We start from the raw sequence: 46,907 nt of genomic DNA on the forward strand, positions 1-46,907 counted from the left end.
GTCCCGGTGCCACCACTCTCCCGTCCCGGCAGGTCGGCGGGCCATCCGCTGACGTACTCAACCCCGGATCTGAGTACGCGTACTCAGATCCGTCGGCCCCGGACCCGGCCGTGGCCGGAACCGGCGGGCCGACCCGGCACGTCCGGGTACGGTACGGCCGTGGCCGGGGCGGACCGGCCACGGCCACGAGAAGGAGGGGGAAAGCGATGAGGAGGGGGAAGCCATGACGATCGTGCCGCTGATCTTCACCAGCGGACTCGCCAGCGGCATCAACGCCTACGCGGTGGTGCTGCTGCTCGGACTGCTGGGCCGCTTCGGCGGCGCGGACTCGGTGCCGCCCGCGCTGGAGCGCACCGACGTGCTGGCCGCGGCCGCCGTACTGTTCCTGCTGGAGGCGGTGGCCGACAAGATCCCGTTCGTCGACAGCCTCTGGGACTCCGTGCACACCGTGATCCGGCCGATCGCGGGCGCCACCGTCGGCGCGCTGATCGCGAGCACCGACCCGGGCTCGCTCGGCGAGGTCGCGGCGGGCGCGATGGGCGGCACCACGGCGCTGGTCAGCCACCTGGTCAAGGCCTCGCTGCGGATGGCGGTCAACACCTCGCCCGAACCGGCCAGCAACATCGCGGTCAGCATGGCGGAGGACCTGTCGGTGGCCGGGCTGGTATCCCTGGCGATCTTCCACCCCTGGCTGGCCGCCTCGATCGCCGCCGTCCTGCTCGCCGTCGGCCTGCTGCTGGTCTGGTTCGCGGTCAACCGGATCCGCGCCTTCCGGGCCCGCCGCCGCGAACGCCGCGCCGCCCGCGACGCCGGGTCCGCCGCCCGCGAGCAGGAGGCGGACCGGCCGTACGTCCCGCGGCGCTGAGGACGGCGCCCGCCCGGCCCGGCCCTGCCCAGGTCACGGCCTAGGATCAGGTGCCATGGCACGGATCGTCATCATCGGCGCAGGAATGAGCGGGCTCGCGGCGGCCTCCAGGCTGGCCACCCTCGGACACCGGGTGACGGTCTGCGAGGCCGGCGGCACGTACGGGGGCATGGTCGGCCAGTACGAGCGCGACGGATTCGCCTTCGACACCGGCCCCGGCCTGCTGACCCTCCCGGCCGTCTACCGCGACCTCGCGCTGAAGACCGGCAAGGAGCCGCTGGAGCAGCTCGTCGACCTCGCCCCGGTGGACCCGGAGAGCCGGCACCTGTTCCCGGACGGCACCGCCGTCAGCCTGCCCAACGCCTCCCGCGGCGGCGTCAGCCAGGCCCTGGACGCCGCCTTCGGCGTCGGCTCGGGCGCCCGCTGGAGCGCGGTCATGAACCACGGCCGGACGGTCTGGGAGGCCACCCGCCGCCCGCTCCTGGAGGAGCCGCTCCCGGCCGACCGGTCGCCGCTGCACACCGACCCCTACCCCGTCCCGCCCCGGCGCGGCCTGCTCGCCCGGCTCGGCCGGCCCCGCCCGTGGACCCTCGCCGACGTCGCCGCCCGCGAACTCGGCGGCCACCCCGGCCTCACCGCCCTGCTGGCGGAGCACGCCCTGCGCTTCGGCCTGCCCCCCGGGTCCGCCCCCGCCGGGGCCACCGTGCTGCCGTACATGGAGCAGTCCTTCGGCGTCTGGTACGTCCGGGGCGGCCTGCGGGCCCTGGCGGACGCGGTGCACCGGCGCTGCGAGCTGCGCAAGGTGGAGTTCCGCTTCGACACCCCGGTCACCGGGGTGCTGGTCGAGGACGGCCGGGCCCGTGGCGTCGACACCCCGGGCGGGCGGATCGACGCGGACCTGGTGGTCTCCTCGATGGACACCAGGGCGCTGTTCCGTGACGGTCTCGCCCGGTGGCCGGAGCTCGGGCCCGACCACGGGGAGCCGTCCGAGGTGCCCGGCCGGTTCAGCGTGCTGCTCGCGCTGCGCGGCGCCCGGCCGGCCGGCACCCCGCACCGGACGGTGGTGCACGCCGCCGACCCGGCGGCCGAGCAGAACGCCCTGACTCTCCCGGCCCCGCCCTGCGAGCGCCCCACCCTCCAGGTGCTGCGTCCGGACGATCCCTCGCTGCGTCCCGACGACGCGCACGAGAGCGTGGTGCTGACCGCGACCGTCCCCGCCCAGGGCGACGTCGACTGGACGGCGCCCGGGGTCGCCGAGCGCCACGCGGACCGGCTGCTGGCGCACGCCGACGCCGCCGGCCTGGGCCTGCGCGAACGGGTGCTGTGGCGGGTCGTGCGCACCCCGGACGACACCCGCCGGGAGACCGGCGCCCTCGGCGGGTCGGTCCCCCGCCCCGCGCTCGCCGGAGACGGCGGCGGATGGCTCCAGCCCGCCAACGAGTCGCCCGTCCCCGGCCTCTACCTGATCGGCGGAGCGGCCCACCCCGGCGGCGGACTGGCCCGGGCCGGGATGTCCGCCTGCATCGCCGCCAACCTGATCGGCCCGGCGTAGGGGCCCTGGCGCCGGACCTCAGCCCTGGGGCCAGGTGTTCTGCTGCTGGTAGCCGTAGGTGTGGTCGTAGGACTGCTGCTGCGGGATGCCCTGGGGGTGCTGGCCCGGCTGCTGGCCGGGGTGCTGCTCCAGGTGTTGCTCGGGGTGCTGCTGCGGGGTCTGCCACTGCTGCTGGGGGTGCTGCTCCCAGCCGGGCTGCTGCTGCGGGTAGGACTGGTACTGGTCCTGCTGCGGGTAGCCGTTGTACGGGTCGGACTGCTGGGGGTAGGCCCCGTAGCCCTGGTCGTAGGCGAAGACGGGCTGCTGCTGGCTCTGCCACTGCTGCTGCTCGTAGGCCGGCTGCGGCTGGGCGGCGTTGTCGTAGCCGGACTGGTAGGCCTCGGCGTAGGGGTCGTGCGGCGCCTGCGCCTGCTGCTGCTCGTAGTAGGCGGGCGCGTAGACGCCGTCCTGGGCGAGTTCCCGCATCTCGAAGGCGGCGGTCTGCTCGACCTCGGGGACGTCCTCGGCAACCGGGGCGGGGGCGGCGACCGGGGCCTCCTCGACGGCGCTGACCTCACCGATCCGCTTGTCGGTGGCCTCGACCGCGGCCACGGCGGCCGCGCCGCCGGTGAGGGCGCCGAGCAGGGGCACCTTGGCGAGCGGGCCGGGCAGCGAGCCGTCGGCCTTGCGCAGCGACCAGCCGGCCCGGTAGCCGCGCTTGACGGAGAGGGTGACGAAGCTCTGGCCGGCCGCGAAGAGGGCGGCGCCGGCGCCGATCACCGGGACGGAGCCGAGCACCATGCCGGCGGCCACTGCGAGGAAGCCGACCAGGGCGAGGGCCCGCCAGTGCAGCGGGGCCCGGTTCTGCAGCAGGACCTCGGCGACCAGCCAGAGCGCCACCACCGCCAACGCGACGTACAGCAGCAGGTATCCGATGCCCATCCGCCCGCTACCTCCAGTCGCGTGCCCGCGCTCGCCGCGCGTGTGCGGCGACTGTACCGGTTCAACGGCCGGGGTACCGCATCGCGTTCCCGCCGGTCGCGGCCGGGGCGCACACGACCGAGCCCGTCACCGTCGGGGCGGTGACGGGCCGGTGAACGTCTTGGCCCGCGGGCCCGATCGGCCCGGCACAGGACCCCCGACGGGGCCTACGCGTGGCGCTGGTGCAGGCCGAGGTTCTGGTAGATCTCCAGCGTCGCCGTGGAGTGGTTGAGCGTGATGAAGTGCAGGCCGGGCGCGCCCTCGGCGAGGAGGCGTTCGGCCATCGCGGTGGCGTGTTCCATGCCGATCGCGCGCAGCGCCGCCGGGTCGTCGACGGCGGCCCGCAGCCGGGCCTCCAGGTCGGCGGGGAAGGCGGAGCCGCTCAGCTGGGGGAAGCGTTCCAACTGCTTGGCGTTGGTGACCGGCATGATCTCCGGGATGATCGGCGTCTCGCAGCCGGCGGCGGTGACCCGGTCGCGCAGCCGCAGGTAGTCGTCGACCTCGAAGAACATCTGGGTGATCGCGTAGTCGGCGCCCGCCCGGACCTTGCCGACGAAGTGCCGGATGTCCTCGTCCCAGTCGGTGGAGCGCGGGTGCATGTTCGGCGAGGCGGCGACGCCGACGCAGAAGTCGCCGATGCCCTTGATCAGCTCGACCAGCTCGTACGCGTACGTGACGCCGTCGGGGTGCTTGACCCACTCGCCCATCGGGTCGCCGGGCGGGTCCCCCCGGACCGCGAGGACGTTGCGCACGCCCTGGTCGGCGTACTGGCCGATGATGTTGCGCAGTTCGGCGATCGAGTGGTCGACGGCGGTCAGGTGAGCGACCGGGGTCAGCGTGGTCTCGGTGGCGATCCGGCCGACCATGTTGACGGTGCGCTCGCGCGAGGAGCCGCCCGCGCCGTACGTCATGCAGACGAAGTTGGGGTCCAGCGGTTCGAGCCGGCGGATGGCGTCCCAGAGTCTCTGCTCGCCGACCTCGGTGCGCGGGGGCATGAACTCGAAGGAGAAGGACCGCTTTCCGGCTGCCAGGAGTTCGCGGACCGTCAGTGCGCGGTCCGGTCTGGTGGAAGCGATGCCGAGTGCCATGCTGGCAGGTTATCCGGCGTTCGAAGGGGCCGGACAACTCGGTACCACGGATTGAGACAAGCGGTGGACGATACTCCGTCCGGTGGTCCGTCGGATTCCGACCGGCGTTCGGGGCCCGCGCCGGGTGCGCCCGCACGCCCGCGCGCACGCCCGCTCGCACATTCGTTCCCGGCTACCCCGCTACGCTTGCTGCACCCCAGCGAACCAGCGGAGCCTCATCGTGACCTCGTCCAGCAACCGGCCGGCCAACCCCATAGACGTGGAGGACGTCCGCGCGCGCGTCAACGCCGCCCTCGCCGCGTTCATGGACGGCCAGTCCGCCCTGTTGGACAAGATCTCCCCGCAGCTCGTGCCCGCCGCCGACGCCCTGCGCGACTTCCTGCTGGACGGCGGCAAGCGGCTGCGCCCGGCCTTCTGCTACTGGGGCTGGCGCGGCGCCGGCGGCCCGGCCGGCGACGAGGGCATCGCGAACGCGGCGGCCGCGCTGGAACTGCTCCAGGCGAGCGCCCTGGTGCACGACGACCTGATGGACCGCAGCGACACCCGCCGCGGCCTGCCCTCGATCCACCGCCGCTTCGAGGCGCTGCACCGGGCGAACGGCTGGCGCGGCGACCGCGAGCAGTACGGCGCCTCGGCGGCGGTGCTGCTCGGCGACCTGCTGCTGATCTGGTGCGACGAGCTGTTCCTGCGCTCGGGCCTGGAGCCGGCCGCCGTGCTGGCCGCCAAGCCGGTGTTCGACCTGATGCGCACCGAGGTCATGGTCGGCCAGTACCTGGACGTCCTGGAGCCGGTGGCCGGCGACTCCGCCGACGAGGGCGCGCTCGACCGGGCGCAGACGGTGCTGCACTACAAGTCGGCGAAGTACACGATCGAGCGCCCCCTCCAGGTCGGCGCGCTGCTGGCCGGGGCCGGCCCGGAGCTGGTGGCGGCGCTGGGGGCGTTCGGGCTGCCGCTGGGCGAGGCCTTCCAGCTGCGGGACGACCTGCTCGGCGTCTTCGGCGATCCGGCGGTCACCGGCAAGCCGGCCGGGGACGACCTGCGCGAGGGCAAGCGCACCCTGCTGGTGGCGCACGCGATGCGGGGCCTGCCGGCCGCCGACGCCCGGCACCTGGACGAGCGGCTCGGCGCGCCGGACCTGGTGCCCGAGGAGGTCACCGGGCTGCGCGACCTGGTGGCCCGCAGCGGCGCGCCCGAGCGGGTGGAGCGCCGGATCGACGAGCTGATGCGGCAGTCCCTGGCCGCGCTGGAGGCGGCGCCGCTGGCCGACGAGCAGGCCCGCACGGTGCTGCTGGCCCTGGCCGAGGCCGCCACCGTCCGCAAGTACTGAGATCCGCACGCAGGGGGATCCGCAGGTACGGAGAACGGTGACGGCCCCCGGGGCCGTCAGGCCGAGCGCACCCGCCGGGCGAGCTCGGCTGCGGCGGCCTGCGGGTCGTCGGCGGCCGTGATGGCACGGACCACGACGATCCGGCGGGCGCCGGCGGCCAGCACCTCGTCGAGGTTGCCGAGGTCGATGCCGCCGATGGCGAACCACGGCCGGTCGGTGCTCTGCTTCGCCGCGTACGAGACCAGGCCGAGGCCCGGCGCCGGGCGGCCCGGCTTGGTCGGGGTCGGCCAGACCGGGCCCGTGCAGAAGTAGTCCACGCCGGGCTCGGCGAGCGCCGCGTCCACCTCGGACTCGGCGTGGCAGGACCGGCCGATCAGCACCTCGTCACCGAGGATCGCCCGGGCGGCCGGCACCGGCAGGTCGTCCTGCCCGAGGTGCAGCACGTCCGGCCGGGCCGCGTGCGCGACGTCGGCGCGGTCGTTGACGGCCAGCAGCTTGCCGTGGCGGCGGCAGGCGTCCGCGAAGACCTCCAGGGCCGCCAGCTCCTGCTTGGCCTCCAGGCCCTTGTCCCGGAGCTGGACGATGTCCACCCCGCCCGCCAGCGCCGCGTCCAGGAACTGGGCGAGGTCGCCCTGCTCCCGGCGGGCGTCGGTGCACAGGTACAGCCGGGCGTCGGCCAGCCGCCGGCGCGGTGCGTCCGCCGCCATCAGATCAGCATCGCCTGGGCGCGCCGCTTGACCTCGGTGCCGCGGTTCTCCTGCAGCGCCTGGATCGGGCTGCCGGGCAGCGACGGGTCCTCGGTGAAGAGCCACTCCAGGATCTCCACGTCGTTGTACCCGCAGTCGCGCAGCACGGTCAGGGTGCCGGACAGGTGCTTGACCAGCCCCTGGCCGTCGATGAACGCCGCAGGGACCTGCAGCGACTTGTTGGGGCCCCGCCGGACGGCGATCAGCCCGCCGCTGCGGACCAGGTCGCGCACCTCGGTGACGCGCACCCCCCACTGCTCCGAGATGTCGGGCAGGTACATCCACTCGGAAACCAGGGCTTCAATCTTGCTTTCAATCTCACTCACGCCACCAGACTGCCACCTCCACAGCCCCCCGCGCACCAGCCGCTACCCCGCGACCGCCGACTTCAGCGGCACCGAGGGGTCCGCCGCGCGGGCCCGGTCCAGCGCGGTGCCGCGCTCGATCAGCCGGCGGCCCTGGGTGAGGTCGCGCGGCCGGTCGACGGCCAGCAGCGCGCTCGGCACCCCGTCGCGCAGCCAGAGCGCCGTCCAGGAGGCGTCCTGCGGGCCGCCGCGCCACAGCAGTTCGTCGCCCTCGGCGTGCCGCCCGGCGTACTGGACCATCCGCCCGAACTGCTCCGACCAGAAGTACGGCACCGGGTCGTACGGCGGCGCGTCCGCGCCGAGGACGGCGGCCGCCACGGCCTCGCCGGACTGCAACGCGTGGTCCCAGTGCTGGACGGCCAGCCGGGCGCCGGAACGGGCGGACGGGTAGCTGACGCAGTCCCCGGCCGCGAAGACGCCGGGCAGGCCGGTGCGCAGCCGCCCGTCCACCAGGACGGCGCCGGTGCCGTCCAGCTCGACGCCGGAACCGGCCAGCCAGCCCGTCGCGGGCCGGGCGCCGACGCCGACCACGACCTCGTCGGCGGGCAGGTGCGAGCCGTCCGCCAGCAGCACCGCGCCCTCCTCGACGGCGGCCACGCCGACCCCGCAGCGCAGGTCGACACCGGCCTCGGCGTACCAGGCGGCCATCGCCGAACCGACCTCGGCCGGCAGCGCGCCGGGGACGGGCGCCGGGCCCGCCTCGACCACCGTCACCTCGCAGCCGGCCGCGCGGGCGGCGGTGGACACCTCGGCGCCGATCCAGCCCGCGCCGACCAGCACCAGCCGCAGGCCGGGCCGCAGCAGGGCGCGCAGCGCCAGCGCGTCGTCCAGGGTGTGCAGCAGGTGCGCGCGCTCGGCGCCGGGCAGGGCGCGCGGGGTGGCGCCGGTGGCGATCACCAGGGCGTCGTAGGGGAGGTCGCCGGCGTCGGTGTGCAGCACGCCGGGGGCGAGGCCGGTGGCGCGGCGGCCGGTGAGCAGTTCGATGCCCAGGTGCGGGTAGTCGATGTCCAGGGTGGTGGCGTCGGCCTTGCCGAGCAGCACGTCCTTGGAGAGCGGCGGCCGGTCGTACGGCGCGTGCGGCTCCTCCCCGACCAGCGTGATCCGCCCCCGCCAGCCACCCTGCCGCAGCTTCAGGGCGCACTGCGCCCCGGCCAGCCCGGCCCCGACGACGACCACCTGATCCGTTCCGTTCAGCTCTGCCACGCCCGTCACTGTACTCAGCGCCCTGCCGGGGCCACCGGCCCGTCCACCCCGCGTACGGGCCTTCGGCCGGGCCCGCCCCCGGCGTTATGGTGGGGGCACCATCACGGGAGCCCGGCGTACCGGGCTGAGAGGCGGGCTGGCACGGCCCGCGACCGTCCGAACCTGATCCGGGTCATTCCGGCGAAGGGAGAAGAGCAGCCTTGTCACGCTTGCCCGAGGAAACCCACGCCGACGTGCTGGTGATCGGCGGGGGCGTCATCGGCCTCGCCGTCGCCTGGCGCGCCGCGCGGCGCGGGCTGGGGAACATCGTCGTGGTCGACCCCTCCCCCGGCGGCGGGGCGGCCGGGGTCGCGGCCGGGATGCTCGCCCCGGTCACCGAGCTGCAGTACGGCGAGGAGCCGCTGCTGCGCCTCGGCATGGCCTCCAACCAGCGGTACGGGGACTTCGCCGCCGAGCTCACCGAGGCGAGCGGCGGCCTGGACACCGGGTACCGCCGGTGCGGCACGATCGCCGTCGCGCTGGACTCCGACGACCGCGAGGAACTGCGCGAGTTGCACGCCTTCCACCAGCGGCTCGGCCTGGACTCGGCCTGGCTGACCGGCCGGGAGGCCCGCAGGCTGGAGCCGATGCTCGCCCCCGGCGTGCGCGGCGGCCTGCACGTCGCGGACGACCACCAGGTGGATCCCCGCCGGCTGCTGACCGCCCTGGTGGCCGCCTGCGAGCTCGCCGGGGTCGTGCTCCACCGGGCCGAGGCCGTCGGGCTGCTGGTCGAGGACGGCCGCGCGGTCGGCGCCCGGCTCGGCACCGGCGAGACCCGGAGGGCCGACCAGGTGGTGCTCGCGGCCGGCCCGCACAGCCACCGGCTGCCCGGGCTGCCGGAGGGCGTGCTGCCGGCCGTCCGCCCGGTGAAGGGGCAGATCCTGCGGCTGCGGATCCCCGAGGCGTACCGGCCGTTCCTGTCCCGCAACGTCCGCGCGGTGGTGCGCGGACAGCACCTGTACCTGGTGCCCCGGGAGAACGGCGAGCTGGTGATCGGCGCGACCACCGAGGAGCAGGGCTACGACACCACGGTCACCGCCGGCGGGGTGTACGAACTGCTGCGCGACGCCCACGAGTTGGTGCCGGGCATCACCGAACTCCTGCTGCTGGAGACCTCGGCCGGGCTGCGTCCCGGCTCGCCGGACAACGCCCCGCTGCTGGGCCCGACCGCGCTGCCCGGGCTGGTCGCCGCCACCGGCCACTACCGCAACGGCGTGCTGCTCACCCCGGTGACCGCCGACCTGCTCGCCGAGTACCTGGCGACCGGCGAACTCCCCGAGCTTGCACAGCCGTTCACACCCACCCGGTTCTCCCCCGACCGCTCCACCACGAAGGCCTCCGCATGACCGAGATCGCACCACCCCAGACCACACCGGCCCAGATCACACCGGCCCAGACCACGCCGGCCGAGATCGGGCTGACCGTCAACGGCGAGCCCCGCCGGGTGTCCGCCACGACCACCCTCGCGGAGGTGGTGGCCACCCTCAGCGCCGCCCACAGCGGCGTCGCCGCCGCCCTCAACGAGGCCGTGGTGCCGCGCAGTTCGTGGCCGGCCACGGAACTGTCGGCGGGCGACCGGATCGAGATCCTCACCGCCGTCCAGGGAGGCTGACATGGCTGACGACCTGCTGACCATCGCCGGGGAGTCCTTCGGCTCCCGGCTGATCATGGGCACCGGCGGCGCACCCAGCCTGGAGATCCTGGAACGGGCGCTGCTGGCCTCCGGCACCGAGCTGACCACCGTGGCGATGCGCCGGGTCGACGCCGGCACCCAGGGCTCCGTCCTGGACGTGCTGACCCGCAACGGCATCCGGGTGCTGCCCAACACGGCGGGCTGCTTCACCGCCGGGGAGGCCGTGCTGACCGCCCGGCTGGCCCGCGAGGCGCTCGGCACCGACTGGGTGAAGCTGGAGGTGATCGCCGACGAGCGGACCCTCCTGCCGGACCCGATCGAGCTGCTGGACGCCGCCGAGACCCTGGTCGACGACGGCTTCACGGTGCTGCCGTACACCAACGACGACCCGGTGCTGGCCCGCAAGCTGGAGGACGTCGGCTGCGCGGCGATCATGCCGCTGGGCTCGCCGATCGGCTCCGGCCTGGGCATCCGCAACCCGCACAACTTCCAGCTGATCGTGGAGGACGCGGGCGTCCCGGTGATCCTGGACGCGGGCGCCGGCACCGCCTCGGACGTCGCGCTGGCGATGGAGCTGGGCTGCGCGGCGGTGATGCTCGCCTCCGCGGTGACCAGGGCGCAGGACCCGGTGCTGATGGCCGAGGCGATGCGGCACGCCGCCGAGGCGGGCCGGTTCGCCCACCGGGCCGGCCGCATCCCGCGCCGGTTCCACGCCGAGGCCTCCTCGGCGATGGCCGGCCGGGCGGAGCTGGACACCCGCGAGCACCCGGCGTTCTGACGCCCTGGCGCCCGGCACCCACCCGCGTGTGCCGTGTCACAAACCGGGCACAGCCGGGCCCGGAGGCGATGTCCTCCGGGTCCGGCTGCCGCCTGCGGCCCTAGACTCTCCGGGTGGACATGGCACTGCACGACCCCCTGATCGGTACCCTGCTCGACGGCCGGTACCGGGTCGAGCAGCGCATCGCGACCGGCGGGATGTCCACCGTCTACAAGGGCACCGACACCCGGCTGGACCGGGTCGTCGCCCTCAAGGTGATGCACCCCGCGCTGGCCGGGGACGACGGCTTCACCGCCCGGTTCATCCGCGAGGCCAAGGCCGTCGCCCGGCTCTCCCACCCGAACGTGGTGAACGTCTTCGACCAGGGCGCGGACGGCGCCAACGTCTTCCTCGCCATGGAGTACGTGCCCGGCCGCACCCTGCGGGACCTGCTGCGCGACCGCGGCGCACTGTCCGTGCGGGCCGCGCTGGACGTGCTGGAGCCGGTGCTGGCCGCCCTCGGCGCCGCCCACCGGGCCGGGCTGGTGCACCGGGACGTCAAGCCGGAGAACGTGCTGATCACCGAGGACGGGCTGGTCAAGGTCGCCGACTTCGGCCTGGTCCGGGTCCTCGGCACCGCCGACGGCGCGCCCACCTCGACCAGCACCGCGACCGGCGGCACGGTCCTCGGCACCGTCTCCTACCTGGCCCCCGAGCAGATCCTCCCGGACGCCCCCACCGACCAGCGGGTCGACGTCTACGCGGCCGGCATCCTGCTCTACGAGATGCTCACCGGCCGCCGCCCGCACACCGGCGACAACCCCGTCCAGGTGATGTACAAGCACCTGCACGAGGACGTCCCCGCCCCCTCGCTGATCGCCCCGGCCGTCGGCCCCGGGCTGGACGCCATAGTGGCCGGCGCCTGCGCCCGGACGGCCGAGGCCCGCCCGTACGACGCGGTCGAACTGCTCGCCGCCCTCCAGCGGATCCGCCGCACGCTCACCCCGGCCGAGCTGGACGCCGAGCCGCCGGCCTCCACCCGGCCCAGCCCGCGCTACCCGACCAGCGAGCCGACCTCGGTGATCCAGCAGCCGGCGGGGCCCGCCGCCGGGGCGCCGGAGCCCACCAGCGTGCTGGACGTGCCGGCGGAGCTGCTGGACCAGCTGCTGGTCGAGCCGCGCCCGTACGACGAGCCGACCCCGGTGCGCGGGCGCCGGCCCGGCCTGCTGCGCCGCCTCCCCCGCAAGCCGCTGATCTGGGTCGCCGCGCTGACCGCCCTGGTGCTGGCGGTCGGCGGTGCGACGTACGGGCTGTCCGAAGGTCTGTACGGGCCGGTGCCCGGCGTGCTCGGCAAGGACCGGGCCGAGGCGCAGCGGATCCTGGACAAGGACGGCATGCACGGCCGCTTCGTCGAGGTGTTCAGCGAGAGCGTCCCGGCCGGGCAGGTGATCGCCACCGACCCCGGAGTGGGCGCGCGGACCCGCAAGAGCGACACCGTGACGGTGACCGTCTCCAGGGGCCCCAAGCGGATCGCGGTGCCGGACCTGGCCGGGAAGACCGCCGACCAGGCCGCCGACGCGCTGACCGCGGCCCAGCTGACCAGGGGCGGCGTGACCGGGACGTACGACGACACCGTGCCGGAGGGCGTGGTGATCAGCAGTTCGCCGGCGGCCGGGCAGCTGCTCCAGGAGAACACCGCGGTCTCGCTGGTGGTCAGCAAGGGCATGGTGCCCGTCCCGGACGTCACCGGGATGAGCAAGGACGACGCGGCGAAGGCGCTCCAGGCGGCCGGCTTCACGATGCAGACCAGCGGGGTCAACCTGTTCGGCACCGGCAAGGTGTCCAGTCAGTCCCCGGCGGCCGGCGAGCGGCGCCCGCAGCACACCGCGGTGACGGTCAACTTCCCCTTCTTCTAAGGGGATTCCTCCGAACGTCGGCCCGCCCTCAGCGCAGCGGGCCGTCGCCCGGCTCCTCCTGGTGGGAGTAGCGCTGCTCGCGCCACGGGTCGGCGAGGTTGTGGTAGCCGCGCTCCTCCCAGAAGCCCCGGCGGTCGGCCCGCATGTACTCCACCGCGCGGACCCACTTGGGGCCCTTCCAGGCGTACAGCCCGGGGACGATCAGCCGGACGGGGAAACCGTGCTCGGCGGTCAGCGGCTCGCCGTTGCGGTGGGTGGCGAAGATCGTCCGCGGGTCGGCGAAGTCGGCCAGCCGCAGGTTGGCGCTGTAGCCGTACTCGGCCCAGACCATCACGTGGGTGACGCCGGGCGCGGGGGGCTCCAGGTCGAGGAGGGCGGCGGCCGGCACGCCCGACCACTCGTTGCCGAGCAGCGTGAACTTGGTGACGCAGTGCAGGTCGGCGACGACGGTGGTGCGCGGCAGGGCGTGGAAGGCCTCGAAGTCCCAGCTGTGCTTCTCCGCCGAGGCGGTGGCGCCGAACACCTGGAGGTCCCAGGTCAGCGGCTTGAAGCGGGGTACGGGCCCGTAGTGCAGGGCGGGCCAGCCGCGCTGCACGCGCTGCCCCGGGGGGAGCCTCGGGTCAGACGGCGGAAACGGTTCTTGTTCGGACTGACCCATGACTCCATGGTGACAGACGGCGGCCGACGCGCCGTGCGCGCCCCTTCGCGCGACCACACGCCCCGCCCCCAAGAACCGGTGACCGAGCCCGTATCGGCTCAAATCGGATATTCCAAAACATGTCCTAGTGAGTGTGAACTTACTGGAATTTTCTCCCATTTCGATGCCAGGATGCGCAGCGCAGGAGTCACAACAGGCCGTAGCGCAGGGAGGCACCAGCCATGCAGGGCGACCCAGAGGTCATCGAGTTCCTCAACGAGCAGCTCACCGCGGAGCTCACCGCGATCAACCAGTACTTCCTGCACGCCAAGATGCAGGAGAACTTCGGCTGGACGAAGCTCGCCAAGTACACCCGGCACGAGTCCTTCGACGAGATGAAGCACGCCGAGACCCTCACCGACCGGATCCTCTTCCTGGACGGGCTGCCGAACTACCAGCGGCTGTTCCACGTCCGGATCGGCCAGACGGTCAAGGAGATGTTCGAGGCGGACCGCCAGATCGAGGTCGAGGCGATCGACCGGCTGAAGCGCGGGATCGTGGTGATGCGCGCCAAGAACGACGTCACCTCGGCGAACATCTTCGAGGACATCCTGGCCGACGAGGAGCACCACATCGACTACCTCGACACCCAGCTGGAACTCCTGGAGAAGCTCGGCGAAGCCCTCTACCTCGCCCAGGTGATCGAGCAGCCGGACTCCTGAGCCCTCAGGCCGCGCGCAGCGGGGCGACCGGGGTCGGGGCGGCCTGAGTCACGGTGGCCGCCGGCGCGGACGCGGCCTGGTCCTGCGGGTCGGCCAGGCCGAGCTTCGCGGCGAGGCGGGCGGTCGGGCAGGGCCGGGCGCCGTGCTCGCCGAGCAGGGCCTGGATCCGGCGGACGCAGGATCCGCAGTCGGTGCCGGCCTTGCAGCCCCGGGCGATCTGGCGCGGGGTGCCGGCCCCGGCGTCGATCGCCTTCTTCACCTGGTCCTCGGTGACCGCATGGCACATGCACACGTACATCGCGGACTCTCCAGGGTGGTGCGGCGCCGACTGGCGGAACGATCTTGACTAAGGCTTGCCTTACTTCACTAAGCCTCACCTTACCCGGCGATCCGGGCACGAAAAAGCCCCTCCGGGCTCGGGGACCCCGAATCCGGAGGGGCTTTCGTCACATTCGTTCACCGGTGACCCGCCGGCGGCGGCTCACCCGTGGCAGCTCCCGTGGCAGCTCACTGGCCGCGGTACATCTCCGCCACCAGGAACGCCAGGTCCAGCGACTGGCTGCGGTTGAGCCGCGGGTCGCAGGCCGTCTCGTAGCGCTGGTGCAGGTCGTCGACCAGCACCTCGTCGCCACCGCCGACGCACTCGGTCACGTCGTCGCCGGTCAGCTCCACGTGGATGCCACCCGGGTGGGTGCCCAGCGCGCGGTGCACCTCGAAGAAGCCCTTGACCTCGTCGAGCACGTCGTCGAAGCTGCGGGTCTTGTGGCCGCTGGAGGCCTCGAAGGTGTTGCCGTGCATCGGGTCGCAGATCCACACCGGCTGGGCGCCGGACGCGGTGACCTTCTCCACCAGGGTGGGCAGGTGGTCGCGGACCTTGCCCGCACCCATCCGGGTGATGAAGGTGAGGCGGCCGGGCTCGCGCTCCGGGTCCAGCTTCTCGATCAGGGTCAGTGCCTCGTCGACCGAGGTGGTCGGGCCGAGCTTGACGCCGATCGGGTTGCGGACCTTCGAGGCGAACTCGATGTGCGCGTGGTCCAGCTGGCGGGTGCGCTCGCCGATCCACACCATGTGGCCGGAGACGTCGTACAGCTCGCCGGTGCGCGAGTCCACGCGGGTCAGCGCGGTCTCGTAGTCGAGGATCAGCGCCTCGTGCGAGGAGAAGAACTCGACGGTCTTGAACTCCTCCGGCGCCACACCGCAGGCGTTCATGAACGCCAGGGCGTTGTCGATCTCCCGGGCGAGCTGCTCGTAGCGCTGGCCGGCCGGCGAGTTGCGCACGAAGTCCTGGTTCCAGGCGTGCACCTGGCGCAGGTCCGCGTAGCCACCGGTGGTGAACGCGCGCACCAGGTTCAGCGTCGCGGCGGACGCGTTGTACATCCGCTTGAGGCGCTCCGGGTCCGGGATGCGGGACTCGGGGGTGAACTCGAAGCCGTTCACCGAGTCGCCGCGGTAGACCGGCAGCGTCACGCCGTCGCGGGTCTCGGTCGACTTGGAGCGCGGCTTGGAGTACTGGCCGGCGATCCGGCCCACCTTCACGACCGGCACCGAGGCCGCGTACGTCAGCACGGCGGCCATCTGCAGCAGGGTCTTCAGCTTGTTGCGGATGTGCTCCGCCGAGACGCCGTCGAAGGCCTCGGCACAGTCACCGCCCTGCAGCAGGAAGGCCTCCCCGCGCGCCACGGCGCCGAGCCGGGCGCGCAGCTGGTCGCACTCGCCGGCGAACACGAGCGGCGGATAGGAGGCGAGCTCGGCAAGGGTCTTGCGCAGAGCCTCTTGGTCCGGCCATTCAGGCTGCTGCGCCGCGGGCAGGGACTGCCAGGAGCGGTCAGTCCTCGATGTCTCAGTCGTCACGGTCACACCACCAAGGCTACGGGGTGACCCGAGCGATTCGTGACCATTGCCCGAGGGGTGAGACATAACTCGGACAAACACGTGACCGGGCTCACCCTCCCCGCACGATCCGCTACGCTCGAACCATGCACGCGCCCCGCACCCACTCCTGGTGGTGGGCCTCCCCCAAGGGTGGCCCACCGATCGCGCGTTCCTAGACGAACACGACGGCCGCCCCTCGGGGCGGCCGTCGGCGTATGCGCAGACGGCCCTCCGGGAGCGGATCCCAGCACCGCACCTCACCAGTCCCCCGGAAGGAAGCCGCTCCGTGACCGCCACCGCCGACCTGCTCGCCCGCCTCACCGCTCCCGACGCGCCCGCGTTCGCCCTGCTGCACCGCCGCACCCCCCGGCTCGCCCCGGACACCGTCGAGGTGCTGGTGGGCACCGTCGACAGCTACCGGAACCTCGCCGACCTGCCGGTCCGCACCGGCGTCCCGGCCGACGGCCCCGTCCACGACCTGCTCGCGCTCGTCCCGTACCGGCAGATCCGCGAGCGCGGCTTCGAGGCGCACGACGACGGGACCCCGCTGCAGGCCCTCTCGGTGGCCGAACAGCACACCCTGCCGCTGGCCGAACTCGCCGCCGCCCTGCCGCAGTCGCCGGTCTCGCTCACCGGCGGCTCGTTCGACATCGACGACGAGGCGTACGCCGCGATCGTCCGCCGGGTGATCGAGGAGGAGATCGGCAACGGCGAGGGCGCCAACTTCGTGATCCGGCGCGACTTCGGCGCCACCCTGGAGAACTTCTCGCCCGCACTCGCGCTCACCCTGTTCCGGCGGCTGCTGGAGCAGGAGCGCGGCGCCTACTGGACCTTCCTGGTGCACACCGGAGAACGCGTCCTGGTCGGCGCCTCCCCCGAGGTGCACGTCCGCCAGAGCGGCGGCACCGTCGTGATGAACCCGATCTCCGGCACCTACCGCTATCCGACCGGCGGCTCGGACATCGACTCGCTGCTCCGGTTCCTCCACGACCCCAAGGAGCTGGAGGAACTGACGATGGTCGTCGACGAAGAGCTCAAGATGATGTGCACGGTCGGCGACCTCGGCGGCCAGGTGCTCGGGCCCCGGCTCAAGGAGATGTCCCACCTCGCCCACACCGAGTACGAGCTGCGCGGACGCACCTCGCTGGACGTCCGCGAGGTGCTCCGCGAGACGATGTTCGCCGCCACCGTCACCGGCAGCCCGGTGCAGAACGCCACCCGGGTCATCAAGCGGTACGAGCCCGGAGGGCGCGGCTACTACTCCGGCGCGCTCGCCCTGATCGGCCGCTCCGCCAGCGGCGGACAGCTGCTGGACTCGCCGATCTGCATCCGCACCGCCGACATCGACCCGGCCACCGGCCGCCTGGTCGTCCGGGTCGGCGCCACGCTGGTCCGCCACTCCGTCCCCGAGTCCGAGGTCGCCGAGACCCACGCCAAGGCCGCCGGGGTGCTCACCGCGATCGGCGCCCGGCCCGCGCCCGCCCGGCTGCCCGGCCCCACCGGCCCCCGGCTGGCCGACGACCACCGCGTCCAGGCCGCCCTGGACGCCCGGCGGGCCGACCTCGCCCCGTTCTGGCTGCGGATGCAGACACCGACCGTGGTCACCGAGCCCGCGCCGACCCTGGTGGTCGACGGCGAGGACACCTTCACCTCGATGCTCGCCCACCTGCTCACCTCGATCGGCCACCAGGTCAGCGTCGTCCGCTACGACGCGCCCGGGCTGCCCGCCCTGCTGGCGGCGCACCGCGGGCCGCTGGTGCTGGGCCCCGGGCCCGGCGACCCGGCGCTCGCCGACGACCCCAAGATGGCCCTGCTGCGGCCGGTCGTCGCGGACGCCCTGGCAGCCGTCCGGTCCGGAGCCCGCACCGCGCCGCTGCTCGCGGTCTGCCTCAGCCACCAGCTGCTCTGCGGTGAGCTCGGGCTGGCGCTGGGCCGCAAGGACGTCCCGTACCAGGGCGCGCAGGAGAGCATCGATCTGTTCGGCACCAAGCACACCGTCGGCTTCTACAACACGTTCACCGCGCGCTGCTCGGACGCCGACGCGGCCCGGCTCGCCGCCCGGGGCGTCGAGGTCGCCCGGGACGCCGCCACCGGGGACGTCCACGCGCTGCGCGGGCCCGGCTTCGCCGGCCTCCAGTTCCACCCCGAGTCGGTGCTGACCCGCGACGGCGTCGGCATCGTGGCGGGCCTGCTGCGCGAGGCGGCGGCCGTCCGCGGCTGAGCAGCCTGCGGGGGGCCGGTCCGGGACCGGCCCCCCGCCGCACGCGGGATCGCCGAGGCGGCCGGCTCCCGCCGGAGCCGTCAGATGTCGTCGTCCAGCCCCTGCTCGATCGCGTACCTCACCAGTTCCACCCGGTTGTGCAGTTGCAGCTTGCCGAGCGTGTTCTGGACGTGGTTCTGCACCGTCCGGTGCGACAGCACCAGCCGGTCGGCGATCTGCCGGTACGACAGGCCCTTGGCCACCAGGCGCAGGACCTCGGTCTCCCGGGCGGTCAGCTGCGGGACGGCCGGCGCGGAGGCCGGAGCCGGTTCGGCGGCCAGTCGGCGGAACTCGCCCAGCACCAGGCCGGCCAGACCCGGGGTGAACACGGCGTCGCCCACGGCCGTGCGCCGCACCGCGTCCAGCAGTTCCTCCCGCCCGGCCGACTTGACCAGGTACCCGGTCGCGCCGGACTTCACCGCCTCCAGCACGTCCTGGTGCTCGCCGCTGGCCGAGAGCACCAGCACCCGCACCGCCGGGTCCTGCGCGACCACCTGGCGGCACACCTCGGCGCCGGGCAGACCGGGCAGGTTGAGGTCCAGCACGACGACCTGCGGCGAGCAGGCGCGGGCCCGACGCACGGCCTCCTCACCGTCGCCCGCGGTGGCCACCACGTCCAGCCCGGCCTCGGCGAGGTCCCGCGAGACGGCGTCGCGCCACATCGGGTGGTCGTCCACGACCATCACCCGTATCGGCCGGTCAGTCGTCGGCTGATCGGTCATCAGAGCCCTTCCTCGGGACGCGGAGTTCGACCTCGACGCCCTCCCCGGGCGCCGAGTACAGCTCGGCCGTGCCGCCGAGGTCCAGCAGCCGGCCGCGGATGGACTGGGAGACGCCCAGCCGCCCGGCCCGCTCCGCCTCGCCGAGGCGGCCGGGGGCGAAGCCGGGGCCGTCGTCGCGGATGCTGACCGTGACGGCCTGCGGCTCGTCCTCCACCAGGATCCAGGCCCGGGCCCGCTCCCCGGCGTGCCGGCGGACGTTGTCGACGGCGGCGCCGACCGCCGCGGCCAGTTCGCCGGCCGCCCCGGCGGACAGCAGCACCGGCCCGCCGGGGGCGGACAGCGTGATCCGCTCGTCGGCGTACGGGCGCAGCAGCGCGGTGAGGTCCTGCGGCTCCCCGGCCCCGCACTCCGGCGGGCGCTGCCCCGGGATCGGGCCGCCGGTCATCAGCGCCCGCAGGGCGCGCTCCTGCTCGCCGGCCAGCCGGCCGAGTTCGGCGAAGTCGGCGCCGCCGCCCGGGCGTCCACCGGCCGCGGCGGCAGCGCCCTCGGCCGGCCGCGCGGTGAGTTCCGCGCCGTGGCGCTGGACGAGGGCGAGCACCTGGAGCACGCCGTCGTGGATGTCGCGGGAGAGCCGCTCGCGCTCCCGGGTGGCCGCCTCGACCTGGAGTGCCCGGGTGAGCGTCGCCTCGCTGGCGCGGGCCAGTTCGATGACGTAGCCGATGGCGCAGCCGGCCACCATCAGCAGCATGATGTTGTGGACGTTGTCGCCGGTCGCGCCGCCGTGGCCGAGGATGTTGGCGACGCCGATCACCGTGCCCGCGGCGGCCGCCCAGCGCCAGCCGCCCTTGCCGGCGAAGCCGAGCACCGTGCCGGCGGCCCAGATGGTCGGCAGGGTGGGCGCGCCGTGGCTGATCCGCACCGGGTCGTCGGTCAGGCCGCTCATCACGATGCCGGTGACGGCGAGGGTGAGGTCGGTGCCGAGCACGTACCAGGTGCAGCGCTGCGGGCCGGCGAAGGCCCGGGTGCTGGCGAGCGTCCAGAGGGTGAGCGTGCCGAGGAAGATCCAGCCGGCGACGGGGTGCAGGAAGTCCAGGTAGGAGTTGAGGTAGCGCAGCAGGGCGTAGCAGAGGGCCAGCAGCCGGAAGTAGGAGATGGCCTTCCACAACGGCAGTTCGACGGACATGCCCCCGGCCGCGACCGCGCCGCCGACTGCCCCGGTTCTCTCGCCGTCCGTCATCCTTCCGCCCCTCCCCTGGGCCGCGCCCGCGGTCGTCAGGCCGACCCGGTCTCCTTCGGCTCCTGCCCGGACTGCTCGGCCTTCTCCGTCGCGGCGGCCTTCTCGGCGGCGGCCTTCTCGGCCTCCGCCTCCGCCTTCTCCGCCTTGGCGGCGGCCTTGCGCTCGGCGTCGGCCTTCTTCTTGTCGTCGGCGATCTGCCGCTTGGCGGCGGTCGCGTAGATGTCCACGTACTCCTGGCCGGAGAGCCGCATGATCTCGTACATCACCTCGTCCGTCACCGAACGGAGGATGAAGCGGTCGTTCTCCATGCCGTGGTAGCGGGAGAAGTCCAGCGGGCGGCCGATCCGGATGCCGGGGCGGGTGCCGAAGTTGGGGATCACCTGACCGGGCGGCTGGACCTTCTCGGTGTCGATCATGGCGACCGGGATGACCGGCGCGCCGGTGGCCAGCGCGACGCGCGCCAGGCCGCCGACCTTGCCGCGGTACAGCTTGCCGTCGGGCGAGCGGGTGCCCTCGGGGTAGACGCCGAACAGCTCGCCGCCGTCCAGCACCGCGATGGCGCTGCGGATCGCGGCCTCGCCCGCGCCGCGCACGCCCGAGCGGTCCACCGGCAGCTGGCCGACGCCCTTGAAGAACGCGGCGGTCAGCCGGCCCTTGATGCCCGGGGTGTTGAAGTACTCGGCCTTCGCGATGAAGGTCACCCGGCGTTTGATCAGCGCGGGGAAGAAGAAGGAGTCCGAGAAGGACAGGTGGTTGCTCGCGATGATGGCCGCGCCCTCGGTGGGGATGTTCTCCTCACCCTCGATCCACGGCCGGAAGAAGATCCGAAGCAGTGGCGCGACGATCATCTTCATCAGTCGGTAGAACAACCCGGGCCTCCTGTTATGCGGACCGGTCGATCCTAATGCCCCGTGGGCTCGGCCCGCGCCCCGCCCCGCCCCGGCGGGCCGCCGCCGGACTCCCGCAGGCACTCGCGCGGAGGCCGCCGCGAGGGGTGTGCGGCCCGCGCGGGAGCCGCCATGAGGGGTGTACGTCCCGGGCGGGGCCGTGGGACGATGCGGATTCCCGCAGCCTCCCCCTCCAGCGTCCCTCCCCCAGCGCCACCCGCCCGCGAAGGAGTCCGCCATGCCGTTGCTGCCCGGTGCCGAACCGTACCGCCACCGCGGCGGACCGGTGGGGGTGCTGCTGTGCCACGGCTTCACCGGGTCGCCGCAGTCGCTGCGGCCCTGGGCGGAGGAACTGGCCGCGGCCGGGTTCAGCGTGTCGCTGCCGCTGCTGCCCGGGCACGGCACCCGGTGGCGGGACATGCAGGTCACCCGCTGGGAGGACTGGTACGCCGAGGTCGAGCACGAACTGCTGACGCTCTCCGCCGAGTGCGAGCAGGTCTTCGTCTGCGCGCTGTCGATGGGCGGCGCGCTGGCGCTGCGGCTGGCCGCGCTGCACGGTCCGGCGGTGTCCGGGCTGGTGCTGGTCAACCCGTCGGTGCGCTCGGACAACCCCGCGAGTGTGCTGCTGCCGGTGCTGCGGCACCTCGTGCCGAGCGTGCCCGGGATCGCCGACGACATCGCCAAGCCCGGCGCGGTCGAGCTGGGCTACGACCGGACGCCGCTGAACGCCGCCTGGTCGCTGGGCCGGCTGTGGCGGGACGTCCGACGGCGGCTGCCGCAGGTGACCCAGCCGGTGCTGCTCTTCCGCAGTCCGCAGGACCACGTCGTCTCGCCGGCCAACTCGGAACTGGTGCTGGCCCGGATATCCTCGACCGACGTGACGGAGCGGCTGTGCCAGCGCAGCTTCCACGTCGCGACGCTGGACCACGACGCGGCGGAAATATTCGCGGCCAGCCAGGACTTCATCCGACGGCTGGCCCCCGCGCACGCGGTGGGCGTCACCGGGGTCGAATCCGACGATCACCATGGCTGAAGGGCCGGAAGTGCACGAGAGCAGCACGGCGGGCGGCGGGGACGAGGCACCCCGCGAGGACGGCACGGCGAAGGACGGCACCGCGCAGAGCGGCGCCCCGGCGGACCGTCCGGGGGCGGACGGCGTCACCGCCCCGGCCGCGGAGGCCCCCGAAGCGACGGCCGCCGACCGGCGCCCGGCCGAACCGGACGCCACCGCGCCCGCGGAGCCCCGCACCCGGCGCGCCCCCGAGCGCAGCCAGGCCGAGCAGGACGAGATCTTCGCCGCCCTGGTCGCCCAGTTCGACGACCCCGTGGACCTCACCAATCCCAACTGGCCGGAGGTCGAGAACCTCCGGGCCCAGAGCGAGCTGAAGGGCGGCCTCAAGGACGCCCCCGGCTCCCGGACCGACCCGGACGACCTCGCCGACCTCGCCCCGCAGCCCCGCCCCCGCTCCGGTCGGCCGGTGATGCCGGCGGCGGGCTCGGGCCCGCGCGACTTCGAGCTGGCCGAGGAGACCGACGAGGACCACTACGTCCCGCCGGAGCCCCCGCCGCTGCCGACCGCCGACGTCACCGCGAAGTTCGCCTGGCTCGCGGTGCTCGGCGGCCCCGCCCTGCTGCTGTTCGACGCGGTGGTGTGGCGGGAGATCGCCGGCTGGCCGGCCTGGGTCGGGATCACCGCCTTCCTCGGCGGCTTCGTCACCCTGGTGACCCGGATGAAGGACCGCGACGAGGACGAGCCCGAGGACCCGGACAACGGCGCGGTCGTCTAGGTTGCCGGAGCCTCCGGCAGCTCCAGCACCGCGAGCACCGGCAGGTGGTCGGTCGCGGCGCGCAGGTCGGCCTCGGTGACGCCGGGCAGCCCGTGCGGCACCCCGCAGCCGAGGACGGTGATCCCGGGCGTGGCGAACACGGCGTCGATCCGCTGGTAGGGGCGCTCGGGGACGGACGTGAACTCGCCGCCCCAGGGCGCGGTCGGGTACCCGTCCTGGAGCCGCGCGGCCAGCAGCTGCCAGCCCCTGCCGTCCGGGTGCTCGTTGAAGTCCCCTGCCACGATGCCGTGTTCGGCGATCCCGAGCTGGTCGAGCAGCAGCTCGAACTGGCCGTACCGCTCGTCGGCGTCCAGGCTGAGGTGGCAGCTGGTGAGGGTGAACGGCGCCGCTCCGGGCAGTCGCAGCAGCGCGGTGGCGAAGCCCCGGGCGTGCAGGCCGCGGGTCTTGGGCAGCAGCCGGTCGTGCACGCCCAGCAGTTGCGCCGCGCCGGGCCGGCCGAGCAGCAGCGGCCCGGCGGCGGTCCGGCCGCCGCCGGCCAGGACGGCCGTCCCGGTGCTCCGGGCCAGCCAGGCGGCCTGGCCCTCGGGCCGCCAGTAGCGCGGCGACTCCTGGATGCAGACCAGGTCGGGCGCGCAGGCCCGGATCACCCGGGCCAGCGCCCGCCGGTCGTCCCGCAGCGAGCGGATGTTGTAGCTGAGCAGGCGCAGCCGGCGCGGACCGGGCGGCGGCGGTTCGGCGGGTGCCGTGGTCATGGTCCTGGTCCTCCCCGTACGTACGTGGCGCGTGGGACGACCGTACGGCAGGGCCGGGGGTGTGCGTCGGCGGCGGCGCGTCCGGGGTTGGTCGGGGTCCGGTCGCACCGCCGCCGGCGGGTTCGGGGGGTGGCTACGCGGTGCGGGCCAGGTCGGCGGCGCCGACGATGCCGGCGGCGGAGCCCATCGAGGCCAGCACGACCTCGGCGCGCGGGCGGTGGATGCCGCCGGTGAGGTAGTGCTCGAAGGCCTTGGCGACCGGGTCGAGCAGCAGGCGGCCGGAGTCGGAGACGCCGCCGCCGAGGACGAAGACGCCCGGGTCGAAGAGCGCGGCGAGGTCGGCCATGCCGCGGCCGAGCCAGTCGGCCAGTTCGGCGTAGCACTCCAGGGCGAGCGGGTCGCCCTCCTCGGCCGCCTCGGTGATGTGGATGCCGCGGATGGTCTCGGCGACGCCGTCGTTGAGCTCCAGCATCCGCCGGCCGCGCACCTGGTCGGCGGCGGCCTTCTCCCGGCCGTAGCGGCGCAGCGCCCGCCCGGAGCCGTACTGCTCCCAGCAGCCCTTGCCGCCGCAGCCGCAGGCCAGGCCGTCGGGGACCATGTTGAGGTGGCCGATCTCGCCGGCCACGCCGAACCGGCCGCGGTGCAGCCGGCCGTCGAGGACGATGCCGCCGCCGATGCCGGTGCCGACGGTGATCAGCACCATGTCCCGGTGGTCGGCGGCGGCGCCGAAGCGGAACTCGGCCCAGGCGGCGCAGTTGGCGTCGTTCTCGACGACGGTGTCCAGGCCTGCGAGCTCCTCGATGCGGCCGCGCAGCGGCTCGTTCTCCCAGTCGATGTTGGGAGCGAAGATCACCGTGGAACGGTTGCTGTCCACGAAGCCGGGGGCGCCGACGCCGACGGCGGTGACGTCGGGGTGCTGCTCCTTGAGCTCGCGCACGGCCTGCGCGATGGCATCGACCGCCCACTGCGGGTCGGCCGGGGTGGGCACCCTGGTCCGGGCCAGGATCGCGCCCGCCTCGTCGACCACGCCTGCCGCGATCTTGGTCCCGCCGACATCGACGCCGATGGTCAGAGCCATGTGTCCCTCAGCTATTCACTCGTTCCCGCTGGGCGGAACGGTACCGCCCAACCCTGCCCCCCGTACACAGCCTCGCATACATTAACCGAAGACAATCATGGACCAACCGGGCCGCCAAGCTTCAAAAGTCGTATCTAATCGCCCGCTTCGTCACGCACCAGAGCAACGCGATCACGGTTCGAAGGTTACGGATTCACTGCTTGGCGGACGCCTCGTCAGGCGTGTCGAGGTCGATCCGCTCGGTGGCGGAGCCCTCGCCGGCCGTCCAGCGGTGCTCGTGGCCGGCCACCGCGGCCCGGTAGGCGGCCAGCAGTTCAGTGCCCGCGGCGGCCAGTCCGGAGCCGGCGGCGGCGAGGTGGGAGTAGACCTCGGGCTGCTGGGTGCGCAGCCGGTCGGCCAGCCCGGAGAGGGTGATCAGGGTGTCGGCGCTCGCCTCCTGCGCCTTCTGGCCGACGGCGGAGGCGAGCTTGCGCACCTCGTCCACCAGCGGGCCCAGCTCCGGCCCGAACGGGTGGGCCTGCGGGCCGCCCGGCTCGGCGGTGGGCTCGGTCCGGTCGTCGGTGCTGGTCATCGCGGGCGCCTCCTCAGCCGGGGCCGCACCCCGCGGCCCTCGGGCCCGACGCTACCGGACAGCCGGCAGGGGCCCCGAAAGGGCTTCAGCCCCGGGGCCAGAGCGCCGGGTCGGGCGCGAACCGTACCGAGAGCGCCCCGTCGTGCAGGCTCGCGCCGGCCACCGTGCAGCGGCGCAGCGCGGACGGCAGGGTGAGCACCCGGCGGTGGGCGCCGAGGCCGACGACCAGTTCGTCGCCGCGCCGGACGAGGTCCAGCTCGGCCCGGTCGGCGCCGGGCAGCACGAGGTGCCAGACCAGCAGGCCTTCCTCGGCGAGGCGGTCCTCGACCGGCCAGGGCTCGGGGGCCAGCCGCTCCGGGCCGGGCCCGCCCCCGTACAGGCGGTCGGCGACGGCCTCCAGGGTGGCCTCGGCCAGTCCGGTGGCCAGCACCGGGGCATCGGTCTCGGCGGCGAGCTCGGCCAGTTCCTCCCGGCGGCGGCGGGCCAGCGCGGCCAGCCACGGGTCCGGCGAGTCGGCCGCGCCCTCGGGCAGCACTCCGTGCACCACGACGGCGTCCGGCCGGTGGCCGTGCAGGGCCAACCCGGCCCGGATCCGGCCCAGTTCCCGGTACGGGTGGCCGTCGGCGGGCACGACCAGGCGCACGCTGGTGCCGGGCGCGGCGATCGCGGCGCGGGACTCGGCGAGCACCGCGGCGGCCTTGGTCCGCCCCTCGTACAGCCACTCGGCGGGCATCGGCACGCCGGCCAGGCCGGCCAGCAGCGGGCGCAGCGCCCGGGCGGCCTGCCGCTGCTCGGGGACGAGCCGGTCCAGGTAGCGCTCCAGCTGCTCGGGCAGGGCGAGGGTGGCGATCAGCTCGGCGGGCGGCGGGGCGAGCACGACCAGGACGTCCTGGTCGGCGGCGGGCAGGGCGCGCAGCAGGGCGATCCGGGCGATGCCGGGGAGGGCGGTCAGCTCCTCGGGGTCGAGCTGCTCGGCGCCGAGCAGGTCGAGGGCGGGCTTGAGCCGGCTGGTGAGCTCGCCGGCGGCGTACCGGAAGGCGGCCTGCTCGTCGATCCGGGAGACGGTCAGGCCGGGTGCGTAGCGGGCCGGTTCGGGCTCCAGGCGGGTGCCGAGGACGCCGTCCAGGGCGCGGTGCGGGTCGTCGGCGGCCAGCAGCCAGGTGCGGTGGCCGCGCCGGGCGGCGTGCAGGGCGGTGGCGGCGGCCACCACCGGCGCGCCCGCGTCGCCGCTGACCAGGATGGTGCGTGTCGCCGTCATGCCGTCGGCCCCCGTTCCGCCGCGTCAGCCCTGGACGGGCTTCTTGCCGTCGGCGTCCTCGACGCGCTTCTTCAGACCGGCCAGGGCGCGGTCGATGATGACCTTCTCGGCCTTGCGCTTGATCATGCCGAGCATCGGGATCTTGACGTCCACGGCGAGCTGGTACGTCACCTCGGTGCGGCTGCCGGAGAGCGGGGCGAGGGAGTAGGAGCCGTCCAGCGAGCGGAGCATCTGGCTGCGCACGAGGGTCCAGCCGACCTCGCGGTCGCCGTCCCAGGTGTAGGCGAGGACGTGCTCGTCGCGGATGGCGCCGGCGTCGAGCAGCAGGCGGACCTGGGCGGCGCGGCCGTCCTCGCCGGCTTCCAGGACCTCGACCTCCTTGACCTCTCCGGTCCAGGCCGGGTAGGCGGCGAAGTCGGCGATCACGGCCATGACCGTGGCCGGGGTCGCGTCGATGGTGATGCTCGACCTGGTGTGCTCCGCCATGGAATGGCCCTCCGCGTCGTCCCTCTGCCTGCCGGTCCGGTCGAGCGTGCTCGGCCTTGTCCGCCCGGAGCAGGCTACCGCGACCAGCGATCGGCTCGGCCGCGCGGGCCGCGGCTCGGCGGGGGCCCGGCGCCGGTCGGCGGGGCATGCTACCGGCCGGTCACCTCGGGGCTGTCGTAGGGTGCCATTCGAACGACCCGGTCACGGCCTGGTCGGACCCGGCCGGGTGTGACACTTCGAACACCGGAGCCGACCCCCCTGGTCGAAGCTGCCTACCGGGCAGTAACGTCCTGCCGTCCCGCAGCGTCGCGAACGAGGAGCAGTCTTGCTCGACTTCAGCCTTCCGGCTCTCTATCAGGTACCCGACGGCGGTAATCTCTCCGACCCTGTGCACCGGAACGCGGCGGAGCACCCGGACGTCGCGGTGCTCAGCCGGAAGGTGGACGGCCGCTGGCAGGAGTTGACCGCGGTGCAGTTCCTGGCCGAGGTGCACGCCGCCGCCAAGGGCCTGATCGCCGCGGGCATCGAGCCGGGCGACCGGGTGGGCGTCATGTCCCGCACCCGGTACGAGTGGACGCTGCTGGACTTCGCGATCTGGACGGCCGGCGCGATCACCGTCCCGGTGTACGAGACCTCCTCCGCCGAGCAGGTCGAGTGGATCCTCGGCGACTCCGGCGCGGTCGCCGTCGTCACCGAGACCGACCAGCACGTCAAGGTGGTCGACGAGGTCCGCGGCCGGCTCACCGGGCTGAAGCACACCTGGCAGATCGAGGGCGGCGCGATCGCCGCGCTGGCCGAGGCCGGGAAGGACGTCCCGGACGAGACGGTGCAGGAGCGCCGCTCGACCGCGACCGCCGACTCGATCGCCACCATCGTCTACACCTCGGGCACCACCGGCCGCCCGAAGGGCTGTCAGCTGACGCACGCCAACTTCCTCGCCGAGTGCGGCAACGTGGTGGAGCGCCTGGCCCCGCTGTTCCGCACCGGCGACAGCTCCGTCCTGCTGTTCCTGCCGCTGGCCCACGTGCTCGGTCGGATCGCCGAGATCGCCACCGCGATGGCGCCGATCAAGCTGGGCCACGTCTCCGACGTCAGGGACGTCACCACCGAGCTGGCCGCCTTCAAGCCGAGCCTGATCCTGGGCGTGCCGAGAGTCTTCGAGAAGGTCTACAACACCGCCCGTGCCAAGGCCCAGGCCGACGGCAAGGGCAAGATCTTCGACAAGGCCGCCGACACCGCGATCGCCTACAGCCGGGCGCTGGACGCCGGCGGCGCGGGCCTGGGCCTGCGGATCAAGCACGCGGTCTTCGACAAGCTGGTCTACAGCAAGCTGCGCGCGGCCCTCGGCGGCCGGGCCACCCACGCCATCTCCGGCGGCGCCCCGCTCGGCGAGCGGCTGGGCCACTTCTACCGGGGCATCGGCTTCACCGTCCTGGAGGGCTACGGCCTGACCGAAACCTGCGCGGCCACCGCCTTCAACCCGTGGGACAAGCCGAAGATCGGCACGGTCGGCCAGCCGGTGCCCGGTGCCTCGGTGCGGATCGCCGAGGACGGCGAGGTCTTCTTCAAGGGCCCGCACGTCTTCACCGGCTACTGGAACAACCCGCAGGCCACCGCCGACACCCTCAAGGACGGCTGGATCGCCACCGGTGACCTCGGCTCGCTCGACTCCGAGGGCTACCTGACCATCACCGGCCGCAAGAAGGAGATCATCGTCACCGCGGGCGGCAAGAACGTCGCCCCGGCCGTGATCGAGGACCGCATCCGGGCGCACGCACTGGTCGGCGAGGTCATGGTGGTCGGCGACCGCAAGCCCTTCGTGGCCTGCCTGATCACCGTCGACCCGGACTTCTTCCCCAAGTGGAAGGAGCTCAACGGCAAGCCCGCCACCGCCACGGTGGCCGAGCTGAGCCAGGACCCGGACCTGCTGGCCGCCCTCCAGGCCGCGGTGGACGACGGCAACGCGGCCGTCTCGCACGCCGAGGCGGTCAAGAAGTTCCGCCTGCTGGACACCGAGTTCTCCGAGGAGAGCGGCCACCTGACGCCCTCCCTCAAGCTCAAGCGCAACCTCGTGCTGAAGGACTTCGCCGCCGACATCGAGGCGATCTACCAGAAGTAGCCGGGTACGGGCCCCGCCTCCGGCGAAGGAGACGGGGCCCGCTCACGGGTCCGGACCCGGGTCTAGGCCGCCAGCAGCGAGGTCAGCCGCCCGGCCAGCAGGTCCCAGCGCCAGGAGCGCTCCACCCAGCGCCGCCCGGCCTCGCCCATCCGCCGCCGCAGCTCCTCGTCGCCCAGCAGCCGGACGATCCGCTCGGCGGCCGCGGCGGCCGAGCCGCCCGGCACCACGTACCCGGTCTCGCCCTCCAGCACCGCGTCCGGCGCGCCGCCGGAGTCACCGGCGACCACCGGCAGACCGGTCGCCGAGGCCTCCAGGTAGACGATGCCCAGGCCCTCGACGTCCAGCCCCCCGCGCCTGGTCCGGCAGGGCATCGCGAAGACGTCCCCGGCCCCGTAGTGGGCGGGCAGCTCCTCCCACGGCACCGCGCCGGTGAAGCGCACCGAGGCCCGGACCCCCTTGGCGTCGGCCAGCTTCTCCAGATCCGCCCGGTACGGGCCGCCGCCGACGATCAGCAGCACGGCGTCCGGCACGTCGGCGAGGATCTGCGGCATCGCCTCGATCAGCGTGTCCTGGCCCTTGCGCGGCACCAGCCGGGAGACGCAGACCACCACCGGCCGGTCCGCCAGCCCGAGCCGGCGACGCACCTCGGCGCCCCCCGAGCCCGGGTGGAAGGTCGTCTCGTCCACGCCCGGCGGCAGCTGCACCATCCGGGCCGCGGCCTGCGGCCCGACCGCGCCCGCGATCCGGGACCGGGTGTACTCCCCCAGGTAGGTCAGCACGTCGGTGCCCGCGCCGATCCGCCGCAGCAACTGCCGGGCGGCCGGCAGCTGGGCCCAGGCGGCCTCGTGCCCGTGGGTCATGCCGAGCAGGCGCTCCGCACCGGCCCGGCGCAGCGCGGGCGCCATCAGCCCGAGCGGGGCGGCGGCGCCGAACCAGACCGAGTCGCACTTCTCCGCCCGCAGGATCTCGGCGGCCCGCCGGGTGACCCGCGGTGTGGGAACCATCACCTTCGTCCGGTCCCGGACCACCGGGAACGGCTGCTCGGCGTCGAAGCGGGCCACCTCGCTGCCGTCCCGCCAGGTGGAGGCGTACACCACGATGCTCCCGGCGGGCTGACGTACAGCCATGTTGTGCACGAAGGCCTGGATGCCGCCGGGGCGGGGCGGGAAGTCGTTGGTGACGATCAAGGTTCGGTGCATTCAGGCCACGGCTCGCTTGTCGGGGGGTGCTCGGTGTACCGCTGGGTGATCCGTACGATAGGTCAACACCATGACCCGCCGGGAACGGATCCGCGCACGGCAACCGTTTCACCCCCGGGTCAGTCCTAGTACCTAGGCGGCCGGTGGCGGCCCGGCCAAGCGTGCCGCGCCCGCCCCTCCGACCGCCCGGGCGTCCGTCGCGCGGCGCCTCCGGTGGGACGTCCGAGACGAACGAGGGAGCGCAGTGGAGTTGGCCCCGGCCACCGAGTCCGGTACACCCAGCGGCGCCGCCGGCCCCGGCCCGACGCCGGCCGCCCGGCAGGAGCCGGCCCGTGCCCCCGGCCGCCCGTTCGGGGCGCTCGCCGCACTCGGTGCCACCTGGGTGGCCACCCGGACGGTGCTGGTGCTGCTGATGACCGGCGTGGTCAAGGGGCTCGGCGGGGACATCACCGCCGACGTCTGGATGATCTACCACGCCTGGTACGGCGTCCTGCAGACCGGCACCTTCCCGTTCGACGACGTGACCTGGCAGTACCCGCCCGGCGCGGCCCTGGTGATCCTGCTGCCCGGCCTGCTGCCCTGGTCGTACCTGGTCTCCTTCTGGGTGATCTGCGGGATCGCCGACGTCGCCGCCACCGCCCTGCTGGTCCGCACCGGACTGCGCCGGGGCCGGGCACTGACCGGCGCCTGGATGTGGGTGGTGGCCGTGCCGCTGCTCGGCCCGATGGTCTACAACCGGCTGGACATCATCGTCACCGCGATCGCCCTGGCCGGCCTGCTGGCGCTGATCCGCCGCCCGGCGATCGGCGGGATGCTGCTCGGCCTGGGCGGGATCATCAAGATCTGGCCGCTGCTCGCCCTGATCGGCACCCCCTCCGGCCGCCGCACCCGCCGCGCCTGGACGCTGGCCGCGGCCACCGCCGTCTCGGTGGGCTTCCTGCTCGCGGCCGGGATGAACGGCGCCTTCGGCTTCCTCGCCTTCCAGAAGGAACGCGGCATCGAGGTGGAGTCGCTCGGCGCGCTGCCACTGCACTTCGCCCGGCTCGCGGACGCCTGGGACGGCAGGGTCACCATGAACTACGGCTCCCCGGAGATGCTCGGGCCGTGGGTCCCCGTGATCAGCAAGGTGATGATGGCCGGCACCGTGCTGGGCTTCGCCTGGCTGCTGCTCTGGCGCTTCACCGCCAAGCGCCGCAACGCGACCACCATGTACGACGCGGCGCTCAGCGCGCTGCTCATCTTCACCGTCACCAGCCGGGTGATCAGCCCGCAGTACCTGGTCTGGCTGATCGGCGTCGCCGCCGTCTGCCTGACCGTGCGCGGCAGCAGCCAGCGGCCGGTGGCCCTGCTGATCCTGCTCGCCTGCCCGCTGACGCTGGCCGAGTTCCCGCTGATGTTCAGCCGGATCCTCGCCAGCGAGCCCTGGGGCGTCACCGTGCTCAGCCTGCGCAACCTGCTGCTGCTGGCCGCCACCGTGCTCTCCTGCGTCCGGCTCTGGCGCGCCACCCGCGGCCCGGCACAGCTCCCGGCGACGGTGGTGCTGGCCAAGCCCGAGCCGGTGCCCGCCGGCGCCTACCCGGTGCGCCCCGGCATCGCCTACGAGCAGGACCTGCTGGACGGCATCGACCGGCCCGGCACCCCGGCCAGGCAGCGGCCCGGCACCCCGGCCAGGCAGCGGCGCTGAACGACGCGCGCCTTCAATCGCGCAGCGCGGCCACCTCGTCCAGCCAGAGCCGGGTGAACTCGGCCAGGCCGACGCCCGGTCCGGCCCGGAGCAGCCGGTCCAGCCGGCGGTCCCGGTCCTCCCCCTGCCCGTCGGCCGCGCCGACCGCCCGGTAGAACGCCACGAGCCGCTCGGGCCCGTAGCGCCGGGCGATCAGCTCGCAGGCGAGCCAGGCCTGCTCGTACGCCTGGGCGATGCCGTCGGCCCCCGCGGTGAAGTCCCGGTCGGCGGGCAGCGCGGTGGGCAGCCGGCCGGCGGCGACGTCCCGGGCCAGCTCGGGGGCGATCTGCTGCGGGCGCCGGCCGGAGCCCCGGTAGGCGGTCCAGTCGGCGACGCCCTCGGAGAGCCAGAGCGGTGTCCAGGCCCGGGTGTCGGCCCTGGTCGCGACGTGGGTGGCCTCGTGGGTGACGACCACCTGCCGGCCGAAGTCGCTGAGCCGCCCGAACGTGCCGGGGTTGACCAGCACCCGGTCGGCGGGGGTGTGCCAGGGCGCGCCGGGGGCGGCCGAGGTGACCGCCGCCATGCCCGCCCAGCCCGCCGGGTCGACCTCCAGCAGCCGGGCGAACTGCTCCGCGGTGGCGGGTACTTCGAGCAGCAGGCGGCCCGCCCAGCCGGTGCCCCAGACCTCGCTCACGGCGGGTGCGGCCCGGTCGGCCACCGCGACCAGACCGGCCGGGTCGGGCCCGTCGGCCAGTCCGAGCACCAGGCAGTGCGCGCCCGCTGCGGACCGGGCGGAGCCGAGGTCCCAGAGCGCCGGGGGCCCGCTCGCGCTCTCCTCCCGGTCGACCCGCCAGCCGCCGCCGACCAGGACCAGGTCGATCCGGCGCGGGTACACCACCGGGTAGTCGTCGTACCCGGTGATCCGGACCGCCAGGTCGGCGGCGGCCGTGAGCCTCTCCGGTCCGGCGTCCGCGCCGAGCACCAGGTTGCGGTAGCCGGCCTCGATCGCCGCCGGTCCGGACCAGGAGGGAAGCGCCCGGGCCCGCGCGTCCAGCAGCGCGGCCACCTCGGCCCGCCGGTCCGACGCCCACCGGTCCGACGCCCGCCCGGCCGCGGAGGGGGCCGCCGGGGCCGCCGGCGGCAGCGACAGCTGGGCCAGCCCGCCGGCCGCGAGCAGCAGCGCACCGCGCCGGGACAGCGTCCGGCGGGCGCCGTCTATCGGGTGGGGGGCGTCGGGGTCGGACGGTGCCGGGCTCAGAGCCGGACCACCCCCGCGACCGGCATCGCGTTGACGCTCTCGTAGCGGACCTTGGCGCCCGGGTAGGGGGCGTGCACGATCACCCCGCCGCCGGCGTACATCCCGACGTGGTGCATGTCCCGGTAGAAGATCACCAGGTCTCCCGGCCGCGCTTCGGAGAGGCTGACCCGCTGCCCGGCGTACGCCTGGGCCTGCGAGGTGCGCGGCAGGGTCACTCCGGCCTGCCGCCAGCTGTAGTACATCAGACCGGAGCAGTCGAAGGCGCGGGGCCCGGTGGATCCGTAGAGGTAGGGCGAGCCGATCATCCGCACCGCGGCCGCCAGCGCGGCCGCCCCGCGCTCGGAGGCGGGCGGGGCCGTGCCGAGGTCCAGCCGGTCGGTGCCCCGGGTGGCGCGCTGCTCGGCCTCCCGGGCGTCCTGGGCGGCCATCCGGGCCCGCTCGGCGACGCCCAGGCTGTTGAGCAGCCGCTGGGCCTGGGTGAGCCGCTGCTGGATCTGCTGCTTGCTGTCGGCGAGCGAGCGACGGACCTGGTCGAGTTCGGCGAGCTTGCCGGCGGTCTCGGTGCGGCGCTGGTCGAGCCGGCGCTGGCGGGTGGCCAGTTCGTGCAGGGTCTCCTGCTGCCGCTCGGCGGCCTGGTCGAGGGTGCGGGCCCGGGACAGGTAGCCCTCCGGGTCTGTGGAGAGCATCAGCTGGACGGTCTGGGCCATGCCGCCGCCGCGGTACTCGGCGCCGGCCACGGTGGCGAGGTCGCCGCGCAGCTGGTTGAGCTGGTCCTGGGCGACGGCGATCTCGCCCTGGAGGACGGTCGTCTCGCCCTGGAGCCGCTGCTGCGCCTCCTGGGCGGCGTTGTACTTCTCGGACGCCTGCTCGGCCTCGCCGTAGAGCTGCTCCACCTGCGCCTTGACGTCCTTGCGGGTGGGCGTGTCCGGCGCGGCGGGGGCGGCCTGGGCACTGCCGCCCGTCGTCACACCCAGGGCGGTGGCGGCGGCCGCGGTCAGCACCAGCGCACGGGCGAGCAGTTGGGAACGACGGTGCACGGGCATGGCGGCAGCGGCTCCGATCCGGCGGTGGGGCCCCGCCGCCGCCCCAACGCGGGCGGCCCTGGAAGCGGAGTCCGGTGGCAGACGTTAGCGAGTCCGGGCAACCGAGTCCAAACCCCTGCCAACCCGAATATTTGACCCGCAATCGGACATCAGTCCGAGACGCCGGAAAAGCCGCAGGCCCGGCCTTCCGTGGTGGAAGGCCGGGCCTGGGAGGGCCTGAGCGGGGATCAGACCCGCACGATGGAGGTCAGCGGCATGTTGCCGACGGCCTCGTAGCGGACCGACGCGCCCGGCTTGGGCGCGTGCAGCACCTGGCCGTTGCCCGCGTAGATGCCGACGTGGTGGGCGTCCCCGTAGAAGATCAGCAGGTCGCCGGGCTGGGCCTGGGAGAGGTCGGTGCCGATCCGGGTACCGGCGTGGGCCTGCTCCTGCGAGGTGCGCGGCAGCGAGACGTCGACCTGGTTGAACGCCCAGACCATCAGGCCCGAGCAGTCGAAGGAGCCGGGGCCGGAGGCGCCGTAGACGTACGGGCTGCCGATCTTGGAGGCGGCGATGGACAGCGCCGCGGCGCCGCGCGAGCTGCCGGCGCTCGGCTTGGTGACCGGCGCGGCGGGGGCCTGCGACGCGCTCAGGTCGGTGCGGCTGTTGTCGCGGGAGGAGCGGTCGGCGGCCTGCTGGGCCGCCGCCTGCTGCTGGGCGGCCTTCGCCGCGGCGTCGGCCTTCGCCTTGGCCTCGGCGGCGGCCTTCTCCTCGGCCGCGCGGATCGCCTGGCGCTCCTGCTCGGACAGGGTGTTGAAGAGGTCCTGCGCGGCCTTGAGCTTGCCCTGGACCTCGTCCTTGGCGCTCTTCAGCTGCTGGGTGGTGGTCTCCATCTCGGCGAGCTTGCCCTGGGCCTCGGAGCGCACCTGGTCGAGCTTGCGCTGCTCGTCCTGGAGCTGCTTGAGCTGGCCCTTCTGGGTGCCGCCGGCCTGGTTCAGCGTGTCGGCCTGGCTCAGGAAGGTGTCCGGGCTGGCGGAGAACATCAGCTGGACGGTCTGGGATATGCCGCCGTTGCGGTACTGCTCGCCGGCGATCTCGGCCAGGCCGCCCTGGAGGTCGGTCACCTGTCCCTGCTGCCGCGCCACCTGGTCCTGCAGGTCGGTGACCTGCTTCTGCAGCTGCTGCTGCTTCTCCTGGGCGGCGTTGAGCTTCTCGGTCGCGACCTCGGCCTGCTCGTTGAGCTGGTCGACCTGCTCCTTGACCTGGTCCTTGGTCGGCTGCGGGTCGGCGTGGGCGCCGGACTGCGCGGACAGCGCGACGGCCGCCGCGGCGAAGCCGGTCAGGATCGAGACCCGGGTGCGACTGGCGGGCTTGGGACGACGATGGGACGCCACGAAGGCGGACTCCTTCTTCCTACGCCGTCTACCGGGTGAGCTGACGGGTTCGGGCCGGAAGCGTGCCCTACGACGCCTCACGGCCGTTCCACCGGCCGACCTGGCGCCGATTCACCCCGGAGGAACGTGGTTCCCCGGCTCCGTTCGACAGCACCCCCGACTGCTGGGCTCCCCGTCGGGCAGGCACTGGGCCCGCCCCGCTGCGTCACGAACTCGACGGAAACCACCGCCGCCACCCTGGCTGGGTGATCGGGAGTGCGGTGGTTCGGGGCACGACCCTAGTAACTGAACCGTGATCCGTTCAAATCCTTGTCAGAAAAAAGACGGAAGAAGACCAAAGTTCTTTTGTGAATATGACACATAGTGATCACCGCCGTACATAAAGCTGATCACTCTTCATCGGGGAGTCATGCTGCGGACAAAACCCGAACGCCACCCCCGGTCCGAGGGTGGCGTGGATCACAGGCCCGGACGGGCCCTTCGGGCGTGTCGGGACGTCAGACCCGGCGGATCGTGTTGATCTGCATCGCGTCGACCTTCATCACCTTCACCACGTCACCGGTGTGCGGCGCGTGCACCACCATGCCGTTGCCGATGTACATCCCGACGTGGTGCCGGTCGGGGCCGTAGATGACCAGGTCGCCCGGCTGGGCCTGGTCCAGCGAGACCCTGGTGCCGACGTTGCCCTGCTCCTGCGAGGTGCGCGGCAGCGAGACGCCGGCCTGGCCGTACGCCCAGACCATCAGGCCCGAGCAGTCGAAGGTGGTCGAGCCGGTGGCGCCCCACACGTACGGCGAGCCCTGCTTGCTCATCGCCTTGGCGACGGCCACGCCCGCGTAGCCGCCGGCCTGCGGGAGGCTGCCGAGGTCGGCACGGTCGCTGCCGCGCGAGGCGCGGTCGTCCTGCTGCTGCTGGGCCCGCAGCGCGGCGCGGTCGGAGGCGCTGAGCGAGTTCAGCAGGTCCTGCGCGGCCTTCAGCTTCTGGTTGACGTCCGTCTTGGCCTGGTTCAGGTCCTTGGTGGTGGAGTCGAGCGAGGCCAGGACGGCGGCGGCCTCGGACTTCTCCTGGTCCAGCCGACGCTGCTGGTCCAGCAGGCCCTTGAGCGCCTCGGACTCGCTGGCGCTTGCCTGCTGGGCGCTGGACGCCTTCTCCAGGTAGCCCGACGGGTCCGAGGAGAGCATCAGCTGGACGGACGGGTCGATGCCGCCGGTGCGGTACTGCTCGCCCGCCACGCCGGCCAGGCCGGTCTGCAGCTGGGTCATCTCGTCCTGGCTGCGGGCCACCTTGTCCTGCAGCTGGTCGGACTGCTTGCGGAGCTGGTCGGCCCGCTCCTTGGCGCCGTTGTACTTCTCCGCCGCCTGCTCCTGGTCCTGCTGGAGCTGGTCGATCTGCGCCTTGACGTCGCTCTTGCTCGGCTGGGGCGCGGCGTGCGCGGCGACCTGCGCGGAGAGGGCGACCGCGGTCGCCGCGGCAGCGGTGAGCACGGAGACCCGGGCGCGGCTCGGCTGCTTGGGACGGCGGTGGGAGGCCAAGGGAATTGCTCCTTCTTCCATCGGCCTCACCCGATCAGGTGAGAATCCGGAAAATAGGTTTGACGCCACACCCTAGGGAAGATCCACGGGTTTTGCCACTCCCCCGAAGGCGTGAACTCCACTTCCCCCGCAGGCTTCACTGGATGTGCACACCACCGCAAACCGGGCGCTGACCAGGCGTCATCCCGCCGCGGCAGCCCTCAGGGCCGCGCCAGCCGGTTCAGCAGCAGAACGGAAGCCACGGGGCGCGCGCCGGCCTTCCGCACGCCCTCCGCGACCTCCCGGTCGGTGGACACCACCACCACCGGACGGCCCTGCGGCTCGGCCCGCACCAGACGGCGGATCAGCTCGTCCGCGGTCTCGCCGGTCCGGCTGAACCGCACCCGCACCCCGCGCGGTGGCGCCATGATCACCGGAACGTCCAGGTCCTGCCCGTCGAACACGCAGGTGACCTCCGCCTGCGTGCGCTGGGCCAGCATCGCCAGCCCGCCCAGCAGCCGGATCCGCTGCTGCTCCAGCGGCAGCGTCGGGTAGCCCGTCTTGGTCACGTTGTAGCCGTCCACCACCAGGTGCACCTGCGGGATCGCCAGCAGTTGGTCCAGCAGCGCCGGATCGTCGTCGGCCAGACCGCGCCGGGCCACGTCGTGCGGCGAGGCCGCACCCGGCACCACCGCCTCCACCAGGTCCCCCGGCCGGATCTGGGAGACCGGCAGCGCCAGCTCCCGCTGGAGCCCCTGCGCCGACTGCAGCACCGTGTCCAGCAGCAGCCGCAGCCGCATGTCCTCGACGCTGCGGCCCTCGCGGGCCGACCGGCGGCCCTGCTCGGCCGCCGTCTCCAGCTCGCCGACCCGGTGCCGCAGCCGCCGCGCCTCGGACTCCGCGGCGCCACGCTCGGCGGCCGCCTGCGCCCTCGCGGCCTCCAGCTCGGCGGTCAGCCGCCTGGTCTCGGCCTGCGCCCGGCGGGTGTCGCTCTCCAGCGAGCGCACCTTCTTCCGCAGCGACTCGGCCTCCCGGCGGACGCCCTCGGACTCCGCGCGCTGCCGCTCCAGGTCCGCCCGGGCGGCGGACCGCAGCTCGGCGAGCTCCGCCTGCAACTTCTCCGCCAGCCGGGTGGCCTCGGCGGCCGCGCCCTCGGCGCCGGCCCGCTCGGCCTCCTCCCCGGCCTCGGCCACCAGCCGGCTCCAACCGGCCGACCGCACCAGGTAGGCGGCGGCCGCGACGTCCATCGGATCGGCGGCGCCCGGAACGCTGCCCGACTCCAACGCCTTCACCAGGTCCGGCTGGCCCAGCCTCAGCCGCTCCGCTATCCGCACCCGGAACGCCGGCTCCGACTCCAGCGCCGCGGCCAGCGCCGTGGCCGCGTACTTGGCCCGCCGGGCCGGGGTGAACTTGACGTACTGGCGCAGGCTCTGCGGCAGCTCGCCGGGCGGCAGCCCGCCGAGCGCGTCCGAGGCCAGGCCGACCACGCGCCGGCGCACGCCCTCGGGCAGCGGCCGGTCCAGCTTCTCGGCACCACGCTCCGGCGCCACCTCGCCGGAGCCCGCCGCCCCGCCGGGGCCCACCGACTCATCGGGACCCGCCGCCCCGCCGACGGCCGCAGGCTCGGACGGAGCCGCGTCGGCGGCCCGCGCCTGCACGGCCGCAGCGGGCTGAAGCCCCTGCGCTTCGGCGGGCTCCCTCGCTGCGTCCACCACGTCCTCGGCTCCGATCCTGGTCCTACGGGGTCACGGCCCGCGGCCGCCGCCCTGTCGTCACGCTCCGTGCGTCCTGTCTGTATTGTCCCAGCACGGCGGGCAGGCGCGCCGCGCACCCGCCCCCCGCGCCGTCGGGCGTCAGCCCTGCTCGGCGGAGGCCTCCGCGTTCTCGGCACCCGGACGGGCCACCAGCTCGACCTGGTCCACGGCGTTGCACCAGCGGCAGCGCACCGACTCGATCGTCTCGCTCAGCACCTCGGTCTCCTCGACCTTGGACTCGCCGGCCAGGTCGAAGTGCAGGAACTCGGTGACCCGCGCAGTGCGGGTCACGTCGAAGCGGGTGAGGTTTCCGCACAGGGTGCAGCGCCAGCGCGTCTCGGCGGTCAGGGCGGGGACGGTCATCGGGGGTCCTCTCGGGTGGTCCCTGGGTGGGCTAGGCGCTCCCCCCGGAGCCCCGGCGTCGGCGGCGGGAGGCGGGATTGCCCGCCCCAAGCCTATTGCCTGAGGCAACCATCCCGGCCACCAGTCAGGAGAACGAGCGGGCTAGTCCACCTGCCGTACAAGGCCGTGTCACACGCCCGACACGGAGGGATGCTTGGCCGCATGGCACTGACGGCCCCCGGGCACACCGACGCGCGGGGCGAGCACCCGTCCGTGCCCGCCCCGGCGGTCACCTACGCCCTGATCGCGGTCAACACCCTGGTGTTCCTGCTGGGCCCGGCCGCCGGGCTCAACCCGCTGTACGGCACCGGCCAGTCCCGGCTCTGCGCGGAGCAGCGGTACGAGCAGCGCTGGGGCGTCATCCCCGCCGAGGTGCTGGCCGGCCGCCCGCTGACCGCCGAGCAGCTGGCCCAGGCCCCCGACCCGGCCCCGGGCTGCCCGGCCGCGCCCACCCCGGGCAAGCACCCGGCGCTGTCCGTCCTCACCGGGCTCTTCGTGCACGCCGGCTGGCTGCACCTGCTGGGCAACCTGCTCTTCCTCCACGTCTTCGGCCCCACCGTCGAACGGCGGCTGGGCCGGGCCCGGTTCGCCGTCTTCTACCTGGCCGCCGGCAGCCTGGCCACGTACGGCTTCGCCCTCGCCGAGGCGCACTCCCCGGGCTCCACCCGGGTGCTGATCGGCGCCTCCGGCGCGATCTCCGCCGTCCTCGGCGCCTACCTGCGCTTCCATCCGCGCGCCCGGGTGACGACGCTCGTCCCGCTGCTGCTGTTCCTGCCGCTGCGCTTCCCGGCCTGGCTGGTGCTCGGCCTCTGGTTCGCCCTGCAGTGGTGGTCGGTCCACTCGGCCGGGCCCGGGGTGGCCTATCTGGTTCACGTGATCGGCTTCTCGGCGGGCTTCCTCTACGCCTGCACGGCGGTCAGCCACCCCCCGAGACGACCCGGCTGACGCCCGATACGCTGGCGGCACCCCACAAAGGAGCCCGAACAGTGATCACCGCCATCGTCCTGATCAAGACCAGTGTCGACCGCATCCCGGAGATCGCCGAAGCCATCGCGGCCATCGAGGGCGTCAGCGAGGTGTACTCGGTGACCGGCGGCTACGACCTGGTGGCGATGGTCCGGGTGCGCCGGCACGACGATCTGGCCGCGGTCATCCCGGGCCGGCTGAACAAGGTCCCGGGCGTGGCCCACACCGAGACCCAGATCGCCTTCCGCACCTACTCCCAGCACGACCTCGAGGCCGCCTTCGCCCTCGGCCTGGACGAGTAGGCCCCTCGGCCCCGCCGACCGGGCCCCTCAGCCCTGCTGACGCCCCCGGTCGACCTGCACGGTGGCGACGCAGCGCCCGCCCTCGTTGCGGTAGTTCCACGCGGCACCGTCCGTGACCAGCTCGCGCACGGCGGTCAGGAAGCGGTCGACGTGCTCGTCCGGGGTCCCGGCCCCGAAGCTCACCCGGATCGCGTTCAGGCTGCGCTCGCCGGGCAGCGACGGCTCGGGCGCCCCGCACTCGGAGGGGGAGACCTCTTCGTCCCCGAGCAGGGTGCGCAGCAGCGGGTGCGCGCAGAACAGGCCGTCGCGGACCCCGATGCCGTACTCGGCGGACAGCGCGGCCGAGAAGTGCGAGCTGTTCCAGCCCTGGACGACGAAGGACAGCACGCCCACCCGGGCCGCCTCGGCGCCGAACAGGGTCAGCACCTTGACCTGCGGGATCTCCGCCAGCCCGGCGGTCAGCCGGGCGATCAGCTGCCGCTCCCGGGCCTCCAGCGCGTCGAAGCCCGCCTCGCTCAGCGCCCGGCAGGCCGAGGCGATCGCGTAGGCGCCGATGACGTTCGGCGAGCCGGCCTCGTGCCGGGCCGGACCGGAGTGCCACTGGACGGCCACCGAGCCGTCGCTCTCCCGGGCCACCGTCCGGGTCGCCCCGCCGCCGGCCAGGTACGGGTCGGCCGCGTCCAGCCAGTCCGCCCGGCCGGCCAGCACGCCGGCGCCGAAGGGCGCGTAGATCTTGTGGCCGGAGAAGGCGATCCAGTCGACGTCCAGCTCGCGCACCGAGACCCGGTGGTGCGGGGCCAGCTGGGCGGCGTCCAGCACCACCCGGGCGCCGTGCCGGTGCGCGGTCCCGGTCAGCTCGGCGACCGGCCACAGCTCGCCGGTCACGTTGGAGGCTCCGGTGACGCAGAGCAGCTTGGGGCCCTCGGGCGCCTCGGCGAGCGCGGCGTCCAGGGCGGCGACCGCCTCGGCGTGCGAGCGCGGCGCGCGCAGGTAGTGGACGTCGAGCCCGGCGTGCGCCCAGGGCAGCAGCGAGGCGTGGTGCTCGGTCTCGAAGGCGAACACCCGGGTCCCGGCCGGGACGGCCGAGGCGAGCAGGTTCAGCGAGTCGGTGGTGGCCCGGGTGAAGACCACCTGGTCGCCCTCGCGCAGGTCGAGGAACTCGGCGACGGTGCGGCGGCTCTGCTCGAACAGGTCGGTGGACAGCTGGGAGAGGTACCCGGCGCCGCGGTGCACGCTGCCGTAGTAGGGGGCGTAGGCGGAGACGTCGTCCCAGACCCGCTGGAGCGCCGGGGAGCTGGCCGCGTAGTCGAGGGCCGCGTACCCGACCTTCTCGCCGCTGGCGAGCGGGACCTGGACGTCGTGGCCGAGGACGGCGAGGGGGGCGCAGATTTCGGTGGCGATCGACATGAGGATGCACTCCTTCTGGGGGTGTGGGACCCCGGGAGTGCTAAGTCGTCGGGCGTCCGCGCTTGCCGCACGGACGATTCGCCGAGCGACCCGGTCCTCACCCAGGGCACCCCGCCACGGACGGAGGGTTGCCGGACAGCAAGCTGGGGCTTGACGCTGTCACTCATGACCTGGCCAAGACTCTAGGTCGCGCCCAGCGAGTGGTCAAACAGGCATCCACCATCCGGACAGCCGAGGAGCCCGCGCCGGCGTTCCGGCACGGGCTCCCAAGTACCGCCTCACACCCGGCTGGTGGCCTCCGACCAACGCCGCAGCAGCTCCTGCGCCGCGCCCGAGTCGATGGCCCGCTCCGCCCGCGCCATGCCCGCCGCGAGCTGTTCGGTGAGCGGAGCCTCACCCAGGTCGAGCGCGACCAGCGCCGCCGCCGTGTTCATCAGGACGGCGTCCCTCACCGCCCCGCGCTCGCCGGCCAGCAGCCGCCGCGCGACCTCGGCGTTGTACGAGGGGTCCGCCCCGCGCAGCGCCTCGATGCCGACCAGCTCGACGCCGACGTCCCGCGGGTCGAAGGCGGTCTCGGTGACGGTCCCGTCCCGCACGATCCACACCTGCGAGGTGGTGGTGATGGTCAGCTCGTCCAGGCCGTCGTCGCCCCGGAAGACCAGGCCGGTCGAGCCGCGCCGGGCGAGCACGCCGGCGATCAGTCCGGCGAGCCGGGTGTCGAAGCAGCCGATCGCGTGCGAGGTGACCTTGGCCGGGTTGGTCAGCGGGCCGAGGATGTTGAACGCGGTCGGTACCCCGAGGTCGCGCCGGGCGGTGGCGGCGTGCCGCATCGACGGGTGGAACTTGGCCGCGAAGCAGAAGGTCAGCCCGACCTCCTCGGCGATCTCGGCGACCCGCCGGGCCGACAGGTCGAGGCGGACGCCGAGCTTCTCCAGCACGTCCGAGGAGCCGCTGGCCGAGGAGGAGGCCCGGTTGCCGTGCTTGACCACCTTGGCGCCGGCCGCGGCCGCGACGATCGCCGACATGGTGGAGATGTTGACGGTCTTGGCCCGGTCGCCGCCGGTGCCGACGATGTCCACGGCCGGGCCGGGGATGTCCAGCGGCTCGGCGTGCGCGTACATCGCGTCCACCAGGCCGGTGATCTCGTCGACCGTCTCGCCCTTGGCCCGCAGCGCCACCATGAACCCGGCCACCTGGACGGGGGACGCCTCGCCGCTCATGATCCGGTCCATCGCCCACGCGGTGGCCGAGCGGTCGAGGTCCTCCCCCTTCAACAGCGCCGCCAGGACGTCCGGCCAGGTGCGGACCACCTGCGCGGGTGCGGTACCACCGTTCGCAGGGCTCACGTTCACCATGGCTGACTCCAGCTGTTGTCGGGTTCCCCGCGTCGGGGGGACGTCCGTACGGATGGAGTCAGCCTATCGACCGGCGGGGTTCCCGCGGCGGCGTCTTCTCTGGTCCTGAGACGGCACCGCTCAGCGGCTGACGGGCGCCCGCTTGGCCAGCCGCGCCCGCAGCAGGGTGGCGACCGCCTCGGCCAGCGCCACCGGGTCCACCGGGCGCGAGATCGCGGCGTCGGCCCGGCTCCAGGCGGCCAGCCAGGAGTCCTGCGGCCGGCCGATCAGCACCAGCACCGGCGGGCAGCCGTAGATCTCGTCCTTGAGCTGGCGGCCGAGCCCGAGCCCGCCGGCCGGCACCGCCTCGCCGTCCAGGATGCAGAGGTCCACGCCGCCCTTCTCCAGTGCCTTCAGCACCGCGGGGGTGGTCGCGCACTCCAGGTAGGACAGTTCCGGAAGGTCCTCGACGGGCCGGCGGCCGAGTGCCGTCAGCACCTGCTCGCGGGTGTTGCGGTCATCGCTGTAGACGAGGACGGTGAGCGTCTCGTCGGTCGTGTACGCCATGGGCCCTGCTCCCTCAAGTGTGATCCGGACCACGTTCGCCTGATCCGGATGCTACTCCCGATCACCCGTCGCCGAGTCCCCCTCGCGGACCTTCCCCCCTCAAGCCGCCGCGCCCGCGACTCACCCGCCCGGAGGACGGCCCGTCACCCGGACCCGTCCAGACCACCCGTACGGCCGACAAGGGGCCCGCGCATTACCCCCGGAGGCTCCGCCAAGCGTGCAACGACGCGCTGGGCAACGGGGTCGCGGGCCCCTTCGAGGAACCGTCAGAAAAGGGACACGCCGCTGCTCAGCCGCCATTGGGACCCCCCACCGCCCTCCAGGGGGGCATACCGCACGCACCGGACACTCCGAGGGACACCCCCCGGCGTGAAGACGGAATAAGGGACCGACATAATGTCCGTCGTGGCGACAGCAACAGCAGTAGAAACCGGGCACGCGCACGGATCGGTCAACCGGCCGAACATGGTCAGCGTCGGAACGATCGTCTGGCTCAGTTCCGAGTTGATGTTCTTCGCGGCCCTCTTCGCGATGTACTTCACGCTCCGCTCCGTCAAGGGAGCCGAGTTCTGGACCGAGAAGGCGCACGCCCTCAACGTGCCCTTCTCCTCGGTCAACACCACGATCCTGGTGCTCTCCTCGCTGACCTGCCAGCTCGGCGTGTTCGCTGCCGAGCGCGGGGACGTGAAGAAGCTCCGCTCGTGGTTCGTCATCACCTTCGTGATGGGCGCGATCTTCATCGGCGGCCAGATCTTCGAGTACACCGAGCTGGTCAAGAAGGACGGCCTCTCGCTGTCCTCCGACCCGTACGGCACGGTGTTCTACCTGACCACCGGCTTCCACGGTCTGCACGTGACGGGTGGTCTGATCGCCTTCCTGCTGGTCCTGGGACGGACGTACGCAGCCAAGCGCTTCACGCACGAGCAGGCCACCGCCGCGATCGTCGTGTCGTACTACTGGCACTTCGTCGACGTCGTGTGGATCGGCCTGTTCGCGACCATCTACCTGATCAAGTAACCAGCTGATCAGGTCGCTGGCCACCGGCTTCGGTCCCCGCCCTCACCGGCGTCGGGCCGATTCTGCCGGTGGGCGACGCTCCCACCGACCGACCGCGCGCGCAGCCCTAGACAGGCAGCCTCGTGCCGGCCAGACCGGCCGCCGGGTGCACCCACCAGTCGACCAGATCCTGACACCGGGGTTATTCCGTGAAAAAGCTCTCCGCACGACGGCGCCACCCATTGGCGGCGCTGGTCGTCCTACTTCTCGCCCTGGCGGCAACCGGGGGGCTGTACGCCGCGTTCGCGCCCGCCGACAAGGCGCAGGCCGACGTCGCCGCGCAGTCGCTCGCGATCGATGAGGGCAAGAAGCTCTTCGCCGTGGGCTGCTCCTCGTGCCACGGCCTGAACGGCCAGGGCAGCAGCGACGGTCCGAGCCTGGTCGGCGTCGGCTCCGCCTCCGTCGACTTCCAGGTCGGTACCGGCCGCATGCCGGCCCAGCAGCCCGGCGCCCAGGTGCCGCGCAAGAAGAACATCTACTCGCAGGCGGAGATCGACCAGCTCGCCGCCTTCGTCGCCTCGCTCGGCCCCGGCCCGGTGACGCCGACCCCGGAGCAGTACACCTCGACCAACCCGGATGACATCTCCGCGGGTGGCGAGCTGTTCCGCACCAACTGCGCCCAGTGCCACAACTTCGCCGGCCAGGGCGGTGCCCTGACCAAGGGCAAGTACGCCCCGTCGCTGGAGGGCGTGGACGCCAAGCACATCTACGAGGCCATGCAGACCGGCCCGCAGAACATGCCGTCGTTCCCGGACACCACCATGCCCGAGGAGCAGAAGAAGCAGATCGTGGCCTTCGTCCGCCACACCACCTCCGATGAGCCCAACCCCGGTGGTCTCACGCTCGGCAGCCTCGGTCCGGTGACCGAGGGTCTGTTCGGCTGGATCTTCGGTCTCGGCACGCTCATCGCGGTCGCGATCTGGGTCGCCGCCCACACCACCAAGGCCAAGAAGTCATGAGCCACGACATGTCAGAAGAGAAGCTGCCGGAGTCGCACGGCTCCGCCGGTGACGTCGCCGCGCACGGCGACCCGTTCGCCGACCCGGGCCTGCCGGCCCACGAGCCCCGCCGCACCGACATCGACGAGCGGGCCGCCCAGCGGGCCGAGCGCCAGGTCTCGCTGATGTTCGTGGTCTCGATGCTCGCCACCATCGGCTTCATCGCCTCGTACGTGGCCATCGACCCGGACAAGATCGTCTACATCTTCCCGCTCGGTCACGTCAGCGCGCTGAACTTCGCGCTCGGCCTGACCCTGGGCGTCGCGCTGTTCATGATCGGCGCGGGTGCGGTCCACTGGGCCCGCACGCTGATGTCGGACGTCGAGCTGCCGGCCGAGCGCCACCCGATCGAGGCTGACGACGAGGTCCGCGCGGACGTCATCGAGCAGTTCAAGACCGGTGCCGCCGAGTCCGGTTTCGGCCGCCGCAAGATGATCCGCAACACCCTCATCGGCTCCATGGCGCTGGTCCCGCTCTCCGGCGTGGTCCTGCTCCGCGACCTCGGGCCGCTGCCCGAGAAGAAGCTGAAGGAGACGGGCTGGAACGAGGCGACCCCGGCCAAGCCCCTGCAGCTCATCAACATGAGCACCAACCTGCCGATGAAGGCCGAGGACATCGTCATCGGCTCGCTGACCTTCGCCATGCCCGAGGGTCTGCACGTCCACGACGAGGACTTCCAGCAGGCGATCGCCAAGGACGCCCTGATGCTGGTGCGCATCGCGCCGGACGACATCAAGGACGACCGGTCGCGGGAGAAGGCCTTCGAGGGCATCCTCGCCTACTCCAAGATCTGCACCCACGTCGGCTGCCCGATCAGCCTGTACGAGCAGCAGACCCACCACGCGCTCTGCCCCTGCCACCAGTCGACCTTCGACCTGGCGGACGGCGCGCGCGTGATCTTCGGCCCGGCCGGCCACCCGCTGCCGCAGCTGAAGATCATCACTGACGAGAAGGGCTACCTGGTCGCCACCGGCGACTTCGACGAGCCCGTCGGCCCGAGCTACTGGGAGCGTGCTCGATGAGTACGAGCAGCACCACCGGTGCCGCCAAGCCCGCCAGCACGCGCGCCAAGCCCGCCAACAAGTGGGAGGCCGCTGCTGACTGGACGGACGGCCGGGTGGGGATCTACTCCCTCGCCAAGGCCAACCTGCGCAAGATCTTCCCGGACCACTGGTCCTTCATGCTGGGCGAGATCTGCCTCTACACGTTCGTCATCATCATCCTGACCGGTGTCT

General features: G+C 73.6%; 44 protein-coding genes, 1 pseudogene and 3 riboswitches. Of the genes and pseudogenes, 19 read left to right on the forward strand and 26 right to left on the reverse strand.

Annotated elements, in window-relative coordinates; translation table 11 throughout:
* The first annotated feature begins 223 nt into the window (after positions 1-223).
* Positions 224-865, forward strand: coding sequence for a DUF4126 domain-containing protein (locus ACIO9K_RS25425; RefSeq protein WP_363618872.1), 642 nt, complete (start codon positions 224-226; stop codon positions 863-865).
* A gap of 55 nt (positions 866-920) precedes the next feature.
* Complete coding sequence (locus ACIO9K_RS25430) at positions 921-2,417, forward strand: phytoene desaturase family protein (protein ID WP_400333377.1); 1,497 nt, start codon at positions 921-923, stop codon at positions 2,415-2,417.
* A gap of 18 nt (positions 2,418-2,435) precedes the next feature.
* Here ACIO9K_RS25430 and ACIO9K_RS25435 read toward each other — a convergent pair whose 3' ends face one another.
* Positions 2,436-3,338, reverse strand: a complete 903-nt coding sequence (locus ACIO9K_RS25435; protein WP_363618870.1) for a hypothetical protein — start codon at positions 3,336-3,338, stop codon at positions 2,436-2,438.
* 206 nt (positions 3,339-3,544) lie between these two features.
* On the reverse strand, positions 3,545-4,465 hold the full coding sequence (metF, locus tag ACIO9K_RS25440; RefSeq protein ID WP_363618869.1) for a methylenetetrahydrofolate reductase [NAD(P)H]: 921 nt from the start codon (positions 4,463-4,465) through the stop codon (positions 3,545-3,547).
* Positions 4,466-4,685: 220 nt separating this feature from the next.
* On the opposite strand from metF, the gene ACIO9K_RS25445 reads away from it, so the two are divergent.
* Entirely contained in the window at positions 4,686-5,792 is a 1,107-nt protein-coding gene (locus ACIO9K_RS25445; RefSeq protein ID WP_400333381.1) for a polyprenyl synthetase family protein, read from the forward strand.
* A 56-nt stretch (positions 5,793-5,848) separates the two neighbouring features.
* Here ACIO9K_RS25445 and thiE read toward each other — a convergent pair whose 3' ends face one another.
* The 3 genes from thiE to ACIO9K_RS25460 are packed head-to-tail and all read right to left on the reverse strand — an operon-like array spanning position 5,849 to position 8,115.
* Complete coding sequence (gene thiE, locus ACIO9K_RS25450) at positions 5,849-6,499, reverse strand: thiamine phosphate synthase (RefSeq protein ID WP_363628785.1); 651 nt, start codon at positions 6,497-6,499, stop codon at positions 5,849-5,851.
* A complete protein-coding gene (locus tag ACIO9K_RS25455; RefSeq protein ID WP_350884398.1) occupies positions 6,499-6,864 on the reverse strand; it encodes an Rv2175c family DNA-binding protein in 366 nt (121 codons plus the stop codon). The genes thiE and ACIO9K_RS25455 overlap by 1 nt, the downstream gene beginning before the upstream one ends.
* A 42-nt stretch (positions 6,865-6,906) precedes the next feature.
* Positions 6,907-8,115 carry an FAD-dependent oxidoreductase gene (locus ACIO9K_RS25460; protein WP_363582952.1) on the reverse strand — a complete coding sequence of 403 codons (1,209 nt, stop codon included), beginning with the start codon at positions 8,113-8,115 and terminating at the stop codon, positions 6,907-6,909.
* Between the two features lie 84 nt (positions 8,116-8,199).
* Positions 8,200-8,312: riboswitch (TPP riboswitch) on the forward strand.
* Between the two features lie 3 nt (positions 8,313-8,315).
* On the opposite strand from ACIO9K_RS25460, the gene thiO reads away from it, so the two are divergent.
* From thiO to pknB, 4 genes are all read left to right on the forward strand, one after another.
* Positions 8,316-9,491: a glycine oxidase ThiO gene (gene thiO / locus ACIO9K_RS25465; RefSeq protein WP_400333387.1), complete on the forward strand. Its 1,176-nt coding sequence runs from the start codon at positions 8,316-8,318 to the stop codon at positions 9,489-9,491.
* A complete protein-coding gene (gene thiS / locus ACIO9K_RS25470) occupies positions 9,488-9,757 on the forward strand; it encodes a sulfur carrier protein ThiS (RefSeq protein ID WP_400333390.1) in 270 nt (89 codons plus the stop codon). Before thiO ends, thiS begins: the two co-directional genes overlap by 4 nt.
* A 1-nt stretch (position 9,758) precedes the next feature.
* The gene (locus ACIO9K_RS25475) at positions 9,759-10,556 is read left to right on the forward strand and encodes a thiazole synthase (protein ID WP_363582958.1); all 798 of its coding nucleotides are present in this window, start codon (positions 9,759-9,761) and stop codon (positions 10,554-10,556) included.
* Positions 10,557-10,675: 119 nt separating this feature from the next.
* Positions 10,676-12,451 carry a Stk1 family PASTA domain-containing Ser/Thr kinase gene (gene pknB / locus ACIO9K_RS25480; RefSeq protein ID WP_363619071.1) on the forward strand — a complete coding sequence of 592 codons (1,776 nt, stop codon included), beginning with the start codon at positions 10,676-10,678 and terminating at the stop codon, positions 12,449-12,451.
* A 28-nt stretch (positions 12,452-12,479) separates the two neighbouring features.
* On the opposite strand, the gene ACIO9K_RS25485 is transcribed toward pknB, so the two are convergent.
* Positions 12,480-13,109 (reverse strand): molybdopterin-dependent oxidoreductase, encoded by a 630-nt coding sequence (locus ACIO9K_RS25485; protein WP_363618863.1) that lies wholly within the window; start codon positions 13,107-13,109, stop codon positions 12,480-12,482.
* A gap of 221 nt (positions 13,110-13,330) precedes the next feature.
* Here ACIO9K_RS25485 and bfr point away from each other — a divergent pair, with 221 nt between their 5' ends.
* Positions 13,331-13,810, forward strand: coding sequence for a bacterioferritin (gene bfr, locus ACIO9K_RS25490; protein ID WP_363582962.1), 480 nt, complete (start codon positions 13,331-13,333; stop codon positions 13,808-13,810).
* Between the two features lie 4 nt (positions 13,811-13,814).
* On the opposite strand, the gene ACIO9K_RS25495 is transcribed toward bfr, so the two are convergent.
* Positions 13,815-14,108, reverse strand: a complete 294-nt coding sequence (locus ACIO9K_RS25495; protein ID WP_363582964.1) for a (2Fe-2S)-binding protein — start codon at positions 14,106-14,108, stop codon at positions 13,815-13,817.
* Positions 14,109-14,317: 209 nt separating this feature from the next.
* The gene (locus ACIO9K_RS25500; protein ID WP_400333395.1) at positions 14,318-15,727 is read right to left on the reverse strand and encodes a class II 3-deoxy-7-phosphoheptulonate synthase; all 1,410 of its coding nucleotides are present in this window, start codon (positions 15,725-15,727) and stop codon (positions 14,318-14,320) included.
* 241 nt (positions 15,728-15,968) lie between these two features.
* Between ACIO9K_RS25500 and ACIO9K_RS25505 the strand changes: the two genes are divergently transcribed.
* Positions 15,969-17,903, forward strand: coding sequence for an anthranilate synthase family protein (locus ACIO9K_RS25505; RefSeq protein ID WP_400333398.1), 1,935 nt, complete (start codon positions 15,969-15,971; stop codon positions 17,901-17,903).
* Positions 17,904-17,983: 80 nt separating this feature from the next.
* Here ACIO9K_RS25505 and ACIO9K_RS25510 read toward each other — a convergent pair whose 3' ends face one another.
* Genes ACIO9K_RS25510 through ACIO9K_RS25520 form a run of 3 tightly spaced genes read right to left on the reverse strand, consistent with a single transcriptional unit; the run spans position 17,984 to position 20,770 of the window.
* A complete protein-coding gene (locus tag ACIO9K_RS25510; protein WP_063347264.1) occupies positions 17,984-18,664 on the reverse strand; it encodes a response regulator transcription factor in 681 nt (226 codons plus the stop codon).
* A complete protein-coding gene (gene macS / locus ACIO9K_RS25515; protein WP_400333402.1) occupies positions 18,642-19,901 on the reverse strand; it encodes a MacS family sensor histidine kinase in 1,260 nt (419 codons plus the stop codon). The genes ACIO9K_RS25510 and macS overlap by 23 nt, the downstream gene beginning before the upstream one ends.
* A 35-nt stretch (positions 19,902-19,936) precedes the next feature.
* On the reverse strand, positions 19,937-20,770 hold the full coding sequence (locus tag ACIO9K_RS25520; RefSeq protein WP_400333405.1) for a lysophospholipid acyltransferase family protein: 834 nt from the start codon (positions 20,768-20,770) through the stop codon (positions 19,937-19,939).
* A 256-nt stretch (positions 20,771-21,026) separates the two neighbouring features.
* On the opposite strand from ACIO9K_RS25520, the gene ACIO9K_RS25525 reads away from it, so the two are divergent.
* On the forward strand, positions 21,027-21,821 hold the full coding sequence (locus tag ACIO9K_RS25525) for an alpha/beta fold hydrolase (RefSeq protein ID WP_363582972.1): 795 nt from the start codon (positions 21,027-21,029) through the stop codon (positions 21,819-21,821).
* A gap of 10 nt (positions 21,822-21,831) precedes the next feature.
* On the forward strand, positions 21,832-22,575 hold the full coding sequence (locus ACIO9K_RS25530; RefSeq protein WP_363618858.1) for a hypothetical protein: 744 nt from the start codon (positions 21,832-21,834) through the stop codon (positions 22,573-22,575).
* Here ACIO9K_RS25530 and ACIO9K_RS25535 read toward each other — a convergent pair.
* The 5 genes from ACIO9K_RS25535 to ACIO9K_RS25555 all read right to left on the reverse strand — a co-directional run bounded on the left by ACIO9K_RS25535 (position 22,572) and on the right by ACIO9K_RS25555 (position 26,720).
* Positions 22,572-23,327 carry an endonuclease/exonuclease/phosphatase family protein gene (locus ACIO9K_RS25535; RefSeq protein ID WP_363582976.1) on the reverse strand — a complete coding sequence of 252 codons (756 nt, stop codon included), beginning with the start codon at positions 23,325-23,327 and terminating at the stop codon, positions 22,572-22,574. The two genes, ACIO9K_RS25530 and ACIO9K_RS25535, sit on opposite strands and share 4 nt — an antisense overlap.
* A gap of 133 nt (positions 23,328-23,460) precedes the next feature.
* Entirely contained in the window at positions 23,461-24,405 is a 945-nt protein-coding gene (locus ACIO9K_RS25540; protein WP_363582978.1) for an ROK family glucokinase, read from the reverse strand.
* 193 nt (positions 24,406-24,598) lie between these two features.
* Positions 24,599-24,976: a DUF5304 family protein gene (locus ACIO9K_RS25545; RefSeq protein WP_400333411.1), complete on the reverse strand. Its 378-nt coding sequence runs from the start codon at positions 24,974-24,976 to the stop codon at positions 24,599-24,601.
* An 85-nt stretch (positions 24,977-25,061) separates the two neighbouring features.
* Positions 25,062-26,234: an ArsA-related P-loop ATPase gene (locus tag ACIO9K_RS25550; RefSeq protein ID WP_363618857.1), complete on the reverse strand. Its 1,173-nt coding sequence runs from the start codon at positions 26,232-26,234 to the stop codon at positions 25,062-25,064.
* A gap of 24 nt (positions 26,235-26,258) precedes the next feature.
* Positions 26,259-26,720 carry an SRPBCC family protein gene (locus ACIO9K_RS25555; RefSeq protein ID WP_350884431.1) on the reverse strand — a complete coding sequence of 154 codons (462 nt, stop codon included), beginning with the start codon at positions 26,718-26,720 and terminating at the stop codon, positions 26,259-26,261.
* A gap of 325 nt (positions 26,721-27,045) precedes the next feature.
* On the opposite strand from ACIO9K_RS25555, the gene ACIO9K_RS25560 reads away from it, so the two are divergent.
* Positions 27,046-28,839, forward strand: coding sequence for an AMP-dependent synthetase/ligase (locus ACIO9K_RS25560; RefSeq protein ID WP_400333415.1), 1,794 nt, complete (start codon positions 27,046-27,048; stop codon positions 28,837-28,839).
* Positions 28,840-28,901: 62 nt separating this feature from the next.
* Here the strand turns inward: ACIO9K_RS25560 and ACIO9K_RS25565 are convergent, their stop codons facing one another.
* The gene (locus ACIO9K_RS25565) at positions 28,902-30,038 is read right to left on the reverse strand and encodes a glycosyltransferase family 4 protein (RefSeq protein WP_363618855.1); all 1,137 of its coding nucleotides are present in this window, start codon (positions 30,036-30,038) and stop codon (positions 28,902-28,904) included.
* A 244-nt stretch (positions 30,039-30,282) separates the two neighbouring features.
* On the opposite strand from ACIO9K_RS25565, the gene ACIO9K_RS25570 reads away from it, so the two are divergent.
* Positions 30,283-31,722: a glycosyltransferase 87 family protein gene (locus ACIO9K_RS25570; protein WP_400333419.1), complete on the forward strand. Its 1,440-nt coding sequence runs from the start codon at positions 30,283-30,285 to the stop codon at positions 31,720-31,722.
* A 13-nt stretch (positions 31,723-31,735) separates the two neighbouring features.
* On the opposite strand, the gene ACIO9K_RS25575 is transcribed toward ACIO9K_RS25570, so the two are convergent.
* From ACIO9K_RS25575 to ACIO9K_RS25600, 6 genes are all read right to left on the reverse strand, one after another.
* On the reverse strand, positions 31,736-32,767 hold the full coding sequence (locus ACIO9K_RS25575) for a hypothetical protein (protein ID WP_400333422.1): 1,032 nt from the start codon (positions 32,765-32,767) through the stop codon (positions 31,736-31,738).
* A 188-nt stretch (positions 32,768-32,955) separates the two neighbouring features.
* Positions 32,956-34,002 (reverse strand): NlpC/P60 family protein, encoded by a 1,047-nt coding sequence (locus tag ACIO9K_RS25580; RefSeq protein WP_400333425.1) that lies wholly within the window; start codon positions 34,000-34,002, stop codon positions 32,956-32,958.
* A gap of 227 nt (positions 34,003-34,229) precedes the next feature.
* The gene (locus ACIO9K_RS25585) at positions 34,230-35,375 is read right to left on the reverse strand and encodes an NlpC/P60 family protein (RefSeq protein ID WP_363582994.1); all 1,146 of its coding nucleotides are present in this window, start codon (positions 35,373-35,375) and stop codon (positions 34,230-34,232) included.
* 10 nt (positions 35,376-35,385) lie between these two features.
* A riboswitch (cyclic di-AMP (ydaO/yuaA leader) is annotated at positions 35,386-35,535 on the reverse strand.
* Positions 35,536-35,872: 337 nt separating this feature from the next.
* Positions 35,873-36,907 (reverse strand): NlpC/P60 family protein, encoded by a 1,035-nt coding sequence (locus ACIO9K_RS25590; RefSeq protein WP_387811613.1) that lies wholly within the window; start codon positions 36,905-36,907, stop codon positions 35,873-35,875.
* 200 nt (positions 36,908-37,107) lie between these two features.
* Entirely contained in the window at positions 37,108-38,469 is a 1,362-nt protein-coding gene (locus ACIO9K_RS25595; protein ID WP_400333456.1) for an NYN domain-containing protein, read from the reverse strand.
* Positions 38,470-38,739: 270 nt separating this feature from the next.
* On the reverse strand, positions 38,740-39,003 hold the full coding sequence (locus ACIO9K_RS25600) for a hypothetical protein (RefSeq protein WP_350886362.1): 264 nt from the start codon (positions 39,001-39,003) through the stop codon (positions 38,740-38,742).
* Positions 39,004-39,204: 201 nt separating this feature from the next.
* Here ACIO9K_RS25600 and ACIO9K_RS25605 point away from each other — a divergent pair, with 201 nt between their 5' ends.
* A complete protein-coding gene (locus ACIO9K_RS25605) occupies positions 39,205-39,987 on the forward strand; it encodes a rhomboid family intramembrane serine protease (protein ID WP_363618850.1) in 783 nt (260 codons plus the stop codon).
* Between the two features lie 41 nt (positions 39,988-40,028).
* Positions 40,029-40,310, forward strand: a complete 282-nt coding sequence (locus ACIO9K_RS25610; protein ID WP_063347281.1) for an Lrp/AsnC ligand binding domain-containing protein — start codon at positions 40,029-40,031, stop codon at positions 40,308-40,310.
* A gap of 27 nt (positions 40,311-40,337) precedes the next feature.
* Here ACIO9K_RS25610 and ACIO9K_RS25615 read toward each other — a convergent pair whose 3' ends face one another.
* The 3 genes from ACIO9K_RS25615 to ACIO9K_RS25625 form a co-directional block, all read right to left on the reverse strand.
* Positions 40,338-41,717, reverse strand: a complete 1,380-nt coding sequence (locus ACIO9K_RS25615; protein WP_363618849.1) for an aminotransferase class V-fold PLP-dependent enzyme — start codon at positions 41,715-41,717, stop codon at positions 40,338-40,340.
* Between the two features lie 53 nt (positions 41,718-41,770).
* A riboswitch (SAM riboswitch) is annotated at positions 41,771-41,888 on the reverse strand.
* A 107-nt stretch (positions 41,889-41,995) separates the two neighbouring features.
* Entirely contained in the window at positions 41,996-43,072 is a 1,077-nt protein-coding gene (gene trpD / locus ACIO9K_RS25620) for an anthranilate phosphoribosyltransferase (protein ID WP_400333432.1), read from the reverse strand.
* 120 nt (positions 43,073-43,192) lie between these two features.
* Complete coding sequence (locus tag ACIO9K_RS25625; RefSeq protein ID WP_350886353.1) at positions 43,193-43,618, reverse strand: hypothetical protein; 426 nt, start codon at positions 43,616-43,618, stop codon at positions 43,193-43,195.
* Between the two features lie 396 nt (positions 43,619-44,014).
* Between ACIO9K_RS25625 and ACIO9K_RS25630 the strand changes: the two genes are divergently transcribed.
* The 4 genes and pseudogenes from ACIO9K_RS25630 to ACIO9K_RS25645 form a co-directional block, all read left to right on the forward strand.
* The gene (locus tag ACIO9K_RS25630) at positions 44,015-44,635 is read left to right on the forward strand and encodes a heme-copper oxidase subunit III (RefSeq protein WP_063347284.1); all 621 of its coding nucleotides are present in this window, start codon (positions 44,015-44,017) and stop codon (positions 44,633-44,635) included.
* Between the two features lie 188 nt (positions 44,636-44,823).
* Positions 44,824-45,633 (forward strand): c-type cytochrome, encoded by an 810-nt coding sequence (locus tag ACIO9K_RS25635; RefSeq protein WP_363618848.1) that lies wholly within the window; start codon positions 44,824-44,826, stop codon positions 45,631-45,633.
* A gap of 8 nt (positions 45,634-45,641) precedes the next feature.
* The gene (locus ACIO9K_RS25640) at positions 45,642-46,694 is read left to right on the forward strand and encodes a Rieske 2Fe-2S domain-containing protein (RefSeq protein WP_363583006.1); all 1,053 of its coding nucleotides are present in this window, start codon (positions 45,642-45,644) and stop codon (positions 46,692-46,694) included.
* Positions 46,691-46,907, forward strand: a pseudogene (locus tag ACIO9K_RS25645) (ubiquinol-cytochrome c reductase cytochrome b subunit); the annotation flags it as partial. The gene ACIO9K_RS25640 and the pseudogene ACIO9K_RS25645, both read left to right, overlap by 4 nt.

Origin of the sequence: Kitasatospora sp. NPDC087271 (assembly GCF_044744605.1) — a bacterium.
Classification (GTDB): Bacteria; Actinomycetota; Actinomycetes; order Streptomycetales; family Streptomycetaceae; genus Kitasatospora.

Excerpts from the sequence above, each read along its gene's own strand:
- ACIO9K_RS25425 (WP_363618872.1), top strand. The coding sequence starts at position 224 with ATGACGATCGTGCCGCTGATCTTCACCAGCGGACTCGCCAGCGGCATC.
- ACIO9K_RS25430 (WP_400333377.1), top strand. The coding sequence starts at position 921 with ATGGCACGGATCGTCATCATCGGCGCAGGAATGAGCGGGCTCGCGGCG.
- ACIO9K_RS25435 (WP_363618870.1), bottom strand. The coding sequence starts at position 3,338 with ATGGGCATCGGATACCTGCTGCTGTACGTCGCGTTGGCGGTGGTGGCG.
- metF (WP_363618869.1), bottom strand. The coding sequence starts at position 4,465 with ATGGCACTCGGCATCGCTTCCACCAGACCGGACCGCGCACTGACGGTC.
- thiE (WP_363628785.1), bottom strand. The coding sequence starts at position 6,499 with ATGGCGGCGGACGCACCGCGCCGGCGGCTGGCCGACGCCCGGCTGTAC.
- thiS (WP_400333390.1), top strand. The coding sequence starts at position 9,488 with ATGACCGAGATCGCACCACCCCAGACCACACCGGCCCAGATCACACCG.
- ACIO9K_RS25475 (WP_363582958.1), top strand. The coding sequence starts at position 9,759 with ATGGCTGACGACCTGCTGACCATCGCCGGGGAGTCCTTCGGCTCCCGG.
- pknB (WP_363619071.1), top strand. The coding sequence starts at position 10,676 with ATGGCACTGCACGACCCCCTGATCGGTACCCTGCTCGACGGCCGGTAC.
- ACIO9K_RS25485 (WP_363618863.1), bottom strand. The coding sequence starts at position 13,109 with ATGGGTCAGTCCGAACAAGAACCGTTTCCGCCGTCTGACCCGAGGCTC.
- bfr (WP_363582962.1), top strand. The coding sequence starts at position 13,331 with ATGCAGGGCGACCCAGAGGTCATCGAGTTCCTCAACGAGCAGCTCACC.
- ACIO9K_RS25495 (WP_363582964.1), bottom strand. The coding sequence starts at position 14,108 with ATGTACGTGTGCATGTGCCATGCGGTCACCGAGGACCAGGTGAAGAAG.
- ACIO9K_RS25500 (WP_400333395.1), bottom strand. The coding sequence starts at position 15,727 with ATGTCTCACCCCTCGGGCAATGGTCACGAATCGCTCGGGTCACCCCGT.
- ACIO9K_RS25510 (WP_063347264.1), bottom strand. The coding sequence starts at position 18,664 with ATGACCGATCAGCCGACGACTGACCGGCCGATACGGGTGATGGTCGTG.
- macS (WP_400333402.1), bottom strand. The coding sequence starts at position 19,901 with ATGACGGACGGCGAGAGAACCGGGGCAGTCGGCGGCGCGGTCGCGGCC.
- ACIO9K_RS25525 (WP_363582972.1), top strand. The coding sequence starts at position 21,027 with ATGCCGTTGCTGCCCGGTGCCGAACCGTACCGCCACCGCGGCGGACCG.
- ACIO9K_RS25535 (WP_363582976.1), bottom strand. The coding sequence starts at position 23,327 with ATGACCACGGCACCCGCCGAACCGCCGCCGCCCGGTCCGCGCCGGCTG.
- ACIO9K_RS25540 (WP_363582978.1), bottom strand. The coding sequence starts at position 24,405 with ATGGCTCTGACCATCGGCGTCGATGTCGGCGGGACCAAGATCGCGGCA.
- ACIO9K_RS25545 (WP_400333411.1), bottom strand. The coding sequence starts at position 24,976 with ATGACCAGCACCGACGACCGGACCGAGCCCACCGCCGAGCCGGGCGGC.
- ACIO9K_RS25550 (WP_363618857.1), bottom strand. The coding sequence starts at position 26,234 with ATGACGGCGACACGCACCATCCTGGTCAGCGGCGACGCGGGCGCGCCG.
- ACIO9K_RS25555 (WP_350884431.1), bottom strand. The coding sequence starts at position 26,720 with ATGGCGGAGCACACCAGGTCGAGCATCACCATCGACGCGACCCCGGCC.
- ACIO9K_RS25565 (WP_363618855.1), bottom strand. The coding sequence starts at position 30,038 with ATGCACCGAACCTTGATCGTCACCAACGACTTCCCGCCCCGCCCCGGC.
- ACIO9K_RS25580 (WP_400333425.1), bottom strand. The coding sequence starts at position 34,002 with ATGCCCGTGCACCGTCGTTCCCAACTGCTCGCCCGTGCGCTGGTGCTG.
- ACIO9K_RS25600 (WP_350886362.1), bottom strand. The coding sequence starts at position 39,003 with ATGACCGTCCCCGCCCTGACCGCCGAGACGCGCTGGCGCTGCACCCTG.
- ACIO9K_RS25605 (WP_363618850.1), top strand. The coding sequence starts at position 39,205 with ATGGCACTGACGGCCCCCGGGCACACCGACGCGCGGGGCGAGCACCCG.
- ACIO9K_RS25615 (WP_363618849.1), bottom strand. The coding sequence starts at position 41,717 with ATGTCGATCGCCACCGAAATCTGCGCCCCCCTCGCCGTCCTCGGCCAC.
- trpD (WP_400333432.1), bottom strand. The coding sequence starts at position 43,072 with ATGGTGAACGTGAGCCCTGCGAACGGTGGTACCGCACCCGCGCAGGTG.
- ACIO9K_RS25625 (WP_350886353.1), bottom strand. The coding sequence starts at position 43,618 with ATGGCGTACACGACCGACGAGACGCTCACCGTCCTCGTCTACAGCGAT.
- ACIO9K_RS25630 (WP_063347284.1), top strand. The coding sequence starts at position 44,015 with ATGTCCGTCGTGGCGACAGCAACAGCAGTAGAAACCGGGCACGCGCAC.
- ACIO9K_RS25640 (WP_363583006.1), top strand. The coding sequence starts at position 45,642 with ATGTCAGAAGAGAAGCTGCCGGAGTCGCACGGCTCCGCCGGTGACGTC.